The sequence below is a fragment of the Bacteroides sp. D22 genome (assembly GCF_000163675.1).
Lineage (GTDB): Bacteria > Bacteroidota > Bacteroidia > Bacteroidales > Bacteroidaceae > Bacteroides > Bacteroides xylanisolvens.
This window is the reverse complement of sequence record NZ_GG774800.1, coordinates 72,902-121,647: the sequence shown is the minus strand read 5'-3', so window position 1 is coordinate 121,647 and position 48,746 is coordinate 72,902. Positions and strand designations below refer to the sequence as shown.

The following is a 48,746-nucleotide window of genomic DNA, read 5'->3' as shown; positions in this document are numbered from 1 at the left end:
AAAAGAGGAAATGCAGTTAAACTACATTTCCTCTTTTTCTTTATAGATCTCAAAGCAAGATTCTTTATCTATTCTCAACCGGACTCTTTCTTCCCTCCTCTGCCCGGCCAGGTTTACGAACAAGTTGAAATACAGTTGGCTGAAAGAAAGGTTGGAACGATCATAGGTTATATCAAATGTCCAAGTTCTACGGAAAGAATCGAAAGTAGCGAATGGTTGCTCACCTCCTTTACACATAAACACTTCCGGGAAAGACGTAGGCGGATAAGGCTGGAATAAGCCCGCTAATTGGGCATACACATAGTCAATCATCCATTCGTCTCCCGTCAAGGTCAATTCCCCTTTCAAGCGGAGTTTGATCGCATAACTGGCAGTCACGTCAGACGAGGTATAAACAGGGACTTGACTTTCTACCGGATAGTTACCGTCTTTATATCCAAGACTCATCGTTAGTTTAGACCGGCCGACGCCATTAAATCCATCTACTTCCTGATCCGCCGACTGATTTTTCAGGTTAATCATAAATGTCAGTTTACCGAGAGTCGGGTCACCCGGATATTGCGCAAGCGTGTCCAACACATAATCTTCGGTATTATAACTTCGGGCTATCAAATCTCCCTTTCCTGCCTCCAAAGCCGGACCGCCTCTTTCCACATCCACGTTGCCAACCGGATAATAAATAGCATCATTATCCCTAACGCAACCACTCAAACAAAACAGCAACACTGCCAAGCCTATTATCTTATTCATAATCACCTTACTTCTTGATTTTGCGGACAAAGATACATCTTTTTTATACCACCCTTGATTTATGTCAACCGTTTTTAGTATTTTTGCACACATCAAGACAGAAAAGACATGGATACACTATTAAGAGAGACTGTAAATGCTGTTGTCAATTCCCGCTTTCCGGAGATGAGTATAGAAGGAAGACGGCAGATAGAAAGCATACTGATTCGTGAAGAATTCCCCAAAGGAGCCATAGCGCTAAACGAAGGAGAAGTAGCCCACGAACTTGTTTTTGTAGGAAAAGGCATGCTTAGGCAGTACTATTACAAAAACGGGAAAGACGTGACCGAACATTTCTCATACGAAGGATGTATCGTGATGTGCATTGAAAGTTTTCTGAAACAAGTACCCACCCGGCTAATCGTAGAAACTCTTGAACCTTCCATTATTTACTTATTCCCCCGCGACATGATACAAAAATTAGCGAGGGAAAACTGGGAAATCAACATGTTCTATCAAAAGATATTGGAATACTCTTTAATTGTATCACAGGTTAAAGCAGACTCTTGGCGTTTCGAGTCCGCTCGCGAACGCTATAACCTCCTGCTCGAAACACATCCGGAAATCATCAAACGCGCGCCTCTGGCACACATCGCTTCCTATCTTCTGATGACACCGGAGACACTAAGCCGTGTACGCTCCGGTGTTCTATGATTTTAGCGGCTTTTCCGGTATTCTTTAGGAGACATACCGGTGTAATGCTTGAAATATTTCCCGAAGAAAGACTGGTTTGCAAAATTCAGCCGGTCGGCAATCTCCTGTATATTCATACTTGAAGAATTCAGGAGGGCTTTCGCTTCCAGAATCACCAACTCGTCAATCCACTCTCCCACCGTTTTTCCGCTGACTTCTTTCACGACTCCCGAAAGATGTTTCGGCGTCAGACACAGTTGGTCGGCATAATATTTTACGCTGCGTTCAGACTGGTAAGACTCCACCAGAGACTCATAAAAGCGTTCGAAGATATACTCTTTCCGGCTTTTATTCTTCATCGTAGTAGCGTTTGCAGGTGCATGATTAGTGAAAATAGTGCAAAGTTCGAAAAAGAACCCCTGCATCAGTCCCATTACCACTTCCCTACGATATAAAGCTTCCTTATTCCTCAACCGTTTCCTGATAAACGCGTGATACTCCTTCACCACCTCCTGCTCGTGCGGAGTGAGGTCGAAACACGGATAATCTTTCAGATAGAAAAACAAAGAAAGCACATTTCCGATCTTAGGCAACGTTTCCAGCAAGTTCTTCGACACAGCAAAGAAAATGCCTTTAAAATCGTGACTGAAATACCGCTGCTCGATAATCTGATTAGGCAATGCTATCACCATCAATCCGGGACACAATTGAAATTCACGCAAACTAATCTTAAAAGTACCGGTACCCTCCAGACAAAGCCCCACCGTCAACACTTCCAGTTTGGTAGGCCCGTTATACAACGATATAACGCTCTCCGTATCGAAAAGCGCTATATCATTATCAACAACATCAATGTTGTCGGCATCTATATGTTTAGAATGAACTACCGAAGAAATACCTACTTTCGGAACACTTTGAATATCCATACTCTCTCTTTTTTTGGCGACAAATATACCAGCATTTAATCAGATATACAAGCCAATCGGGAGCATTATCGGACATAATGAACACTTTTAGATACTTATCGAACAGACCGGAACAGATATTCATAATCACGTTTGGCAGCCGGCACCGTCCACTTTTCCGGGACAAACTTCCACTGATTGAGCGCTTTCGGGTTCATCGTTCCTTTCTCCTCAATGTAATTCATCAGGTAGAAACGGAGATCCTTATCCGTAGAGAAAATAATGCGGTCTTTCAACTTCTCCTGCGGGATGCCCGACCCTTTCGTCAGCAATTCTCCGCCTCCATTGCCACGGTAAGAATTCAAGGCCACCTTATATATCTTATCCATGCGGAAAGGAGAACCATCAGCCATGCTTGTAATCGTTATCTTCTCGCCCTGCGGTTTAGTGACATCCACCGTATAAATAATGCCCGAAGCCGAGTCGAAATTAAAACTATAATTCTGGAAAGACGCTCTATCCTCCGCACCTTCACGACGTTTCTCCTTGAACCAGAGCAGATGATCTTCCGGCGATTTCATCCGGTTCGTCCACATATAATAAGACATCTCCAAGAAATCCTTAATCTCCTTTCCGGACAGAGTCATCACATACAGCATGTTCTCATACTTATATAAATTGAACATATCACTCACAAATACATCCCCCTTCTTTATTTCCGAGTCAAACGAAAGCGGAGCGGCAAACGAGATGTCGGCACCGGTGATGTCGAGCTGCAAGGTATGTATCAGGTCGATAAAGGCAGAAGGGCCGAAGAAAGCAGAATGAGTGGAGATACTTTCGGTAAAAGTGCCGATCTTCTTCGAAACGAACTTCTGCACCGTTTCATATTGCGGGGCAAAACGCTTCATAAAGTCCTCGCTGATTCCGTAAGCCTCCGTTTCCGTCAAGACACCCTTGATGTCCTTGCTCTGCACCTTTCCATCTTTCAGTTTCAAGGTCACATCTACATTAGACAAAACAATCCCATTGCTGGCCGGATCGATAATCAATACCGAGTCTCCGGCAACATTCATCACCTTCTTACATTCGCGGGAATGATCGTGCCCCATCAATACGATATCGAATCCCGGCACATTCTTCGCTACGTTGAGAGAAGCGTTCTCGTTGTACTTGCCCGACATTTTGAAAGCCTCCTGTCCGGCATGAAATAAGCCGATCACCAAATCCGGGTTCTCTTTTTCACGGATAACCTTCATCCATTTGCGTGCCGTCTCTTCCATATCGTCAAAACGCAATCCTTTCCACAGATTTTCGGAGAGCCATGCAGGGATGGCAGGGGTAATCATTCCCAATACCACGATCTTCACGCCCTCACGTTCCAACACTTTGTAAGGAGCCAGATGGGGCTGTCCCGTAGATGTATCTATGATGTTGGCACCCAACACTGGGAAGTCACAAGTGGCGATCCAACGGTCGAAAACGGCACGTCCCGTTTCCACGTCATGGTTACCCATGTTGCCGGCATCATACTTCATATAATTCATCATTTCCGAGCAAAGATGGGGAGACACCGTATCTATATAATTATAGTAATAGGCAGTGGGCTGTCCCTGCAAAATATCGCCGTTATCCAGCAATATCAGATTCTCCTTATATTGTTCGCGCTCTTTCTGCACGAAAGAATAAACCCGTGCGAGACTCCCCTTCCATTCGTGGCGGGTTATAAAATTATAAGGATAATAATTGCCATGTACATCACTTGTTTCTACAATCTTCAGTTTCACCACCTTTTCCTGCGCCGCAACAGACAGAGCGAGGCAGAGAAGCAAGCCATAAATTAATACGATTCGTTTCATTCTTTTTCTATATTTAGATTTAACGGATGAGAGAATACAAACCGCGCCCCACCGGTATAGTCAGGGTCGATCCATATACTTCCTTTCCATTTGTGCACAATCAATTTACAGATAGACAATCCCAGTCCGGTACCCTGGGCATATTCATTCAGTTTCTCAAAACGCTCGAACACAAGTCCCTGTTTTTCTTTCGGGATGCCGCATCCGGTGTCCGTCACCGAGAAGACAGCCATTTGCGTTTCCTCGTTCACAGAAAAGTCCAATGTGATCTTACCGCGTTTCGTAAACTTGTTGGCGTTGGACAGCAGGTTAATCATCACTTGCTGCATACGCTGCACATCCGTCACCATCCGGAAAGATTCGAAAGAAGTGGTAAACAAGAACTGGTTTTCCGACGACTGCCGCGAAAAACTAACAGACGCTACCACCTGGCTGCACAACTGCACCACATCACATTCCTCCCAAGTCAGCGTCACCCGGTTGGCCTCCAGACGTGAAAGGTCGAGAATATCGTTAATCAGTCGAAGCAACAAATCCGAATTGGTTTTGATAATCTGATAATAAGACTGCTGTTCCTCCTCCGTGCTACCGCCAACGGCCAATACATCCGAGAATCCTACAATCGAATTCAACGGTGTCCGTATCTCATGGCTCATATTGGCAAGGAAAGCACTCTTCAGACGATTAGACTCTTCCGCCCTGTCTTTTGCTACGCGCAAGTCCTTCTCCGATTTCAGCAGCTCATCTTTCAGGCGTTTCGTACGGAAATAATAGAAGAGAGAGATGCACAAGCCGAGCACCAGTATCACAAACAAAGCACAGGCAGACCATATCTGATAAGTATATTGCTGATAGAACGAAACCGGCTGGTTGACAAGCTGCACTTTAAAAGGCAACACCGCCGGGTCCAGCCCCCATTCCTTCACCTTCCGGCTATCCAATACCGCTTTGCAGCCGATTACCGAAAGATGTTTCGCCGTATCCTGCGGGTGCGTATCCATCCGTACAGACTCCATAGCCATTTCTCCACCCACTTTCCGGTAGTCGGGCAACACCCCTCCTATCGCCCAATGACCGAGACTCACCGATGAAGGGGTAAAAGTCGGAATGGTAGGGGTAACTTCCATCATGGCATACGTGGCATTTCTCATGAAATACCCCTCGTTCATATCCACCCGCCACGTTCCTACCAGGATCACCGTGTTTTCGGGCAGTTGCCTCAACTCCTCAACGATGGTATAAATAGAATGTTTCCGTCCATCCATCAGAATCAAATCCAGATCGGGGAATTTCTTCATTTCTTTTCGCACCAATGCTTGCATGGTCACTCCGCCATACGTGTTGTCCGAAATAAAGGCAATGTGTTTCGTTTTCGGATAGAAGGCTTGAATCATCTGAATATTACCCTCTATATCATATTGGTTGATAAATCCCGATTTGAGTTCGGGGATATTCAGATGGTCATCGAAGAGATCGACTGATTCGGGCATCCAGCTATCCAGGCTTTCCACGGTATCTTCCGGCAATATCACCACGTTGCTACTGGCCAGACTGCACATCACGGGCACTTTCACCTGCATTTCATCCCGCTGCGACAAATAAGCGGCCCATGCTTCCTGACCTAACAAGATAATCTGCGCCGGATGCTTTTCCCCTTGATATTTAGCAAGAATCTGTGTCATCATTTTGCTCCATAGCGGAGCTTCCGAGAAGCTTTTACAGTTCATATTCTCGATGATGATGTCGCGCTGTCCTCCCAACTTACTATATTCATCCATATAATCGGAAATAGTGACCGATGTTTGGTGCGCTGCCGGATTATAAGAACAGATAATCAGAATAGGTTTCTTATCGTTAGAGACAGCCAAGACCTTCGATGACTGCAGGAGCCAAAGAAAACAGATAAAAAAATATCCAAGACGTCCCAGCATAATAATGCAGTTTTGATGTGTTAATTCATTAATTGAGTTGCAAATATAGTAAAACTTGTCGGGTTTAACAGATTTATATGTATTTTTGTCGCTCATTTACTGTCAAAAAATACAAATTATGGAATTATTTCACAAGATGATTTCCGGATTTCTGGGCATACCGGAAAGACAAATAAGCAGCACGCTCCATCTTTTGGGCGAAGGTGCTACGATTCCTTTCATCAGCCGATACCGCAAAGAAGCCACTGGCGGGCTGGATGAGGTGCAAATAGAGCAGATCAAAGAGCAACACGATAAGTTGTGCGACATAGCCAAACGGAAAGAAACGATTCTCGGCACCATCACCGAACAGGGCAAACTGACTGCGGAACTGGAGAAACGCATCAACGACACCTGGAACCCGACGGAACTGGAAGATATATACCTCCCTTACAAACCCAAACGGAAGACACGTGCCGAAGTGGCCCGCCAGAAAGGGCTGGAGCCGCTTGCCACCATCCTGCTGTTGCAACGGGAAAACAACCTTAGCGCCAAAGCTGCTTCCTTTGTAAAAGGTGAAGTGAAAGATGTGGAAGACGCGCTGAAAGGTGCGCGTGACATTATCGCGGAGCAGGTGAACGAAGACGAGCGTGCCCGCAACGCGGTACGTAACCAGTTTGGGCGACAGGCAGAGATTACGGCCAAACTAGTCAAAGGAAAAGAGGAAGAAGCAGCGAAATACCGCGATTATTTCGATTTCTCCGAGCCACTGAAACGTTGCACGTCCCACCGTCTGCTCGCCATCCGCCGGGCAGAGTCGGAAGGGTTGCTGAAAGTGTCTATCAATCCCGACGACGAGGCCTGCATCGAACGTTTGGAACGCCAATTCGTACGTGGCAACAACGAATGTAGCCGGCAAGTGGGCGAAGCCACGACGGATGCTTACAAACGGTTGCTCAAGCCTTCCATTGAGACAGAATTTGCCGCCCAATCCAAAGAGAAAGCCGACGATGAAGCAATTTGCGTATTCACCGAAAACCTCCGCCAACTTCTTCTCGCTCCGCCATTGGGACAAAAACGGGTGCTCGCCATCGACCCCGGATTCCGTACCGGATGTAAGGTGGTTTGTCTCGACGCACAAGGCAATCTGTTGCATAATGAGAATATCTATCCGCATCCTCCGATCAACAAGACCGGCGAGGCTGCTTCGAAACTTCGCAAGATGATTGAGGCCTACCAGATAGAAGCCATCTCCATCGGCAACGGAACGGCAAGCCGGGAGACGGAAGATTTCATCAACAGTCAGAGTTTCGACCGTCAGATACCCGTGTTTGTAGTCAGCGAGCAGGGGGCTTCCATTTATTCGGCTTCCAAAATTGCTCGTGACGAGTTTCCGGATTACGACGTAACGGTGCGTGGGGCAGTCTCCATCGGACGCCGCCTGATGGATCCGTTGGCAGAGTTGGTGAAGATAGATCCAAAGTCTATCGGCGTGGGTCAATACCAACACGATGTAGACCAGACGAAGCTGAAGAAAGCACTCGATCAGACGGTAGAGAATTGCGTGAACCTGGTCGGGGTAAATCTCAATACGGCAAGCAGTCATCTGCTCACCTATATATCCGGTCTGGGCCCCCAACTGGCACAGAACATTGTCAATTACCGGGCGGAGAACGGAGCTTTCGGTTCGCGGAAAGAACTGATGAAAGTGCCGCGCATGGGCGCCAAAGCCTTCGAGCAATGCGCCGGATTTCTTCGCATCCCCGGAGCTAAAAATCCGTTGGATCATACCGCCGTGCATCCGGAAAGTTACCACATCGTAGAGCAAATGGCCAAAGACCTGAAATGCACCATCGACGAGTTGATAGCCGACAAGGAACTTCGCCGGAAGATCAATATTTCCGACTACATCACTCCTACCGTCGGCCTGCCTACCTTACAGGACATTCTGCAGGAGCTCGACAAGCCGGGACGTGACCCGCGCAAGGCTATCAAAGTCTTTGAGTTCGACAAGAACGTACGCACCATAGCCGATTTGCGCGAAGGGATGATTCTTCCGGGCATTGTAGGCAATATCACCAATTTCGGGGCGTTTGTCGATATAGGAATTAAGGAGAACGGCCTTGTACACCTTTCTCAATTAGCGGAACGGTTCATTTCCGACCCGACAGAAGTGGTGTCCATCCATCAGCACGTCATGGTGAGGGTGATGAATGTAGATTATGACCGGAAACGGATTCAACTTAGCATGATCGGGGTACCGCAAGACTGATTGCTTCTCTTTTCTCTCCCCACCACACGATCAGAATCGTAAATACAATCATAAGTACTGTGCAAATGAGCGAGCCTTCAAAACCGAAGGCTCCGCCATTCAGTACGTTTTCTTCGGGCATACGCAAAGTCAGCATACTGGTGGTGAAGTTGTTTCCGCTTACCTGATAACCGAGGATGGGGCCTTGAATCCAATTCCAGAAAAGATGGAGCGAGATAGGGAAACACAGGTTCCGCGTATATAGATAGGAAGCTCCCAGCAGCATACCTGCCAGCAACAGGTTGAGCATGGGCAGGAAAGCTATTTCGGGATTGAAGATGTGCATAAAGGCGAATAACGCTGCCGAGATGAAAAGCGCCAGGAATTTATTCATGGTGGTATGCAATAGGCGTCCGAGGATATAGCCGCGCATCAGTATTTCTTCGAACAAGGCGACCAGCAGGAAAAACACCCACGAGCCCAGCAGATCCAACGGCTTGAACTGGAAACCGGTGACTTCTATCTCTCCCAAAACGAACGAGATTCCGAAGCCGAACAGATAGAGCAGGATTGCCATCAGGAAGCCATACCACAGTCCCTTGACGTGTCCTTTTAAGGAGAGCCCCAAATCAGAAAACGGACGGCGTTCGAAGCGGAGCATAGGAATGGCGGCGGTTAGAACGGCGAGCAGCATACTGGCTTCGAGGATAATGTATCCCATCACTCCCGGATGGCGGGCTTCCACACCCAACACCAACGACAAACATCCGCGGGCCAGCGTACCATACAATCCAAGAAGGATGAAAAGTATCACAATAAACAGCGGGATACAAGCCCACACAGGAAGTCTTTTGGGTTCTTTGCCCCCAGCAATGTTGTCTGCCTCCATTTTTACAATTTGTTAATCCGGCTACAAAATTAGATATAAAACATAAAAAAACATCATGTATTCTCTATTTTTCCTATATTTGTCAGAACAAATCTACAAAATTATGAAAATAAAACTACTATTGATAAGTTTCTTATTGGCCGCTAATGCGTTAGGAGTAGCCGCCCAAGTGAGTAAAACGTATTATGTGAGTAAGCCCGGTACGCTGATTTCCATGATGACTGAAGAGGAAGCCAACAGTGTCACCCATCTCACACTGACCGGCAAACTGAACGCGGAGGACTTCCGCCATCTCCGTGACGAATTTGATAATCTGAAAGTATTGGATATTTCGAACGCTGAAATCAAGATGTACAGCGGAAAAGCGGGCACTTATCCCAACGGGAAATTCTATATTTATATGCCGAACTTCATTCCTGCATACGCATTCTCGAATGTGGTGGACGGAGTGACCAAAGGCAAAGCCACGCTGGAGAAAGTGATTCTTTCGGAGAAAACAAAGAATATCGAAGATGCCGCCTTCAAAGGTTGCGAGAACCTGAAAATCTGCCAGATCCGCAAGAAGACAGCTCCCAACCTGTTGCCGGAAGCGTTGGCAGACAGCGTTACCGCTATCTTCGTCCCCCTGGGCAGCAGCGACTCTTACCGCTACAAGGACAGATGGCAGAACTTTGCGTTTATCGAGGGGGAACCGGTAGAGACTACCCTGCAAGTGGGCGCCATGGGCAAACTGGAAGAAGAGATCCTGAAAGCGGGACTGCAACCCAGAGACATCAACTTCCTGACCGTTGAGGGCAAGCTGGATAACGCCGACTTCAAACTGATCCGCGATTATATGCCGAATCTCGTCTCTGTCGATATTTCCAGAACGAACGCAACGGCTATCCCCGACTTCACTTTCGCACAGAAGAAGTATCTACTGAATATGAAATTACCTCATAATCTGAAATCTATCGGACAGCGTGTATTTAGCAACTGCGGTCGCCTTTGCGGTACGTTGGAGCTGCCGGCCAGTGTGACGGCTATCGAGTTCGGTGCTTTTATGGGATGCGATAATCTCCGCTATGTGTTGGCTACCGGAAATAAGATTACGACGCTGGGAGATAATTTATTCGGGGAGGAAGTTCCGAGTAAGTTGGTTTATAAGAAATAAATATACGATTTATTTTATGAGTAAAAAAATAGAGAGGGTGAAATAGAAAACCTATGCACCCTCTCTCAAATAAACTAATCCTCTGTTTCTTACAGACTCATCGCATTGGCTCCAAATACGCCTGCTACTGCTGACGCCACCGCGATGACTACTTTCAAAATCATATCCCAAAGGGATTTCTTACTTGCCATAACTCTACACACCTCCTTTCCGAACTCTTTAAATGATTCATTACTTCCTATGACCTGCGCACTAGGTGTCTGGTTGGACACATATCGTTGTTGTCCGGTCGAGAATTAAGATGTCGTGCAGCGGTAACCCCAAATTCCGCTTTCACCTCAAAACACGGACACGCCTTGATCCACTCTTCCGGTTCAATCTCCCCGTTTCCGTTGCGGTCGGGACTTAAATCCCGGTGACCGCACACCCGGCTACCGGGAAAAGTCTCAAGCAATTGATGTACCAGCAGTTTGAGTGCCGCCCGTTGTTCCGGTGTCCGCGTGTCTGCCGGACAACCGTGGGCATCCAAACCGCCTTCGTAGCAGATACCGACACTGTTCGAATTGAATCCTTTCACGTGCGCACCGATACGTTCAATCGGTCGGGTGAGATGCACTGTTCCATCCTTGCGGATGTAGTAGTGATAACCTGTTCCGTTAAATCCACGCCGACGGTGTTGCATCTCCAAGTCATCCAGGGTGAGAGAACGGTCGGCACGGGTGGCGGAACAGTGGATCACGATCAAATCAATCTTTCTCATCATAGTGCCACTATTTTTCTTATCAGTTGTAAACATTATCTGCACTCTACGAATTAAGCTGCCGGATCCGGAGCTTCACCGCTACCTCCACCGGAGTCTCCGCCACCTTCATCACCGGGATCTTCACCATCGGTTTTCTTTTTCTTGGGCGCGTCGAGATCCAGAAACTCGATTTTCTCACCGGCACGGGTAGACGTCAGATTAGGACGGACACTGCTCGAAGGACGGAAATTGATGTTCACCGTCTTGATGTTCTTCATCGTACACTCATCTTTCGTGTCCACTCCCCGCGTGGTAGCGGAAAGGCTGAATACACCAAAATCATGGATATTGACGGATTTACCGTCGAACAGCGCCGTACGCATCGCTTCTACGAGATTAGTCAGCACACTCTGAATGTCACCCAGCGACAGGGAACTTTTCTCTTTCATCGTGTAAGCAAGTTTATCCAGGTCTACACTCTGTCCCTGCGTCACAAGTTGCGGATGATACTTCACCACCCCATCAACCTTTCTCGGGTCTTTACGACCCATTCTTTTAAATGGTATTGCCATGATAAATTAAAAATTGAGAATTAATAATTGAAAAATAAATATTACAGATTGCGGTTGTCGCAATCAATATCGGAAGAGAGGAACGAGCTCTGTTTCTTTTTCTTTCGATACCTCAAAGGTAGTGTATTATAAGGGGATGGAATGACGTACTTTGTCTTACTTTGACCTAGTTTGTCTTACTTTCATTCAGAATGTATTTACTTTTATTCAGAGTGATTTTATTTGACTTATATACTTGGACAAGCGGGAGATTTTCCGTATATTTGGAATACGATAAAATTAATTTTCCGAAGATATGAAAGCAGAAAAAGAAGAGATAGCAGAGGAGCCGTTTGTCATACGTCCGTATTTGAAATCGGAGCTGGCACATTTATATAATCCGTATGTACCGTTGGTGTATGCCATGCGAAAAATGAGGGAGTGGATCAGAAATAACAAGGAATTATATGACGCAATGTATAGCGGCGGCGAAGGAAAAAACGACCACGCTTATAGTGCAAGGCAGGTGCGGCTCATCGTGAGGTATCTTGATGAGCCATGAATCTCTTTAGGGCAAGTGCTGATTAGCTATAACGAAAATAAAATTAGCTATAATGAAATCGAGATTAGCTATAATGAAATCAGAATTAGCTATAATGAAATCAAGATTAGCTATAATGAAATCAAGATTAGCTATAATGAAAACAAAAGCGGTTATGGGAGTATTCTGTCCAATATCTGTTTTATAATGCCAGCCCTGCAACCGTGCCCTGTCGATATTATGATGGGACGCGGTGTAATATATGGTATCTTGAGGACAAACAGGCTGTGTGTTTTCTTATTGAATGCTGTTAGTTTTCTTATTTAATAATGTACACGTGCGCAGGCGCGAGAGAATATTCTTTTTATATAGAAAAAGCGTGTAATTGAGGTGGAGGGGTTCCACCTCAATTACACGCTTTTTCCATCAAATAAAATATATAAAGAGAATAAAAAGTATAAGTAAACGATAGGAACAAAATAAAATGTACCTTTGCGTCTTTTTAGACCAACATTTTTTAACACTAGTCAAATAACACTTAAAATCATGAGAAAAAAGACATTTTTTCCGAAGGCTTCGTTTACCAGAACAAACAGGCTGTAACACTCGAAAAGGGAGAATTTCCCCAAGTATCCCCGTTTATCACGCAAATGCTTGGCACTGTCAACAATTTGTATACCAACAGAATAGAGGTAAGTCCAGGCGACCGCAAGAAGTTTCTCCTCCCCTTTGTCCATCTCTGTTATGACCATGACTCTGTTTTTAACATTAAAAGCCCCAAATACTTTGCAGAGTTGTTGTTTATGGCTGTTGATTTCAAGAAATCGGATGATTCGGACGAATCATTAAGCGTGGAAGAGATTGATTATGAGATACAAAGAATGAAAAGAACGCTTCTTGAGGATTAACACGAAAGAACCGACTGTTAAAAAACTGCTTTTTGAGTACCAAAAGCAGTTTTTTTATTCTACATGAAAAGCCGTCCTTTGCAGTGTGTTAATATTGACACGACTTACATTCATATCAATAATTAAAATGGAAAATATCTCAATAACGACATACAGGGGATTATCACTTGTATCAGGAAGTATCAGTATCCGGCAAATGTTCGAATTTATCCGGGGGGATGTCTACCGGGACAGAATCCGGAGACTTCGGGAAGCAATGGATGCAGGAGAAACGGTGAAAGCAGACCACATGAAGAAGCAACTGCCCTACTGCACCATCACGGCTACTTACGCCAAGGAAAGGCTGGCTTACAGTCTGGACAAGTATCAGGACATCATCACGCTCGACTGTGACGATATGCCGGCAGAAAAGATCCCGGAATTCCGCCAACTAGTGAACGATTGCCCCGACACGCTAGGCAGCTTCGTCAGCCCCCGGATGCACGGGCTGAAGATCTTCGTCTACCCCACCAGCAATGAAGCGGAAGCCTTACGCACCGAACTGAACGCATTGGGAACCGTAGACTTCCTCACCCTCGAACGCTACCACCACCGCATGTACGCCCTGGCAAGCAGCCAATATGAAAAGCTGCTCAATACCAAAGTAGACACCAGCGGAAGCGACCCGGGACGCGGATTCTTCGTGTCGCACGATCCGGACGCCTTCCTCTCTACCGAACGACTGGAAAACGTGAAGCCGCTGACCGTAAAAGTGACACTGCCCACTGAAGAAGAATGTAAAAACAAGAAGCGCAAAAATCCGGGAAAACGATCCCCGCTCCTCCCCGTGCAGGAGAATGCGTCGCCCATCGACCTGCAAGTGCAACTCGACTTCCGCAAGGCGCTGGAGTACACCAAACGCAAAGAACGTCTCGAGATAGGCAACCGGGACAATTTCTTCTATTGTCTCGGCAATCAGTGTTACCACCGCCATATCACGGAAGAGGAAGCCGTCAGTCTGGCACACAGTCATTTCGGCGACCTACCCGACTTCGACCTCGAACTGCCCTTGCACAATGCCTACCAATACACCTCAAAGACCGATCAGGCGGAAGAAGAAAGCCAACAACCGAGAATATGCCAAGTCATCAAATTTATGGACGAACACTACGAAATCAGGAGAAACGTGGTGAAAGAGCAAATCGAGTTCCGGAAAATAATACCTGATCTCCCTAAAACAGAGCAGCCGCCTTTCAGTACATTGCGCACAAAGGATGTCAACACATTCTATATCAACGCACAGATGAAGAAGATATACAGTTCGCAAGCTAATTTGAAAGCACTGGTAGACTCGGACTATGCAAAGCCGTTCAACCCGTTTATCCATTATTTCACCTCACTCCAGACATGGGACGGGAAAACAGACCACATCGGCCAACTGACAAAAACAGTGAAAGCGGCAGACCAGGCTTTTTTTGAAGACAGCTTCCGCCGCTGGCTGGTGGGAATGGTAGCATGTGCCATCGACGACGAAGCGCAAAACCACCAGTTGATGCTGCTCCACGGCGCACAGGGAAAAGGCAAGAGTACTTTTGTCCGCCATCTCCTCCCACCGGAGCTGAAGGATTATTATCGCAACGGCATGATTAGTCCCGACAACAAAGACCATCTCCTGCAAATGTCGTCCTGCCTGCTCATCAATCTGGATGAGTTTGATACACTCTCTCCCGCACGCATGCAGGAGTTGAAAAGTCTCATCACGCAAGATGTAATGAACGAACGGAAGGTTTACGACATCCAAAATTATACGTTCATCCGCCGCGCATCATTCATCGCCAGCACCAACAACCCGCACTGTCTGCCGGACATCGGCGAGAACAGGCGCATCCTGTTCAATACGTTGCTGGAAATAGATTATCACACGCCTGTCAACCATCAGGGGATATATGCACAAGCATACGCACTCTACCGGCAGGGGTTTCAATATTGGTATGAGAACCAGGAGATTACGTTTCTCAACAACCGCAATGAGGCGTTCCGCCAAAAAGATCCGTTAGAGGAGAATCTTTTCTTCTATTTCCGGCCAGCCAGACCAAACGATATACAAGCAAAATGGTATCCTGCCTCCCAGCTGCTGTCAATATTGAGCATGAACGGGCGCACACAAGCCAACGCACAGATGAAACAAATGCTGGTCACGGTATTGGAAAACAACCATTTCCACTCACGGAAGACCTCCAACAACATCACGGAATATTGGGTGGTGGAGTATTCGGCCGAAGAGCGCAAAGAAAATTCAATACGCCCGCAACTCCCGGTGCAGACGGGGTTGGAGTTGTAGTTTTCCCGCGAAATGGCAGTTTTCCCACGGATAGTCGTTTTTCCACAAAATAGCTTTTTTGCTCCGGATAGTCGTTTTTGCACGAAATAACAGATAAACGGATAAATTAGTGGCATTAAACGTGTCACATTCATCCGTTTTCCGTATATTTGCTCGATATGAATGATGAATAAAGAAAGGAATCGCAATATGATGAAGCAAATACCATACGGATTGACGGATTTCGGTCGCATCCAAAAAGAAAACTATTATTATGTAGATAAGACGATGTTTATCGAAAAGATAGAAATGCAACCGTCTTATCTGTTCCTGATCCGTCCCCGGCGCTTCGGGAAAAGTCTGACGCTGGCAATGCTGGAGGCTTATTATGACGTTCGGTATGCCGACCAGTTCGACGAATTGTTCGGCCATCTGTATATCGGGCAGCATCCTACGCCGATACATAACCAGTTTCTCATCATGAGATTCAATTTCTCGGAGGTGAGCTCGAATATCAATGAGGTGGAGGAATCTTTCCGGTTGCATTGTTGCGGGAAACTAAGACATTTTCTGCAAAAGTACGAACATATTTTGGGAAAGGAAATCTGGAACGTGCTGAACGAAGAAACGCTCGAAGAACCGGGAGCACTGCTATCCGCCATCAATTCGTATGCCACCCTCAAGGGAGACATCAAAATCTACCTCCTGATTGATGAATACGATAATTTCACGAATACCATTCTTTCTACTTACGGCACGGACTTATATCGAAAAGCGACGCATGGTGAAGGGTATATCCGCAGGTTTTTCAATGTAATCAAAGCCGCCACGACGGGAATGGGTTCTGCCGTCAACCGTTTGTTCATCACGGGAGTAAGCCCGGTGACGATGGACGACGTGACAAGCGGATTCAACATCGGAACGAATATCACCACCGACCCGTGGTTTAACGACCTTGTAGGTTTCAGCGAGAAGGAATTGCGCGAGATGCTGACGTATTATAAGGAACAAGGCGCTCTCCCGATGTCGGTAGACGATGCGGTGACAATGATGAAGCCTAACTATGACAATTATTGCTTCAGTAAAAATAAATTAGCAGATTGTATGTTCAACTCGGACATGGTGCTCTACTGCATGAAGTCATTGATATTGCACGGAGTAAAACCGGACGAGATTGTAGATCCCAATATCCGTACGGACTTTAACAAGCTTGCCTACCTTGTCCGTCTCGACCATGGACTGGGCGAAAACTTCTCCGTCATCAAGGAGATTGCAGAGCAAGGCGAGATAGTGACTGAAATAGTCACCCATTTCTCCGCACTGGAAATGACGGACGTGGGCAACTTCAAATCTCTGCTGTTCTATTTCGGACTGCTTTCTATCAAGGGGGTGGATATGATGGGGCGTCCCATCCTGCACATTCCCAATCTGGTGGTTCGCGAACAGCTATTCAATTTCCTGATTCAGGGATATGCCCGTCATGACATCTTCAAGCTCGACGTAAACCGCTTGCGCACTCTGTTTGAGAATATGTCCTTCAAAGGAGACTGGAAACCGTTGTTCGAATTTCTAGCAGAGGCCATTCGGGAACAGAGCCGGATAAGGGAGTACATAGAAGGGGAAGCTCATATCAAAGGATTCCTCCTCGCCTATCTAAGTATGTTCCGCTATTATCAACTATATCCGGAATATGAGATGAATAAGGGTTTTGCCGATTTCTTCTTTAAGCCCAGTCCGGCGGCACCTGTATCTCCACCGTACACGTATCTATTGGAGGTGAAGTATGCGAAAGCAGGAGCGTCGGAGAAAGAGATACGCGCACTTGCCGATGATGCACGGGAACAGTTGATTCGCTATAGCAAGGATGAATGTGTGGCAGAAGCTCGTGAGAAAGGGGGATTGAAACTGGCAACGATCGTATGGCGCAGTTGGGAATTGGTGCTGATGGAAGAGGTATAATAAAGTACTTGTCACATCACAAACACCGATTTAGGTATGCACTCACCTCCACATCTGATATTGGGCTAAATAAATAATCTCATCAGAACAGGTGAATGGAATCCTATCTATAAAAATCAAGCGCGGATTACACGAATTGCACGATTTCTTTAAAATCAGAAACGTGTTATCCGTGTAATTCGCGCCTAAGTTTTATACGATGGCTACGACATCCAAGACGGGGAATTACTTATCCCCGTACATCTTCGCTCTCAATTCCTTGATGTGATCGGACGTGATATATTCGTCATACTCCATCATCTTGTCGATGATACCGTTCGGTGTCAGTTCGATGATGCGGTTGGCAACCGTCTGGATAAACTCGTGGTCATGAGAAGAGAAAAGGATGTTTCCCCTGTACGTCTTCAGGTTGTTGTTGAATGCCTGGATAGATTCCAAATCCAAGTGGTTGGTCGGAGTGTCCAGAATCAGACAGTTCGCATTGCGGAGCTGCATACGGGCAATCATACAACGCATCTTCTCGCCTCCGGAGAGTACGCTTACTTTCTTCAACACCTCTTCGCCGGAGAAAAGCATACGACCGAGGAAACCTTTCATATACACTTCGTTTCCTTCGCCAAACTGGCTCAACCAGTCCACCAGGTTGAGGTCGGTATTGAAGAAATCGGTATTATCCAGCGGCAGGTAAGCAGTGGTAATGGTTACCCCCCAGTTGAAGGTACCGGCATCCGGCTTCATGTTTCCGTTGATGATTTCGAAGAACGCAGTCATCGCACGCGGGTTGCGCGACAGGAATACCACTTTGTCACCTTTCTCTACGTTGAAGTTGACGTCGTTGAAAAGCACTACGCCTTCTTCCGTCTTCTTGCTCAATCCGGAAACTTCCAGAATCTGGTTGCCCGGCTCGCGTTCGGGAGTGAAGATAATGCCCGGATACTTACGTGAAGAAGGTTTGATTTCTTCTACGTTCAGTTTCTCCAACATCTTCTTACGGCTCGTGGTCTGCTTGCTCTTCGCTACGTTGGCGCTGAAACGGCGGATAAATTCTTCCAACTCTTTCTTCTTCTCTTCAGCCTTCGCCTTCTGGTTCTGCTGCTGACGAAGAGCCAACTGGCTGGATTCGTACCAGAAACTATAGTTACCGGCAAACATATTGATTTTTCCGTAGTCGATGTCTACGGTGTGCGTACATACAGAATCGAGGAAGTGACGGTCGTGGCTCACTACCAATACGGTATGCTCGAAGTTGGAGAGATACTCTTCCAACCAAGTCACTGTCTCCATATCCAAGTCATTGGTAGGCTCATCGAGCAAGAGGTTGTCCGGATTTCCGTACAATGCCTGCGCCAGCATGACACGCACTTTTTCCTTACCGCTCAACTCACCCATCAATACGTAATGCTTATCTTCTTTCACGCCCAGTCCGCTCAACAGCATGGCTGCGTCGCTTTCCGCATTCCATCCGTCCAACTCGGCAAATTTCTCTTCCAACTCGGATACTTTCAGTCCGTCTTCATCTGTGAAATCTTCTTTCGCATACAATTCTTCGCGTTGCTTCATGATGTCCCACAACACAGTATGCCCCATCATCACAGTATCCATAACGGTATAAGAGTCCCACTTAAAGTGGTCCTGGCTCAACACCGAAAGGCGTTCGCCCGGTCCGAGCGCAATGGTACCCGTTGTCGGGTCCAAATCTCCGTAAATCGTACGAAGGAAGGTAGATTTTCCCGCACCGTTAGCACCAATAATACCATAACAATTACCACTCGTAAACTTCAAGTTTACGTCATTAAACAACACTCTTTTACCAAACTGTACCGAAACGTTCGAAACTGTAATCATCTTCTTTATTTACTATTTTACTAGTTACTATTTTACTATTTCGTTAGTTACTATTTTAGTATTAACTATTTTAGCGTGCAAAGTTAGACATTTAAAATGAATTATGAGCTATCTGATATGTGCCAATCTGACATAAAAGTGTTACCTTTGCTGCGTTTTTTGGCAAAACAGCCAACTTGGCAAAGTTTTTGCAGACAAAATCAATGACATCCGGTCAGCCCGGTATGTTTATTGGCGTTATTCTACCAAGTAAGATAACGTGTGTGTTAAATAGTAAATAGCAACTAGTAAAATAGTAAATACCAAGATGGATCCGAAAGAAAAAAAAGTGAAGGAAGAAGAACTGAACGTTGAGGAAACTCAAAACCATGCGGAAGAACAACCGCAAAACGAACAAGCGGAGGACGCCACTCCCCTGACTCATGAAGAAGAGTTGGAAAAAGAACTGGAAAAGGCCCAAGAGGAGATTGAAGAGCAGAAGGATAAATACCTGCGCTTGTCTGCCGAATTTGACAACTACCGGAAACGCACCATGAAGGAAAAGGCCGAACTGATTCTGAACGGTGGCGAAAAGAGCCTTAGCAGCATTCTTCCGGTGGTGGACGACTTCGAACGTGCCATCAAAACAATGGAAACGGCAACAGATGTCAATGCCGTAAAAGAAGGAGTAGAACTGATTTACAATAAATTTATGGCTGTCCTGGCACAAAACGGTGTGAAAGTCATCGAAACAAAAGACCAACCACTGGACACTGATTACCATGAAGCCATCGCGGTAATCCCCGCACCGTCGGAAGCACAGAAAGGTAAGATTCTGGACTGTGTGCAAACGGGATATACACTGAACGACAAAGTGCTCCGCCACGCTAAAGTGGTAGTAGGAGAATGAAAAGAATTATGAATTATGATTTATGATTTATGGCTGCACTATCCTACTGCAGAGTAAATCATAAATCATAAATCAAAAATCATAAATCAATAAATGGGCATGGCAGAAAAAAGAGACTATTACGAAATATTGGAGGTGACGAAGACAGCCACAGTAGAAGAAATAAAGAAAGCATACCGTAAGAAAGCAATTCAGTATCACCCCGACAAGAATCCGGGCGACAAGGAGGCTGAAGAGAAATTTAAGGAGGCGGCCGAGGCATACGACGTGTTGAGCAATCCGGAGAAGCGTTCGCGTTACGATCAGTTCGGTCATGCGGGAGTGAGCGGTGCGGCAGGCAATGGCGGTCCGTTCGGTGGTTTCGGTGGCGAGGGAATGTCGATGGATGACATCTTCTCTATGTTTGGCGACATCTTCGGTGGCCGCGGCGGCGGTTTCGGGGGAGGCTTCGGAGGATTCAGCGGATTTGGCGGCGGTGGCGGTTCACAGCAACGTCGGTATCGCGGCAGTGACCTCCGTGTGAAAGTGAAGCTGACGTTGAAGGAAATCTCTACCGGAGTAGAAAAGAAATTTAAACTCAAAAAATATGTGCCGTGCGACCAGTGTCATGGCACGGGTGCCGAGGGTGACGGCGGATCGGAGACTTGTCCTACTTGTAAGGGTAGCGGATCGGTGATCCGTAACCAGCAGACCATTCTGGGCACGATGCAGACTCGCGTCACTTGTTCTACGTGTGGCGGCGAGGGAAAGATTATCAAGAATAAATGTAAGAAGTGTGGTGGCGACGGAATCGTTTACGGCGAGGAAGTGGTAACCGTGAAAATCCCTGCCGGAGTGGCAGAAGGTATGCAGCTCTCTATGGGCGGCAAAGGAAATGCCGGCAAGCACAACGGTGTGGCAGGCGACTTATTGATCCTCGTTGAGGAAGAACCGCATCAGGACTTGATTCGCGACGAGAATGATTTGATTTATAATCTGTTGCTTAGTTTCCCGACGGCTGCACTGGGCGGTGCTGTGGAAATTCCGACAATCGACGGCAAAGTGAAAGTGAAGATTGATTCGGGTACTCAACCGGGTAAAGTGCTTCGCTTGCGTGGCAAGGGATTGCCGAATGTAAACGGGTACGGTACGGGAGATTTGCTGGTCAATATCAGTATCTATGTGCCGGAAGCTCTCAACAAGGAGGAAAAGAACACGCTCGAAAAGATGGAAGCTTCAGACAATTTCAAACCTAACACGTCGGTAAAAGAGAAGATTTTCAAGAAATTCAAGAGTTTCTTCGATTAGTCTTTTTGCTATCATATTATCATATATAAGGTATAAGTGGGCTGCAATCTTTTTGTGGCCCACTTTTTTTATGATATTCTCTAAATAGACTCCCTCTCGCACAATCTTTTCATATAGTTTACCTAAATAAGGCGCAATATAGGGCTATCCTAAAAAAAATGGCATATATTTGTATAACAAACAAATAGATCGGCATAAAATAATTATCAACACTTTAAAATTCAAATTATAAAAAACGAATTTATCAAAGAAACATTATTTAGTCGCTCCATAAAAAAACAATAACTGTTTAACTAAACTATATATTTAAAGAATGGCAGAACCTTTTAAAAACATGTTTAACGAGCAATTTTTCGATCTGTTTACGAAAGATTTGAAACTTGTTATCGACGATTTTGATGCTTGCGAGTTTGTATCTCAAGTGATGGACGATGAATGGGAAGGCAGGGAACTTAAACAACGTTGCATGCACATCACAACGGTGCTAAGAAAGTTTTTACCGGCAGATTACAAAGAGGCGATCGCTAAGATACTTGAATTGTTGGATCATATAAAAAAGACACGGCCTGATTTCTCGGTGATAGACGACACGAAGTTTGGTTTGACTTTAGAGTATGGGGGGATTCTGGATAATTATGTCGAACAATATGGACTGGACGATTACGAAACTTCTGTCAAGGCGATAGAGAAAATCACGCAGTTCACAAGTTGCGAGCTTGTGGCTCATTCTTTTATTATCAAATATCCGGATCAGATGATGAAACAGATGTTGGTTTGGTCGAAACACGAACATTGGGGAGTCAGGCGGCTTGCGTCAGAAGGTTGTCGTCCGCGTCTTCCCTGGGCGATGGCGTTGCCGAACCTGAAAGAGAATCCTGCGCCTATCATTCCTATTCTGGAAAATCTTAAAAATGATCCGGCAAGATTTGTGCGGTTGAGCGTTGCCAATAATTTGAATGATATCGCGAAAGATAATCCCGAAATCGTCATTGATTTAGTGAAGAAATGGAAGGGAGAATCGAAAGAGGTGGATTGGATTATTAAACACGGTTGCCGGACGCTCTTAAAACAAGGCAATCCGGAGGTGATGGAGTTGTTTGGCTTCAACTCTACTATCAGCAATATCTGTGTGGAGGATTTCCAAATTTCAAGCCCGGAAGTGAAAGTCGGGGATTCGTTGGAGGTTAGTTTTAAACTGTTGAACAAGAACGATCAAACAACCAAGATACGACTCGAATATGGAATCTATTACCAAAAAGCAAATGGAACGTTGACGAAAAAAGTGCATAAAATCAGCGAGAAAGAATATGCCGGGAACTCGACCACGCGAATCACCCGAAAACATTCTTTCCGGGTGGTTACAACGAGGAAGCTCCATCTCGGACTTCATCAAATTGCTATGATTATCAACGGGAATGAACTTGAAAAATATAGTTTTGAGTTGATTGAATAATAACTGCTGTTAATACCCCGGATTCTGCTTCAACTTCGTATTCATCACCCGTATTTTCTCCGGTATAGGGAACACGGTAGTATATCCGTTTCCCTCATCCAGCAATTGCGGACGGCTACTGTAAGCTCTTGTAAACTTCCCGAAGCGAACCAAATCTTGACGTCTCCAACCTTCCCAAGCCAGTTCCAGTTGGCGTTCGGCAAGGATATTCTCTAAAGTGGCAGGACGGGAGGAGGCATTGACGCGGCTACGGACTTCATTCAGTTCTTCATCTCCACTGGCTCCATTGCGCACTTTCGCTTTACTCTTCATCAACAGAGCATCCGCGTAGCGGAACAGTACAATGTCATTCTCCATCAATTTACCGTCTTTTGTGGCAGTCGGGTCGACTTCGTACTTCTTCATACGGGCTCCTGCGGTTTGTTCATACGGGGTATCTGTAATATCCAGAGCTACTTTCCAAGGCAGATACTCCAATACGGTGCCATCATCCAGCTTGATGATGTTTCCTTTCAGGTCGCGCACTACTCCCGCAAAATAGCAAATATCAAAGCGGGGATCTTGTTCGTCTGTTTCATAACCGAAGGTTTTGAGAGCTTCAATGGTTGCGCTGGGGCCGTTCTCACCACTTAGGCCGTACGCCTTGGCATGATTGTAGTGGCGGGAACGGAATAGATATTGCATTTGATTGGTGTACAAGGTTTTATTCATCGGAATGGTAAAAATATTCTCTATCGATGATTCATTAAAAATGGAGAAATTGGTTTCGTATTTTGGTTCCAATTCGTTGTAGCCCAGCGCCTTTAGCTGGTCACAGTAGTAGATGACTGTTTCCCACGCATTGAGTTCGTTGCCGTTCACTGTAAACTTTATGTTTTTTCCGTCCGGACGTTGTCCGTCTGTCCAATCATTGTCCGTATAGACTTCGGAATTCAGAGCCAGTTTAGCCAATAGGAAAGTGACTACCGGACGGGTGATACGGCCATAATAAGGACCGGACTGGTTGCTGTGCGCATCGCTCAACAGAGGAGCCGCTTCCTGCAATTCCTTGAATACAAACTCAAAAACCGTTTTCCGTTCACTCTGGACAACCTCTTTCATTGCCACTGAAGAGGATTGAACCAACGGGATGCGTCCGAACAAATCCATCAGATAATAATAATACATGGCTCGCATGGCCTGCACTTCCGCCCGGTATGCCGGAAGTGCAGCATCGGAATGGGTTTCGGCAAACTTGTCTATCCGTTCGAGCGATTTGTTGCTTAGCATGACGACTTTGTAAAGATATTCCCATGTAGCTTGAATAGCGTCATTCTCAACACCCCAATCGTGCAGGTAAAGTCCTTGCCAGAAACCGCCATCGTACCAGTCGCCTCCACGGGTGGGGATGATGGCTTCGTCGGAAGTGAAAGTGTTCAGGTCGTAGACTCCCCTACCCGTTCCCTGCAATCCCTGACTGTCACTATAACCGCCTATGTAGGTATAAAGCGAAGCTACCGCATTGAGATATACTTCCGAGATCGTATTGTAGACATCCTCTTCCGGTAGTTTGTCTTTCGGATTTTCCTGTAAGAACTTATCACAGGAAAATAAGGTCAGACTCGTCACCAGAAAAAATAATAATATTCTTGAAGGGTAGATTATTTGCTTTGAGATCTGCAAAAACTGATTTCTATTTTTCATATATCGTTTCATCCTCTCCTCCTCCATTAAAAGTTAATACTCAATCCTAAGGTGTACGTCCGTGCCAACGGATACCCCCGTTTATCGTCCACGCCCAACGTCGAGTTCACCGTGGAACTGTTAATCATGGGCGAAAGTCCCGAATAACCGGAGATGGTTGCCAGGTTGTTGACAGTAAATGCCAAGCGCAGGGAACGGACATATTTCTTTAGTTTCTGCACCTTTTCAATCGGCACATTCCAGCCCAGCGTCACATAGTCGAAGTTGACGTAATCTCCCTTTTCCAGCCAATAGTCGGTGGCAGTCTGATCCTTGATGTTCTGTTGCGGAGCTTTCTTCATTACGTTGTAGTCGGGGAATATATTCATGTTCATATAGGTCAGGGAAGTTCCGTTGTAGATTTTATGTCCGAAAGCTCCGTTGATTTGCAAAGACAGGTCGAAACGCTTGTAACGGAAACTGATGTTAGATCCCAGAATCGTTTTGGGTACGGCTTGCCCTGCCACATAGCGGTCTTCACCATCTTCCAGACTGACGCCTCCGCCATTCAGGTCGGCGATGCCATAGGTATATCCACCGTTTCCGTCGGACTCCAGTCCGGTGCTGTGAGGAAGATAGAACACGCCCAACGGTTGCCCCACCATCTGATAAACGATGTGGTTGTAGCCGCCGTGAAAGCCGGCTCCATCAAGGCTGGCAAGACTTTTATATTCGGAAGCAGAAAGCATTTCGCCGTTATACATACCGCTCAATGAAAGCAGTTTGTTGCGCTGGAAGGTGATGTTGGCATTGATATTCAGTTCCATGTCCTTCGTTTTCAAAGGGGTGATACCGATGGCGATTTCCGTACCCCAGTTGCGCATGGAGCCGATATTGGCAAGCAAGGTGTTATAGGTGAAAGGGGGCACGCTTACGTTGTAAAGGTAGAGCATATCCGTGGTGCGGGAGTTGTAATAGTTGGCGGAAAGCAACAGGCGGTTGCCGAATAAAGCGATGTCGAAACCGGTATTAAAGGTATGTTTCACTTCCCATTTCAGATCGGGATTCGTATTCCGAAGATCTCCCAAAGATACGATGGCGGAGTTTCCGACGGGGACGACACCGTTCGGCTTGACGAGATTCAGCGTTGTGTATGAGTCAATCCCGCTTTGGTTACCTGCCAGACCGTAACCGATACGGAATTTCAGATTGTCTATCACGGGGAATTGCTTCATAAATTCTTCTTCACTAATCACCCATGCCGCGGACGCAGAGGGGAAAAAGCCCCATTTATGGTTGGCTCCGAATTTGGAGGAAGCATCTGTACGGGCATTCAACGTCAGTACGTAGCGGTCGGCGTATGTATAATTGAAGCGTCCCATGAAAGATGCCAGGCGCGGTTGCTCGTAGTAGGAATTAGTACCTTCCCACAAACGGAGCGCTCCTGCCTGAAGGTTATTATACCCGAACTTATCGGTGCTGAAATTGCTGACTGTGGTATAATAGCCGGTATAAGTCTCTTTCTGAAGTTCGGCAAGTGCGAGTACGTCAAAGAAATGCTTTTTCCAGTTTTTCTTATAGGTCAGCATCATGTTTCCCAATAAAGATTCGCGTTTTTTGGTTCCTTTGTATGCCTGACCGTTCGCCCAGACGGAAGTGGGGAGGTATTGCGAATTTTCTACGATATTGTAAGTATAAGCTCCGAACAGGCTTAGTTTCAGTCCTTCCATCAAATTGAAAGTGAGACGGGCGTGCGTACTGATGTGCGAAGTGGCATCATCGTCCTGCACTTCCATCCATGCCAACGGATTGGTGATTTGGCTGGCGGTCGTTATTCCGTCCCACGAATTGGTGACGGGGTCTTTATGATTGGGATAGGTAGGATTGAACGTAGCTGCCGAATAGAACGTTTTCTGATAATCTACCAGGTTATGGTTCTTCTGAATGGAGCCGAACATTCCCAACTCGCAGTTCAGGAAGCCGTCGAACATTTTCTGATTCATGTTCATATTTGAAGTGAAGTTCTTCATGTCTTCATTCAGAATCACTCCCTGACGATCCATAAAACCGAGGGAAACACGATAACTGGACTCACTGGAACCGCCATAAAAGGCGATGTGATGATTCTGTTGCAGTCCTGTCTGCTCAATCTCTTTCTGGAAATCGGTATTGTTCCCTTTGTCCAGAATGGAAATGCCTCGTTCCGATGCTACACGGCGGAATTCATCACCGGACAGCATTTTCAAATTCTTGTAGACGGTGGAAATCCCGAAGCTACCGTTGTAAGCCACCTGTGTCCTGCCGCTCATCCCTTTTTTGGTGGTGACTTCTATCACACCGGATGCACCTCGCGAACCGTACTGTGCGGTTTCGGAAGCGTCTTTCAGAATGGTAAAACTCTCAATATCCGTAGGGTAAATGGAGGTAAGCATACTCAAGTCGCCAAATACTCCGTCGACGATAATCAAAGGGTCGTTGCCGCTGGTCAGTGAGGTAGTTCCCCGCAGGCGCACCGCATCCAGAGCCGCCGGTCCGTTGGAGCCCCGTTGGATGGTCAATCCCGGCACACGTCCACGGATTGCTTCCAAAGGGTTCGTTATCTGGTCTTTGTTCATCTGTGTCTCCGTGATTTTCTCTACGGAACCGGACAGGGTTTTCAAACTTCCGGTGGCATATCCTACGGTAATCAATGAGTCTATGGGCGCGACGGGAATCTTCTGTGCCAACGTGCCCTCGCACGGGATTACCAGAAGAAGAAGGCTGTAGAAAATGAGTCTAGCGTGTTGTACCATATTCTTAGTTTTTAAGGTAATAATACAAATATAACAAAAAAAGAGGGAATCTGGTTGAGTAGATTCCCTCTTTTATTTAAATGATATTGACAGGTTGAAATCAGCAAGTCCGGATGATACGTATTACACGGTTGCTTTAGGCCGGAATAATCCTAAAAAAGCGCATCGTACGTATTATCCTTATGCCTTCAATATTTATTTCACAATAATCTCATCCGTAAATATCCAGCCTCCGAATTCACTTCCGGCCTGTGCCTGATAGCGTACGTATCTTCCTTTGGCTTCGCCCTGCCATGAAATATCCGTAAAGCGGATGGGTGTTTCTTTGCTCACTTCAAAGTGTTGGTTTCGCAACTCGGTGAAATGGGTTCCGTCATCGGAAATGGAAATCACCACAGTCTCCGGCAGGAATACTTCCGCGCCTACCACCTGCATAAAGGCGGCAGTGACGGAATGGATGGAGGTTTCTTTTTCCATATCAATCGTCACATCGAGGCGGTTGTCCGAGATGAATCCTTGCCACGAGCCATCACCATAGGTCCAATCGCCGCGTATGCCGTCCGTCAGAGCGGTGTTTCCTTGTGCCGGATAATGGGAGCTGTAAGGTGAATTATAAATCACCTTTTTACCCAATGCCAGATGGCTGACCGGTTGAAGCGACTCGGGACGGCTGCCGATTTCTTTTTTCAAATCGAAAGGATGGTATCCTTTTTCCTGCAAATCGGCCACTGCCGACAATGCGCGGGTATGGAAATCCGGCCATGACTTACGTTCCGGAGCCGACCAGGCTGTTTCCGCCAATGCCAGGATTCGGGGGTAAATCATATACTCCACGTGTTCGGGAGTGGGAATGTATTCCACCCATAGGTTGCCCTGCACACCGTAGACCAACTTCGCCTGTTCCGCAGTTAAAGAAGCGGGAACGGGATTGTAAGAATATACTTTCTTCAACGGCAGGTATCCACCGATGGCTTCCGGCTGCGAATATGGGGCATCCTGATAACTGTCCAGATAGCAGTAGGCACCCGGCGTCATGATGGCACGATGGCCGGAGGTTACGGCAGCGATACCACCCTCTTCTCCACGCCATGACATGACGGTTGCGTTGGGGGCAATGCCTCCTTGCAGAATCTCGTCCCACCCCAGCAGATGACGCCCATGATTGTTCAGGAACTTCTCAATGCGGTGTATCAGGTAGCTTTGCAGCTCGTCTACATTGGCAAGATGCTCGTCTTTCATTCTCTTCTGACATTTCGGGCAGGTCTTCCAAGCCGACTTTCCGGCCTCATCGCCACCGATATGAATGTATTCGGAAGGGAAAAGTTCCATGACTTCCGTCAGCACATTTTCCAGAAACGTGAAGGTTTCTTCATTGCCGACACAGAAATCGGAGTTCTTGTAAGGTTCGCCCGAACAGGATAACTGCGGGTAGGCTGCCAGCACTTCTTCCGAATGGGAGGGCATCTCAATCTCGGGAATCACCGTGATATAATGCTGACGGGCATATTCCAAGATTTCACGAATATCATCCTGGGTGTAATAACCGCCGTAAGCTCCGGGAGCATCGAAACGGACATATTTACGTCCGCCGTTCCACCATTGCTTCCAGGTGGGATCTGTACGCCAGGCCGCAAATTCGGTCAGCAAAGGGTATTTCTTGATTTCTAACCGCCAGCCTGCCGCATCGGTCAGATGCAGGTGCAGACGGTTGATTTTGTAATACGCCAGTGCGTCTATCTGTTTCTTTATAAATTCTTTGGTAGAAAAGTGGCGAGACACATCCAGCATCAGTCCCCGGTAAGCAAAACGGGGAGTGTCTTCTATCTCGACAGAGGCTATGGAATAGCTGCCTGCCCCCGAAGGTTGTGCCAACTGCAACAGGGTTTGCACACCATAGAATAATCCGGCTCCCGAAGTGGCGCGTATCAGGATTTGTTGCGGAGTAACGGAAAGGGTATAGCTTTCCGGCGATGGCAACTGGTGGTTCTTTTCAGTTATCAACAGAGAAAGTATATTCTGCGTATCCTTCTTTTTCCCTTTCTTCAAATGAACCGGCAATGCTTGCAAGCAATTTTCCAGAAGCTGCGCTTCTAAACCCTGCAAGTTTATATAAAGTTTTGTGTTCTCTGACAGTAAAAAACAGCCCGTCCCCTGCTCCATTTTTAATGGGACAGGTATGACGGACTGTGCTTTGAGGGAATGTGCGGTTAAGCACATTCCCAATACCCATAAGAAAAGACAAACTTTAGCGTATCTATTTCTTATATTCATTAATCTATCGTGATTTCGTCTACAAACAAAAATGCCGGACTATCTTTGCCGCCATGCCATGCCGGCATTTTACTTTCAGACAGGGCAACCACTTTCACGTATTGAGTTTTCACCGGGCTGAATGACAGTTTATGTTCATAGATACCATTCTTATCGCTTTCTTTCATAGCAGGATACTCCTCGGAAGCAACTTTGGTAAAGTTCTTGCCATCGTCCGAAACTTCTACGGAAAGTCCTCGCGCGTCAAACACCCAGTCGCCCTTCTCCACGCAAGTAGAAATAGCAACGCTCGAAATCTCGGTAGGCTGCTGAAGGTCGATAGTCATGTCCATATCGTTCTTGTAGAACGCAATCCAACGACCAGTTTTGTAATTGCCGTTTCCTTTCAAGCCGTCTACTAATGTAGATTCGCCTTTGAACATGTATTGCTTGTTGACCGGCTGGTTGGCTACAATCGGCTTCATGCTGGATTTGCTGAAATTAACCTTTTCAGAAACCACACGGCTGTTTCCGGTAGGACGGACAGCAATGGCAGAGAAAGTTACATTTTCCTTGATTTTCAGCGGGCTTTCATAAAGCGGAGAAGCAGCGGTAGGTTCCGTGCCGTCCAAGGTGTAATGGATAGGCGCATTGTCAATGGTAGACAAAGTGATGTCCAGTGTACCGTCCGTCGGGTTCGGCATGTATTCGGCAGTTACATTAAATACATGTTTGGCATAGTTGTATCCTTCTGCATCGTACCATTTAATCAGGCGCGGCAGACGGGACAGGAAGTCTTCATAATTCTTCTTGTCGGGAGCCGACCACTGGATTTCGGACAAGGCAGCCCAACGGGGCAATACCATATACTGGGCATGAGAGAAAGTAGGAATGTATTCAGTCCAGAGGTTAGCCTGCACGCCTTTGATATATTTCTGTTCTTCCGGAGTGAGGGAAGCCGGCATCGGCTCGTAGCTGTACACTCTTTCAAGAGGCAGGTAACCACCAATACCGAGAGGTTCGTTCTCCGTATCTTTTGTCTGGTAGTAGTCGAAATACAGGTAAGTGTTCGGAGTCATGATAACATCGTGTTTCTGCTTGGCTGCTTCGATACCACCCTTTTCACCACGCCATGACATAACAGTAGCGTTAGGAGCAAGTCCGCCTTCGAGGATTTCATCCCAACCGATGATCTGACGTCCGTGGTCGTTGAGGAATTTTTCGATATGGTTGATTACGAAGCTCTGCAGACGTTCTTCCTTGCTATGCTTATCATCCGATTTCAAGCCCAGCGCCTTGATACGTGCCTGACATTTCGGACATTTTTCCCAACGTACTTTCGGACATTCGTCACCACCTACATGAATATATTCTGAAGGGAAGATTTCAATCAATTCGCTATATACATCTTCGAGGAATTTCAAGACTTGATCGTTTCCGGCACAAAGCACATCTTCAGATACTCCCCATTGTCTCCATACTTCGTACGGGCCACCGGTACATCCCAATTCGGGGTAAGCGGCAAGGGCAGCTTGCATGTGTCCCGGAAGGTCGATTTCGGGAATAACTGTGATATAACGTTCGGCAGCATACGCTACTATTTCTTTCGCCTGCTCCTGGGTATAGAAGCCACCGTAAGGTTTGCCGTCGTATTCACCGGAGTTACGTCCGATGACTGTTTCTGTCCTCTTGGAACCGATTTCTGTCAGCTTCGGATATTTCTTGATTTCCAGACGCCAGCCCTGGTCTTCGGTAATATGCCAGTGAAAACGGTTCATATTGTGCAAAGCCATCATATCGATATATGTCTTCACTTCATCTACGGTAAAGAAATGGCGGCTGGTGTCGAAGTGGGCGCCACGATAGCCAAAGCGGGGAGCGTCATTGATTTCTACAGCGGGCATGGAAATGTCTGCACCGACAGCCACAGGCAATGATTTGCGCAGGGACTGGATGCCATAGAATACGCCGGCCTCGGTAGGACCAGTAATCGTGATTCCGTCACCGGTAACTTTCAACTGATAGGATTCCGGATTTTCGTTTGCCGTGCCCAATGTCAGTACGATTGCATTCTTACCTTCCGTTCCGGCTTCGATAGCGAAATCTTTTCCGGTAGCGGTTTTCAGATAGTCGGCCAAGAATTGTGCGTTGCGTTGCATCTTCTCGTTTCCTTCCGGATAGAGGATTTTCACACCGCTCTTCAGAATGAAGGGATTTCCTTGAGCTGTTACAATTTCTTGTGGCATGGGGATGATCTGGTAGTTGGCTTCCTGTTGCGCCGATTGGCAAGAGGCAAAAAGTCCTGCTAGTGCCAGACATCCGGTTAACTTTAAGAGTTGTTTCATAAACTAAAAAATTAAGTGTTAAGTTATTAATAAATTAATTATAGGTTTCACGAATATGTTTGATTGTCAAATGGATCTCCTCTCCTTTCTTTATTTGGGGAGAAGTGATGACAACTGTCTTACGCTCTCCGGGAAGGAGGTCGAAAAAGTTGTCACTGAAACGGGCTCCCTGCAAAGGGATTTCAATAAAGACGTCTTTTGCAAGAGCGGGAGAAAGCAGGGTAAATTCGCACACGCCGTCTTTCTGTTTTATCTTGCAGGAAACGGTTGTCTTGGGCAGAAGCAGGTCTTTCGTCTTTCTAAAGAAGTAGACTGTTTCGGCTACCGTATGCCCGGACTTGTCTTTCAAGGTCAGTTGCATGAAGCAATGGCGCAGGTCATCCGCAAGCGGGCGCTTTGCAGGAAAAAACAAAGTGGTAAGCGAAGTGCGATATACACATTGGGAAGTGTTGGCCGGAAGAGTCAAAGAAGGAAGGACAACCGTTCTTCCGGCTTTCTCTCCTGCAAAATTCGTCAGTCTCATTTCCAGCGTCAGTTTCTCCCGGGTGTCAAGATGATCGGAAAGCAGGTAAACACACAGGTTGTCACCTTCCAGCAAAGGGTTGATATGAACGGGGGCAAATGCACGCTTTGCCTGATAATGCAAGGCTTTCCAGTTACCGTAGTAATCAATACCCGACCATGACACTACCGGCCAACTGTCATTCAATTGCCAATATAATGTACCCATACAATAGGGACGGTTGCGGCGGTGCGCTTCCAGACCGTGACGTATGCCATGTCCCTGCAATACTAGTCCGACATAGACAAAGTCTTCGAATTTTTCGGGAATGATATAGTCACGTTCCATATAGGTGCGAATCAGGGCATTGCCGATGCTGCTTTTCTGATGGGCATTCATCACCTCCGATTCGATTTGATAATCTTCAGGAGCCGCAAAGGTGGCAATAGTCTTCATCTCCGGGAAGGACTGGAAACCGAATTCGCTCATGAAACGAGGAAGATCTGTATCCAGTGATTCGAAAGTTTTTTGGCCATACCATACTCCCCAGTTGTGGCTGTCTCCTATCCCCCATGATTCGGGACGTCCCCAATTGGCTAAATACGGGGAGCTGTGTATATAAAAACGGTCGGCATCCAGCTCTTTTACCTTGGTAGGAAGGAGTTGGTGGAACAGTTTGTCATAGCCTTGGAACATTTCCTGATAGATTTCCGGCGTGAATTTCTTGTCGAATCCCCAATATTTCAAGGCTTCCAGTATTTCATTATTGCCACACCACATCGCCAGGGAAGCATGATTGCGAAGACGGCGAATGTTGTAGCAGGCTTCTGCTTCTACTCTTTTCAGGAAGATTGGATCGGACGGATAGGGAGTGCAGGCAAACATAAAGTCCTGCCATATCAGTATTCCGTTTTCATCTGCCAGGTCATAGAAACGGTCGTCTTCGTAGGTTCCGCCTCCCCACACACGAATGACATTCATGTTGGCTTCTTTGATGTCCCTAAATAAGGTTTGGTAGCGTTCGGTAGTGACGTTGGTCAATAGGGCGTCCTGGGGAATGTAATTGGCTCCTTTGGCAAACATCGGAACGCCGTTTACTTCAAAATAGAAGGATTCTCCGTCCTGATCTTTTTCATTGACGAGGCGAACGGTGCGCAGTCCTATCCGGTGGGATTGTTGGGCTACGACTTTATCTTCTACGATTATTTGAGCGGAGAAATCATACAAGGCGGGCTTTCCCCAGCCATTCGGCATCCAACGTACCGGCGACAGCACTTCGGAAGGAATAGATATATGATTGATTCCGGGCTGTAAGGTGATTGTCTGACTAATGCCTTTTTCTGTGTTTCCTTCGAAGGAGATATTGATTCTCACCTCTGCTTGAAGTGCTTGAGGAAGGATATTATTTATTTCTAATTCATTGGATAGTTTTGCCTGCTGGTCGGTCAGTGAGAGTTGCTTTACGTGGTAGTCGCTGATAGAGGCTGCGTCGTAAAAACGGATGGTCACCGGACGCCAGATACCACTGGTCACCATGCGGATTCCCCAGTCCCAGCCATAACTGTAAGGGGCTTTACGGGAGAATACGCTTACATGTTTTTCGTGATGATCGTTGTCTGCCGGATAGTTGAATCCGTTAGAGTTATATTGAGGCATTGTCTGCCGGATGGGTGAATGAAAATAAATGTGAAGAAGGTTTTCTCCGAGACGGAGTTGTGACTTGACTGGTATCGTATAGCCGACGAACATGTTATCGGCTTTCAACAACAGTGCTCCGTTGAGGTATACATCGGCGTATGTGTCAAGACCTTCAAAGACTAATTGGGCGTCGTCCCGTTTCAGTTGCTCGGGGGTAACTGTAAAAGCAGTCCGGTACTCCCAGTCTTCATTTTCCACCCACTGAATCTTCTGTTCATTGATACCGTAAAAAGGATCGGGAATTTGTTTATGATAGATAAGATCCTGATGAACGGTGCCGGGAACCTGTGCCGGTCGCCATAGCTCCGTGCCTGCCTGGGAAAATTCCCAACCTGCATTTAAAACCACAACTTCGGAATTGTCATTGCTCTGCGCATATGCCATACTGCAACAGCATAGTAGTCCACATGCTATTTGAGTCTTATTTCCGATCAAATCAATCATCATAGTGGGGGCATTAGATATTAACGGTTTCAAAGATATTGTTTTTTCAGCAAATTTCACTGATAATTTAACAAAATATGTTGTTTACATCTGTTATTCTTTTTATTATTCGACCGTTATCCTAATTATTTCAGAAGTACGGACGCCCGGCTTCAATTCTCCGTTTATGTTGTAATATGTTTTGTTCCATCCTACCAATGACGCTCCCGCACGTGCCGTTTGCGGTGTACGGGCAACTTCCTGCCATGTATTCTGATGGATGTCATATACTAATATCCGGTCATTGAATTTGTACCACTCGGCGAGATGGAGAAGATAGTCCTTTTCAGGGTGTCGAAGAGCAGCGAGGAATATATCCTTATTCACTCCACCGGTACAAAGAATCAGGTTTTCATTGATGGCAATGGCTGTCCCGCCACCCAAAGATATGGTTTCACCATTGTTTCCCGTCGGAGTGGCTATGCGAGTCCATTGCCGGGACGTGGATGAATAGCAATAGCCGTCAGTGGAAAGTGTGGCAGGATTGCCATCGGTGGAAGCGGCAAATCCGCCCCACAGGTAAATACGAGCTTCGCCATCCTTGTACTCCCCGGCACAGACGGGTTGCAGACGCGGTGCTCCGGGAAATTCGGGAAGTTGTTGCCAACCTGCCGCGGGATTGTTTAAGTCAAGGCAAAGAAAAGAGTTTGAAGGCTTTCCGTTTCTATTTGTTTTTTTTTCACTTCTATTTCCACCGGTGATAAAAAGTTGGCTACCGGCTAGTGTTCCGTACATATTGTCTAAGGCGTAGGGCAAATCGGGTAGAGTTTCTAGGAAGACTTTGCCTTTCTTTTCGTCCCACCGGATTTTGTAAACGCCGGTCAATGCGCCGTGGTCGTTCATTCCGCCTGCACAGATAATGCCGTCGGGACAAGATACGGAAACTCCGTATGCGGCAGGTGCAGGAAGCCCGCCTACTTTTTTCCAAAGAAGCAGCGTGTCGGGATTCATTTCCGCTACATAAATGCCTTGGTAGTATTTCTTTTTTCCACCTTCACTGGCAGGTGTTCCGGGAAAGTTACAGCCGCCGGCTATCAATAGCTTTCCGCTCAGGATTCCTGAATAGCAGGCAGAAACACCCGATTCAATACCTTTCTCTGATTTCGGGAATCCTTTCATTTTCTGCAAGTCAATGCTTTTGACGAACGACTCCGGTGCTTCGGCTTTGAAGGTAGAAGCAGGTAGCCCATCTTTATTTACCAGATTCGCCCGCGTGAAAGGCTGCCAGCCATACCGGACATATCGCGGATGCTTTACCTGTTCGCTATATACTTTTATCCGTCCCGTTTCTGCCCCGCAAGTTCTCCCCTCTTCCACTTCGGCAACTGCGGGGTAATAAACGCCATCCGTTTCGGCTACTTCAAACGTACACAAAGATTGACCGTCGGAACTTCTCAAGCCTTCGCCATAATCAAAGATTATATATACAGCGCCTTCCCGAAAATCGGCTTGGCGGAATAACGGGCCGGAAGGCAGTACATGGCACATTCCATACGTCTTGTTCAATGCCCAACGAGCCAAGCGTTCTCCCACCGGCTTCTTATTTCTGGGATGTACATCCAGTGAATCGCCCCAATCACTCGATACCGCCATACCCGTATTCAGTATTTCGTTCATCATCCTGCGCTGGCTGTCGCGGAACCACGGCCATGAAGGACGGGCAATACCGGAAAGTTGTACATAGTAGAAGGGCAACGTCTCACTCCCCCAGTTTTTACGCCAACTGCCGATTAACAACTTAAAAAGTTTCTCGTGAGCTTCGTAATTATGAGCATTCGATTCTCCCTGATACCAGATAACACCCCTGACGGGATACTGCGCCAACGGACGGATGCCCGATTCGTACAGATAGCAAGGTTCGTAAGGGTGGCGCTGGAGTTTCTCTTCCGACTGTTTGATATTTAATGCAGCCCGTCCGCGCACCCAGTCTTGTATAAAATCATTATGCGTCCAATCTTTTAATATAGCCGGGAACTGGTATTCCAGTGTATTCCGATCAACCCACGATTCGGTAGGCGAACCACCGATAGCGTTACATATCAACCCCACCGGAACTTTCAAGCTATCCCGCAACATCTGGCCGAAATAATAAGCGATGGCCGAGAAACGGGCAGCATTGGTGGGAGTACAGATTGCCCATTCAGTATCTTTATAATATTGGAGATGATTCAGGGAATCAAGGACGGAAGCGTCCCATTGCACCGCGTCCGTGCGCCAGCGTGCTTTCATATCATACAGACGCAACTGTTCATCGGCGGCTTGGGGGATGTCTTTTTTGCCCGTAGTGGCCTGCCGCAACATAAATTCCATATTCGACTGACCGGAACACAGCCACACTTCCCCTGCCAGCACATTTGTATATTTCAAGATTCTTTGAGAAGTGGAGATGGTCAGCGTGTAAGGGCCACCGGCTTTCAACGGTGATAATTTCACCGACCATTTTCCGTCTAGTGCAGCTTTAGTTATCCACTGCTGATGGTCTATGCGGACTGTCACTTGTTCACCCGCATTAGCTGTCCCGTGAATCAGCAAGGGGGTATCGCGCTGAAGAACCATATTATCCATGTAAAGCGGAGATAACTTCAAGCCGCCATAATCTCCGGTGATAGCCGAATAAACTGTTTTCGCCATTATCGCAGCCCCTTCAGCGGTAGGATGAACGGCGTCTGGCAGCAAGAAAGGATAGGGATAAAGCGGTTCTCGAAAATCTATTAACTGCACACCGGCATAATGTGCTACCGTTTCGATAGCTGTCTGCATCTCGCCGTGCCAGTCGCGGGTCCCCGAAAGGAAACGGTTATGACGGTCGGCAATCGGAGTCATCCGCGCGATGATAATCCGAACATCGGGATTTGCCTTGCGGAATGTATCCATCAGATTCAAATAGTCTGTCACAAAGGAATCACGATAGTTGGGCCAGTCACGAGGGTCGGTGTCATTGATTCCCAGATGGATGACCACAATATCTCCTGCAAAATCCAATGCTTTGCGGTATTCTTCCTGTCGTGTATATGGACGGTGTCCCTGATTGAGCAGGGTGGCGCCGGGCTTCCCGAAGTTTTCAACTTCATAATGCTCTCCCAACAATTTCTGTAACTGTACGGGATAAGATTGCGTTGCACGGTCAGCCAGTCCGGTTCCGTAGGTGATACTGTTTCCTACACATGCAACCTTTATCCGTTGTTGGGCAAACAATGCCCAACAAACGAACAGACAGACGGATAATAGTAAAATCTTTTTCATTTATTTTTTCCGGTATGTATTTCTTTTCGACTTTTATTTTCCTGACTTTTATTTCTTTCCGATGTAAGGTTTTACAATCTCCACCCATTTCCGATACCCTTTTCCAAGAAGATGCAGTCCGTCATTCGTGTAAGCAGTATTCATCTTTCCGGTTTCCTCGTCTACAAAATGAGAGTACAAATCTATATAAGTCGCTCCTTCTTTTTCTGCGAGACGGACTAATCCTTTATTGATTTCGGGAATGACCTGCCAACGCAAAGTATGCCCTTTGAACATACCGTAATGGTCGGTCAACGGAAGAACACTTTGCAGATATAGCTTCGTCTTCGGCGAATCCGCCTTTATCTTCTGGGCAATCATGCCGATACGGGCTATAATGGTATCGGCAGAAGTTCCCCGGCTAACGTCATTTATGCCTATCAGAAGAAATATCTTAGCCGGTTTACCTTTCAGGATAGCATCCAAGCGGTCATATACTCCCATGCAGATATCACCACTGATTCCGCGGTTCTTGATATGTTTGTTATGAAACAGCTCCGACCATTCGGCGCCGTTCGTGATGCTGTTTCCCAAGAAAATAATGTCATTGGAAGTGACAGGCAGTTCTTCAAACAACGTGGCACGCTGGTAATAAAACGTAGAATATTTGCGTTCCTGCGCATGGCATGCCAAAGACAGGGTCAATATGACCGCTAAAAAAAAGTTCTTCCTCATGGTTATTCCTTTTATTTACTCATTAGTATATCTATTTTTTTTCATTACAGCATATTCAGTTTTCATTATAGCATATCCGTTTTTCATTATAGCATATTCAAATCAGCTCATGGCATATCCATAAATATCTCCCTTCTGATTGACAGGTCACTTTAGTGTTTTATCCGGTGAGTAAATGAGTCCGTCCACCGCCTTCTGCCCGTCGGGAGTGACAAAGACAGTGGTGAACATCCATTTCACCAACCGTACTTCGGGGGTAACGAACTTTCCTACCGGCAATTTCAGAAGTACTTTGTTCCATCCTTTTTGCAGATGCACTTCCAAAGGGGGACGCGCTACACAATTCTCGTTGCCTAAAGCTATTTCATTACTCTTAGTCCGGTGGGTGGCTGTCCAGACAGGAGGGATAATTTCCTTTCCATTTATCCAGATACGGCTTCCCTTATAGTCCCATTTTCCCTGCAAAGGGGGAAGGTCGGCTTCCGAACGTCCGTAATTCTGAAATTCAGCCCACAAGCCTACTGTCTGTTCTATCGGCGAATAAACATAGGTATAGGCATAAGCTGTATGGTTCTCTTCCGGTTCTTTATAGAATCCGGGGATAAGGGTGCCCCACACATGACGGAGATAGATTCCGGCACCAATAGCGGGACGTACCCGATAGGTCTTTCCTTCATAGCTGTAACTATCCTGCAAGGCTTCTTCCGGCGGGAAGACCTTTGCCAAATCCCCTTCATTCGGAAAAGCGTCCGTAATGTTCCATTTCACATTTGTCTGACGGACATAGGCAAAGGGATAACCGGCAAAGGTGTGTTCCTTATGCCATAACAGACGGCGTTCAAAATCGGCGAAGTTCCTGAACAACTCTGATTGCTCGTCTGTGGGAAGTATTGTTCCGCTCTTATCAAAATATTCCGTTCCGCCACCTTTCCAGGCACGCTCTGCCATAGCCAGCATGTTGGGATAGAAATTATTTTCAATAATCATCTCCCATTCGGTGTTGACCAACCGATCATTCCAGATAGCCAGAATGGTTCCTGCAAGGTCATCGCTTCCTTGTTCCTTATTATATATACGGCTGTTGTACAATGCGATGATATCACCAAAGGTATCAAAATGGTTCAGATAATGGAAACGTGAATCAATGGCGGGAATACCTTCCTGCGCCTTTCCACGGTAACTCCATAGCTGGGTCATGTCTATTTCTCGGGGTTTGTAGTGCCAGCCCGGATTCCAGGAAACCACTTTCTTGCCTTTGGAATGCACGTAGGCTACCATTTCGGGTACAAAACGAGGATTGGTAAACTGCACTTCATCCGTGCCGATATGCAAATAAGGTACATCAAACGTTTCACAGACTTCATCCAACAGGAGTTTCAATATCTTCATCCCTTCGGGGCTTTGCATATCGTGGCGGAAGGTACGTATAAAGGCAGCGCTGTGTCCCGGCATATCTATTTCAGGAATCAACATCACGTGATGTGCCTTACAGAATGCGACCAGTTCTTTGGCTTCTTCCAGCGTGTAATATTTGCCGGGCATCCGGGTGGTGTTTGCGCTATCGTTCAACATCGGGAATATCTTGCTTTCCAGACGCCATGATTGATTCTCAGTCAGATGCCAGTGGAAGACATTGATTTTGAACTTGGCAAGTACGGCGATTTCACGTTTGAGTTCTTCGAGTGAAATGTAACTCCGTCCTACATCCTGCATAAAGCCACGAATACGGAAAGCAGGCCAGTCGATGATTTCAGCTCCCCGAATCTGTGTTTTCGAGTTTCTTGTGTCTGCCAGTTGCCTTAAAGTCTGCATGGCCCAATAAACGCCACGTTCAGTCACGGCCTCAACGGTTATCCGCTTCTTTGTGATGTTCAGTCGGTAGGCTTCCTCCTGATTCATCGGTATTCCGGGAAGAGAAGGCAACAGTTTCACATCAATGCTACCAGTTGCTTTCGGCGAGAGAGTCCCTCTCATTTCAGAGACAAAAGCTTCCCACTCCTGCTGAAGCACAGGAGTGGAAAGCCGCACATTATTCACTTGAAAACAGGTATGAGAGGGGGTAAACTTTTGTGGTTGGGGGAGCAGGTGGCAAGCACCTGCTTTTACCACTGAAACTGTGTATAAGTTAATTATAAAATATATGAATAATATTAATTTGTTTTTCATGATTACAGGTCGTGTGTATATCTCTATTTTATTATATCCTTCAGCCGGACAGCCTGGAAAGTCATGTGGGCTACACTACTTTCATACAGTATGCCAACCGTCTCTTTATCAATCATCGTCAGACAAGAATATCCCCATCCTTCACCTTCGTCCAACATCACCTGATGTTCGGGCAGCCAGGTGATGCCACCGTCCAGACTGGCCTTGATTGTGATATGGTGACGGCCTTTTACCGTATTCGGATTGGAGAATAAGAGAATATCCTTATTTAATGCATTGTCTTTCGCTTTTACGCTAATCAGGCTTGCCATACAAACCGGTTCCTGCAAAGCTTTGCGGGAAGAGGGATGTTCCGTCCAAGTCTTACCAAAATCCTTAGTAGTGGAAACAGCACGGCTACCACCCCGGTTATCTCTCATATTCAGCATCAGTACGCCCGGTTCTACTTCCGCCACTTGGGCTTCTGTAGTATTGGTACGTGCATAGTTATGGATTTTCCATGTCTCGCCACGGTCTTTGCTATACATGATTCCCGCATTCGGAACACGGGTAGAGTCAATAAACTGAATCGGGAATACCAGTGTGCCATCCTGCATGGTGATACCGCGTCCAGGCCCTTGCAGTAGGAAATACCAGGAAGGGTCTTTCACCTGTTCTGTTATATTTATGGGCTTAGACCACGTTTTACCGTCATCCGTACTCTTTGACAACACTAACTGGGCTGTATGATTCATATCCATTCCCGGATAGGAGCTCCACCAGGCACGCTGATTACCCATTCCGTGTGTCCAGGCTGCCACTACCCATACTGTGTTGGTCTTGGTATCTACCAGAATCGAAGGGTCGCCGACACCATTCTGTGCAGCAGGCAGGTCGCCCGTTTCACCGAAAGCCAGAGGCAAACGCATTTTCTCCCAACTTTTGCCACCGTCTACGCTACGGCTCAAGCCTACGTCTACATGTTCCTGCAAATCAACGCTGCTATTGTAACGTACATCATATACACCCAGCAATGTCCCCTTATTGGTAGTTACCAATCCCGGAATGCGGAAGGCTGCCGAACCGTCGTCACCGGCATGACGTACTCCTACTCCTACCCTATGAGCTATATTTTCCGATGAAACGGAATGTACAAGGGCAGCTTTACCATCCACCTTGACTGTTACAATATCAACCGAAACCTTATTGAGCAAGGAAGCACCCAGCTTCATCTGCAAACTAATCCAGAAATAGTTGATTCCGGAGAAAAGTTTCTGGTCGGCTTTCAATGTAACTTTCCGCTTTGGGTTATCCACTTGCGATTTATGAACCGAATAGGAAGGATTTGCCGCCAATGTCTTCCCCGGCGTATGACTGGAAATATAGGACACGGGAGCAAAGAAATTCTTTCCATTATTCTGTCTGGCTTCCGTACCGCTATAATATAACTTGACAGACTGTATATCCGCCACATTCACATCTTTGCCAAAATTTAAAACCACTTCATCCAAAACACGACTCTCTTTTGCGTTCAAACGCAACATAAACAATACATTGTCTTGTCGTTCAATCAAAACTGGAATCTGAGTTTCACGCACAAATACAGTATCCGATGCAACTGACTGCAAAATCACACAGAAAGAAAAGATAATGGATAGAAATAGATTCTTTTTCATGGTATTATTTAAATGTTTCATGCTGCAAATATATAAAATTATAACGAATTTCCTCCATATTTAATAAAATAATTTATTATAAAACACACGATTAATAAACTATCTATTACAAAAGCGAGAACGCATATGCTAAACCACACATACGTCCTCTTGTTTTTATTCGATTATCAACCTGAAGTATTATTATTCTTCACCTTCTCCACTGGTGAGATAACCTTCAGTCTGCCCCAGCTCTCTATTATTGGTCAGTGTATTGGCATCAATCGGCCATAGCAGCCGCTTTTCATTTGCTGTAGAATATTTTGCCGTATAACCCAAAGTACGTATATCATACCAGCGTTTTCCTTCATACATCAATTCGCGCAAACGTTCTTTCAAGACTGCTTCAATAGGGTCATCATCACCTGCCACAAACGGATTGCCGGAATAAAATTCACCGCCTTTTTCATTCGGATAGGCCACCGTTGCTTTATTTGCCTCGAAATAGGTTTCACCGTATGCACGTCTACGAACAGTGTTAATTTCCGTAGCAATATCTTCACCTAACAAAGCTTTAGCCTCTGCAAGAAGTAACAAACAGTCTGCATAGCGATAAATAGGGTAATCATCTAACCATGCACGCTCTGAACCACCGGGCAACATTGTTCCTTGAAATTTATAAGGGATACAAGCCTTATATACCAAGTTTTCCCCCTCTTTCATATAAACAGCTTTCACAGAACCTGCTTTACGGGTATCGCCTTCACGGAATACCTTATTATAAAAATCTTTTTTAATCTGAAATCTTATCAAACCATTCAGTTCAGCATCTTTCGTTTCGGCAAAAGAAACTCCGTTCTCATCAAAATAACTGCCGGAAGTCATGTAAGCTTGCTGAGGGACAAGATTACCTCTAAAACTACCATTCCACATGTTATATTCATCACGTCCATTATGAATGGTGAAGATTATTTCTTTATTTTTCTTGTTCGCATAGGCGAAAACATTGGTAAAGTTGTCTTCCAAATCGATACCCGGACAATTATCCACTTCCTGCAAAGCCGTTTTAGCAGTACGGTAGTCGGCTTCACCACCACCCATCTGCTTGCCACTCCACAAGTATACTTCACCTTTCAACATTTTTGTAGCTCCCAACGACCAGTAATGTTTTCCATATTTGTAGGAATAATCACCATTAAATGCCGTCTCAGACGCAGTAATGTCTTCTTTGATATGGGCCATCACTTCCGTTGCCGGCGAAGCAGCCTTTTGGATATTTGCCAAATCAATGGTCGAACCACTGGTGTAAGTCAAATGCAGAATGACATCTCCCCATGAGCGGAGCAAGTGAAAGTAAAGAAAAGCACGCATCCCATAGGCCTCTCCCAAATAATATTTTTTGGTGGCTTCGGGCAGCAATCCAGTATCTTCCGTTTTGGCAATCATCAGATTTATCTGATTGATAACTCCGTACAAATTAGCAAAATTACTGAGCCCTACGTTCTCCCTGTTCAGCGAATTGGCGGGGAAGATTTCCATGCCCTGAGTTGCCTCACCACCGAACGGTGCATCACCATAGATATCAGCACGAGGTTCACCTAATATAAAGAAATTGTACGAACGCTCTCTGAGTTGTGCATGCAGACCAACGTTGAAAGCACTGAAATGCGTGTCACTCTTCCAATAGTTGGCATCGGTTATCGTACTTTCCGACTCCAGATCCAAAGAGTTACATCCTGTCAGGAAAGGCAGCAAAGCTGCACTTACCCATAAATATTTGAATATATTTTTCATAATTCTATTCCTTTTTAAGTCCTGTTAAATTAGAATGTTAGAGATAAACCGAACAAAAATGTTCTCGGAGTAGGATAACGTCCATTGTCAATACCACGACCATATGTAGTCGATACAGCTGGTTCAGGAGATACACCATCATATCCGGTGATATAGAATAAGTTCTGTCCGGTGACGTACACAGATGCTTCTGTCAAGTGCGCCTTGCTAATAAGCGATTTCGGCAACTGATAGCTCAATGTGATTTCGCGCAAAGCCAGATAATCACCCTTTTCATAATAACGGGAGCTGTTGTTGTCGGCTGCAGTAGAAGCATTATTCGAACGGGTAATATTCTTCTTTGCCAACTGGTCGGCATAGTAGAACTTCGTAAGGTCAGAGTTCGGATTTGCTTCGCTCCACATATCTTTCACATCCGTAATGATATTGAATTGCCCCTGATATTGTCCCAACGAACGCGCTTTCAAGTCATTGTATAAGGTGTGCCCCAAAGCATAGTCGAAACGGGCATAGAGTGACAGACCTTTATATCCGAATGTAGTAGAGAAACCACCCGTGACATTCGGGAAGATGTTACCCATTACGGAACGGTCGTAACCGTTAATAATATTATCACCGTTGATATCCTCCCAACAAGCGTCACCCGGCTCAATAGGTTGCCATCCCGAAGATTCCTTATAAGTCTTTCCGGTAGCGGGGTTGATCTGATCAGCCAGTCCGGGACCATACAAGTTGGCAACTTCATCCACACGTAAATTTGCGTGTTGCTTTACGTCATCCCAGTCTTTGAAAACATGCTGCTGTCTGTATCCAACCAGTTCTCCCAGTTTACCGCCTTCCTGACGACCGGCAATCCATTTGGTCGGAAACTTGCCATCAGCATCTACTTTACCAGCCGCTACTTCATAACCGCCTACGCGGTTGTTCTCAACATTGTTATAAGGTAATGAAATTATCTTGTTGGCAACAGAAGTGATATTCGCAGTCATATCCCATGTGAAACCACCCTTGTTGATGATATTTGCTTTCACTTCCGCTTCGAAACCGGAGTTGCGCAACGTACCCATATTCGTTACAATATCCGAGAATCCAGTATATCCAGGCAATGCTTGTTTGGTCAGCAAATCCTTTGTCCGACGGCTGTAGAAGTCGAGAATAAAAGAAAGTCTGTTCTGCAGGAATCCGATATCCAATCCCACCTCAAAGGTCTGACTCTGTTCCCACCGCAGGTTGGTATTGAGCAATTTTTTATTATAAAGAGCTGTCGCCCCACCATAAGTTTTAGCATCCACCTGTGCGTATTCTCCATAGACTTCATAATTTCCGATACCATTTACATTACCATTCACACCATAACTGAGACGCGGTTTCAAATTAGAAACGATGTCGGACACTTTGGATTCTTTCCAAAAATCTTCTTCCATAATATTCCACCCTACAGATACTCCCGGGAAGAATCCCCAACGATTGTCTTTCAAACGAGAAATTCCGTCATAACGAGCTGTAAAAGACAACAGATATTTCATATTGTAGTTATAATTGACACGACCGAAACCAGAAAGAATGCGATAAGCCGTTTTTTCGGTACGAGTGAAAGTCCTTTCAGAACCAACATTCAAGGTCGGGACATCGTCCGTAGGAGAACCTTGTGTCTTAGCTTCAAAATCAAATTGATTGTAAGTATAATACTCTCCGCCAATCATTGCATCCAAATTATGCTTTTCGGCAAACGTCTTGGTATATGTCAATGAAGCATTAAGCTGAATCTGATTGTATTTTTGAATCCAAGCTTCCGCATTGCGAGTTGTATTGGGCGTAGAAGCTGTCTGTGTTTGATAGGCCTTGTCAAATTTTTCTCTCTGATACTGATAGTTCAATAAAGAAGCGTTTCCGTTCAAAACCAGTTCCTTTGGAAGAATATCCAACGTAAAGCCGATATTGTATGTGGCACGTGCTGTACTGTTCTTTTGGGTCAGCAAATCACGATAGTAAGCCGGATTACCATCCCCAGTGCCACCCCCTGAGGCAGGAGTTCCGTCTTCCATCCAAGGATTCCATGTAGGACGCTGCGAACGGGTACGATAAAAGAATTCATAAGTACCGATCCATAATTCCGGTCGGGTAGACCATACATAAGAAACACCGGCTTTGATATTTAATATCGGAAAAATCTTATACGATCCGTTAAACGATCCACTGAAACGTTTGAACCCCGTTCCTTTAATCATACCATCTTCATTATAGTACCCCAAGCTGCTCGCAAAGGTGCTTTTATCATTACCACCTGTAATATTAAGGTAATGGTCTTGCGTAATGGCACTGCTGCTAAATACCTCATCATCCAACTGCCCGTTGTAATCTCTAAATAAAATCTGCTTTCCGTCATAGTACGGGTCGTTCATTACAGACCATCCTTCATTCTGAAGATGAGCTGTTTCATCCGTCAAATAACGAATATCGTACAATGCATTCCCTACGCCATATCCAGCTTGTGCATCTACATTGTATGTGCCCATACGTCCATCCCTTGCCTGGTTGGTACGAAGCATACCCAAACGATTATAATAGATATAATCTTCCGCATTTACAAATTCATATCCCTTACGAGTGAAATTTTTGCCTATCTTGAACTTATAATTAACTGAAGTTTTTCCTTCCTTTCCACTTTTCGTTTCAATCAAGATAACACCACCGTTCGCGCGAGCCCCGTAAATAGCCGTAGAAGCCGCATCTTTCAAAATTTGGATAGATTCAATATCAGAAGGATTAACATCCGACATACTATTACGTACTATACCGTCCACAACAACCAAAGCATTACTGTTGTCACCAGTGATAGTCGCCCCACCACGTAATGTAATATCCGGATTCGTACCCGGTTGACCGGTAGTGTTTACCACCCGAAGCCCTGTTACAGATCCTTGCAAAGACTGTCCTGCATTGCTGAACGCTGCATTTTTCAAAACAGAGTTGTCCAGTTTTGAGATTGCAGTCGTCAACGTCGCACGTTTCTGAGAACCACCATAACCTGTAACCACCACTTCATCCAAAACTTCTGTGTCATCGTGTAAGATGACATTCAACGTTTGTCCGGCAAACTTAATTTCCTGCGTTTTATAACCGACAAATGATATTTGGATAATATCTCCGTTTTTCACATTGCCTAAGGTAAATTTACCATCAAGATCCGTAATGGTACCGTTCGTGGTACCTTTCACAATCACGGACGCACCAATAACGGCCTCACCCGCCTGATCAGTAACCACACCTGTAGCAGTTTTAGTCTGCGCCATAGCCCCTATCAAGCCAAATAAGCACAACATCAACAAAAAGATGTTTCTTTTCATAAGTATTACTTTTAGTTAATAAAAAAGGTTTATTCACACTTCTCACCTAAGTTCGATTAGAACTTATCTTCCGGAAATACTTATGGTTTCTTCATACAAATTCGACTATTATAATTGCAATATGAAAAAATAACTTCAAAAGAAATACCTATTATCTACTTGATGTATGAATATTTGTTTAGCGTATTAGCAAGGTGATTTATTAAACAAAATGATGTTTGACAGCATATGTAAATAAAATAATTTATTAATTCATTTGCTGTTATTAATAATATTTGTATATTTGCAGCGTCTTAAGAAATAGATGCTGAAAGTTAACAATAAAATTGTCAATGAAGCAGAAGTAATTCTAATATATAAATCACTTAAGTTCTAATCGAACTTAGGCATTTATCAGAAACCGCCATCCATTAAAACTTATCAAGAAAACCATTTATACATTAGAAAAACTATGCCTATTAGATTCTTAGAAAGACAAAGCTAATGAGTTCGATTACTCGTATAATGACAAACAGCATAAACAGAACCGCATCATTAATATGAGCCAGTAGAAATAAACACCACAAATCTCATATATTACCAACGTTTAGCTACTTAATAATCTATTAGAAACGGTCGTCTTTTTATAGCCCACATATGCAAACTGAACAGCACACATATGTAAACCATACAGCCCACATATGCAGGCTCTACAGCACACAACCGTGGGCTATAAACTTAGCGCCACTCAAATCGGGTTATTAAGCCATTATAATCCGCTTTATATGGATTCATTTCAACAAAAACAAGCCATTTTATGATTTTTCTCCTTCCATTAGACTGTTTTATTAATGATAGATACCCTGTTTTTACTGGAGAAATAATGATAGATACCTTTTGATAAATGTATCTATCGTATGTATTGTTTTAATAATGAGAACAATATAAAAATGAATGATAGTATGATAGATATTTTATTACCTTAGTGATAGATATCACAATCTATTCAAGATGCAGGGCGAACGCTCAATAACTTGTACATCCTATTATTCTCTATATTTTTTCAATCCCAATGACTTTATCTCTTATTTTCTCGTCCCATCCACACGCTTTCCTCTTTCCTGCCATTCCCAGTTTGATATCGCTCTGTTTTAATAACATAAGTGCCAACTTTGATATGGCGGAGAAGTTGATTGCAGCATTTCCTGTTTTTCTGTCATCATCTTCTCTGAATCCTATATCAAGTACCCAATGCAGGTTGTTTTCAACCTCCC

Annotated in this window: 30 protein-coding genes and 1 pseudogene; 10 read left to right on the top strand and 21 right to left on the bottom strand. The window is 45.6% G+C overall.

Annotation, left to right across the window (positions count from 1 at the left end):
- Nucleotides 1-21 precede the first annotated feature (21 nt).
- Nucleotides 22-843: a DUF3845 domain-containing protein gene (locus HMPREF0106_RS17800; RefSeq protein WP_009039392.1), complete on the bottom strand. Its 822-nt coding sequence runs from the start codon at nucleotides 841-843 to the stop codon at nucleotides 22-24.
- A 15-nt stretch (nucleotides 844-858) separates the two neighbouring features.
- Here HMPREF0106_RS17800 and HMPREF0106_RS17805 point away from each other — a divergent pair, with 15 nt between their 5' ends.
- Nucleotides 859-1,443, top strand: a complete 585-nt coding sequence (locus HMPREF0106_RS17805; protein WP_004316331.1) for a Crp/Fnr family transcriptional regulator — start codon at nucleotides 859-861, stop codon at nucleotides 1,441-1,443.
- Between the two features lie 2 nt (nucleotides 1,444-1,445).
- On the opposite strand, the gene HMPREF0106_RS17810 is transcribed toward HMPREF0106_RS17805, so the two are convergent.
- The 3 genes from HMPREF0106_RS17810 to HMPREF0106_RS17820 all read right to left on the bottom strand — a co-directional run bounded on the left by HMPREF0106_RS17810 (nucleotide 1,446) and on the right by HMPREF0106_RS17820 (nucleotide 6,117).
- On the bottom strand, nucleotides 1,446-2,348 hold the full coding sequence (locus HMPREF0106_RS17810; RefSeq protein WP_008022062.1) for a helix-turn-helix domain-containing protein: 903 nt from the start codon (nucleotides 2,346-2,348) through the stop codon (nucleotides 1,446-1,448).
- Nucleotides 2,349-2,443: 95 nt separating this feature from the next.
- Nucleotides 2,444-4,186, bottom strand: a complete 1,743-nt coding sequence (locus tag HMPREF0106_RS17815; protein WP_009039391.1) for a bifunctional metallophosphatase/5'-nucleotidase — start codon at nucleotides 4,184-4,186, stop codon at nucleotides 2,444-2,446.
- Nucleotides 4,183-6,117 carry a sensor histidine kinase gene (locus HMPREF0106_RS17820; RefSeq protein ID WP_032851129.1) on the bottom strand — a complete coding sequence of 645 codons (1,935 nt, stop codon included), beginning with the start codon at nucleotides 6,115-6,117 and terminating at the stop codon, nucleotides 4,183-4,185. Before HMPREF0106_RS17820 ends, HMPREF0106_RS17815 begins: the two co-directional genes overlap by 4 nt.
- A gap of 118 nt (nucleotides 6,118-6,235) precedes the next feature.
- On the opposite strand from HMPREF0106_RS17820, the gene HMPREF0106_RS17825 reads away from it, so the two are divergent.
- Complete coding sequence (locus HMPREF0106_RS17825) at nucleotides 6,236-8,368, top strand: Tex family protein (RefSeq protein ID WP_009039389.1); 2,133 nt, start codon at nucleotides 6,236-6,238, stop codon at nucleotides 8,366-8,368.
- Here HMPREF0106_RS17825 and HMPREF0106_RS17830 read toward each other — a convergent pair.
- A complete protein-coding gene (locus HMPREF0106_RS17830) occupies nucleotides 8,340-9,236 on the bottom strand; it encodes a CPBP family intramembrane glutamic endopeptidase (RefSeq protein ID WP_009039388.1) in 897 nt (298 codons plus the stop codon). The two genes, HMPREF0106_RS17825 and HMPREF0106_RS17830, sit on opposite strands and share 29 nt — an antisense overlap.
- A 103-nt stretch (nucleotides 9,237-9,339) precedes the next feature.
- Here HMPREF0106_RS17830 and HMPREF0106_RS17835 point away from each other — a divergent pair, with 103 nt between their 5' ends.
- On the top strand, nucleotides 9,340-10,389 hold the full coding sequence (locus tag HMPREF0106_RS17835; RefSeq protein WP_032851162.1) for a leucine-rich repeat domain-containing protein: 1,050 nt from the start codon (nucleotides 9,340-9,342) through the stop codon (nucleotides 10,387-10,389).
- An 89-nt stretch (nucleotides 10,390-10,478) separates the two neighbouring features.
- Here the strand turns inward: HMPREF0106_RS17835 and HMPREF0106_RS26985 are convergent, their stop codons facing one another.
- The 3 genes from HMPREF0106_RS26985 to HMPREF0106_RS17845 are packed head-to-tail and all read right to left on the bottom strand — an operon-like array spanning nucleotide 10,479 to nucleotide 11,703.
- Nucleotides 10,479-10,580: a smalltalk protein gene (locus HMPREF0106_RS26985; protein WP_151433306.1), complete on the bottom strand. Its 102-nt coding sequence runs from the start codon at nucleotides 10,578-10,580 to the stop codon at nucleotides 10,479-10,481.
- Between the two features lie 47 nt (nucleotides 10,581-10,627).
- Nucleotides 10,628-11,152 (bottom strand): N-acetylmuramoyl-L-alanine amidase, encoded by a 525-nt coding sequence (locus HMPREF0106_RS17840; protein ID WP_009039385.1) that lies wholly within the window; start codon nucleotides 11,150-11,152, stop codon nucleotides 10,628-10,630.
- 50 nt (nucleotides 11,153-11,202) lie between these two features.
- Complete coding sequence (locus tag HMPREF0106_RS17845; protein ID WP_008644168.1) at nucleotides 11,203-11,703, bottom strand: HU family DNA-binding protein; 501 nt, start codon at nucleotides 11,701-11,703, stop codon at nucleotides 11,203-11,205.
- A gap of 295 nt (nucleotides 11,704-11,998) precedes the next feature.
- Between HMPREF0106_RS17845 and HMPREF0106_RS17850 the strand changes: the two genes are divergently transcribed.
- From HMPREF0106_RS17850 to HMPREF0106_RS17865, 4 genes are all read left to right on the top strand, one after another.
- Complete coding sequence (locus tag HMPREF0106_RS17850; RefSeq protein WP_004297879.1) at nucleotides 11,999-12,244, top strand: DUF4248 domain-containing protein; 246 nt, start codon at nucleotides 11,999-12,001, stop codon at nucleotides 12,242-12,244.
- Nucleotides 12,245-12,894: 650 nt separating this feature from the next.
- Entirely contained in the window at nucleotides 12,895-13,131 is a 237-nt protein-coding gene (locus HMPREF0106_RS27395; protein WP_165861459.1) for a hypothetical protein, read from the top strand.
- A gap of 127 nt (nucleotides 13,132-13,258) precedes the next feature.
- On the top strand, nucleotides 13,259-15,451 hold the full coding sequence (locus tag HMPREF0106_RS17860) for a VapE domain-containing protein (RefSeq protein WP_032851128.1): 2,193 nt from the start codon (nucleotides 13,259-13,261) through the stop codon (nucleotides 15,449-15,451).
- Nucleotides 15,452-15,640: 189 nt separating this feature from the next.
- Nucleotides 15,641-17,389, top strand: a complete 1,749-nt coding sequence (locus HMPREF0106_RS17865) for an ATP-binding protein (protein WP_009039380.1) — start codon at nucleotides 15,641-15,643, stop codon at nucleotides 17,387-17,389.
- Between the two features lie 225 nt (nucleotides 17,390-17,614).
- Here HMPREF0106_RS17865 and HMPREF0106_RS17870 read toward each other — a convergent pair whose 3' ends face one another.
- On the bottom strand, nucleotides 17,615-19,234 hold the full coding sequence (locus HMPREF0106_RS17870) for an ABC-F family ATP-binding cassette domain-containing protein (RefSeq protein ID WP_004315798.1): 1,620 nt from the start codon (nucleotides 19,232-19,234) through the stop codon (nucleotides 17,615-17,617).
- 307 nt (nucleotides 19,235-19,541) lie between these two features.
- Here HMPREF0106_RS17870 and HMPREF0106_RS17875 point away from each other — a divergent pair, with 307 nt between their 5' ends.
- The 3 genes from HMPREF0106_RS17875 to HMPREF0106_RS17885 all read left to right on the top strand — a co-directional run bounded on the left by HMPREF0106_RS17875 (nucleotide 19,542) and on the right by HMPREF0106_RS17885 (nucleotide 22,863).
- The gene (locus HMPREF0106_RS17875; RefSeq protein WP_004315797.1) at nucleotides 19,542-20,123 is read left to right on the top strand and encodes a nucleotide exchange factor GrpE; all 582 of its coding nucleotides are present in this window, start codon (nucleotides 19,542-19,544) and stop codon (nucleotides 20,121-20,123) included.
- 99 nt (nucleotides 20,124-20,222) lie between these two features.
- Complete coding sequence (dnaJ, locus tag HMPREF0106_RS17880; RefSeq protein ID WP_008022049.1) at nucleotides 20,223-21,410, top strand: molecular chaperone DnaJ; 1,188 nt, start codon at nucleotides 20,223-20,225, stop codon at nucleotides 21,408-21,410.
- 313 nt (nucleotides 21,411-21,723) lie between these two features.
- Nucleotides 21,724-22,863, top strand: coding sequence for a DNA alkylation repair protein (locus HMPREF0106_RS17885; protein WP_009039379.1), 1,140 nt, complete (start codon nucleotides 21,724-21,726; stop codon nucleotides 22,861-22,863).
- Nucleotides 22,864-22,872: 9 nt separating this feature from the next.
- On the opposite strand, the gene HMPREF0106_RS17890 is transcribed toward HMPREF0106_RS17885, so the two are convergent.
- The 12 genes and pseudogenes from HMPREF0106_RS17890 to HMPREF0106_RS0124445 form a co-directional block, all read right to left on the bottom strand.
- Nucleotides 22,873-24,573: a RagB/SusD family nutrient uptake outer membrane protein gene (locus HMPREF0106_RS17890; protein ID WP_032851127.1), complete on the bottom strand. Its 1,701-nt coding sequence runs from the start codon at nucleotides 24,571-24,573 to the stop codon at nucleotides 22,873-22,875.
- Nucleotides 24,573-27,317 (bottom strand): SusC/RagA family TonB-linked outer membrane protein, encoded by a 2,745-nt coding sequence (locus HMPREF0106_RS17895; protein ID WP_008022044.1) that lies wholly within the window; start codon nucleotides 27,315-27,317, stop codon nucleotides 24,573-24,575. Before HMPREF0106_RS17895 ends, HMPREF0106_RS17890 begins: the two co-directional genes overlap by 1 nt.
- Nucleotides 27,318-27,512: 195 nt before the next feature.
- Nucleotides 27,513-29,588, bottom strand: coding sequence for a family 20 glycosylhydrolase (locus tag HMPREF0106_RS17900; protein WP_009039377.1), 2,076 nt, complete (start codon nucleotides 29,586-29,588; stop codon nucleotides 27,513-27,515).
- Complete coding sequence (locus HMPREF0106_RS17905) at nucleotides 29,588-31,912, bottom strand: glycoside hydrolase family 20 protein (protein WP_009039376.1); 2,325 nt, start codon at nucleotides 31,910-31,912, stop codon at nucleotides 29,588-29,590. The genes HMPREF0106_RS17900 and HMPREF0106_RS17905 overlap by 1 nt, the downstream gene beginning before the upstream one ends.
- A 34-nt stretch (nucleotides 31,913-31,946) precedes the next feature.
- Nucleotides 31,947-34,556: a beta-mannosidase gene (locus tag HMPREF0106_RS17910; RefSeq protein ID WP_410491992.1), complete on the bottom strand. Its 2,610-nt coding sequence runs from the start codon at nucleotides 34,554-34,556 to the stop codon at nucleotides 31,947-31,949.
- 105 nt (nucleotides 34,557-34,661) lie between these two features.
- Nucleotides 34,662-37,838, bottom strand: coding sequence for a cyclically-permuted mutarotase family protein (locus HMPREF0106_RS0124450; RefSeq protein ID WP_009039374.1), 3,177 nt, complete (start codon nucleotides 37,836-37,838; stop codon nucleotides 34,662-34,664).
- Between the two features lie 48 nt (nucleotides 37,839-37,886).
- A complete protein-coding gene (locus HMPREF0106_RS17915; RefSeq protein ID WP_009039373.1) occupies nucleotides 37,887-38,552 on the bottom strand; it encodes an SGNH/GDSL hydrolase family protein in 666 nt (221 codons plus the stop codon).
- Nucleotides 38,553-38,699: 147 nt separating this feature from the next.
- A complete protein-coding gene (locus HMPREF0106_RS17920; protein ID WP_009039372.1) occupies nucleotides 38,700-40,718 on the bottom strand; it encodes a family 20 glycosylhydrolase in 2,019 nt (672 codons plus the stop codon).
- A 23-nt stretch (nucleotides 40,719-40,741) separates the two neighbouring features.
- Complete coding sequence (locus HMPREF0106_RS17925) at nucleotides 40,742-42,373, bottom strand: sialidase family protein (RefSeq protein WP_032851126.1); 1,632 nt, start codon at nucleotides 42,371-42,373, stop codon at nucleotides 40,742-40,744.
- A gap of 183 nt (nucleotides 42,374-42,556) precedes the next feature.
- Nucleotides 42,557-44,146: a SusD family outer membrane lipoprotein NanU gene (gene nanU, locus HMPREF0106_RS17930; protein ID WP_009039370.1), complete on the bottom strand. Its 1,590-nt coding sequence runs from the start codon at nucleotides 44,144-44,146 to the stop codon at nucleotides 42,557-42,559.
- A 29-nt stretch (nucleotides 44,147-44,175) separates the two neighbouring features.
- Nucleotides 44,176-47,493, bottom strand: coding sequence for a SusC/RagA family TonB-linked outer membrane protein (locus HMPREF0106_RS17935; RefSeq protein ID WP_032851124.1), 3,318 nt, complete (start codon nucleotides 47,491-47,493; stop codon nucleotides 44,176-44,178).
- A gap of 1,032 nt (nucleotides 47,494-48,525) precedes the next feature.
- Nucleotides 48,526-48,746: pseudogene (locus tag HMPREF0106_RS0124445) on the bottom strand (ISAs1 family transposase); the annotation flags it as partial.

Bases quoted from the DNA above. Each gene is read 5' to 3' on its own strand.
- HMPREF0106_RS17845 (WP_008644168.1), bottom strand. From the start codon at position 11,703: ATGGCAATACCATTTAAAAGAATGGGTCGTAAAGACCCGAGAAAGGTT.
- HMPREF0106_RS17875 (WP_004315797.1), top strand. From the start codon at position 19,542: ATGGATCCGAAAGAAAAAAAAGTGAAGGAAGAAGAACTGAACGTTGAG.
- HMPREF0106_RS17860 (WP_032851128.1), top strand. From the start codon at position 13,259: ATGGAAAATATCTCAATAACGACATACAGGGGATTATCACTTGTATCA.
- nanU (WP_009039370.1), bottom strand. From the start codon at position 44,146: ATGAAAAATATATTCAAATATTTATGGGTAAGTGCAGCTTTGCTGCCT.
- HMPREF0106_RS17905 (WP_009039376.1), bottom strand. From the start codon at position 31,912: ATGAAACAACTCTTAAAGTTAACCGGATGTCTGGCACTAGCAGGACTT.
- HMPREF0106_RS17915 (WP_009039373.1), bottom strand. From the start codon at position 38,552: ATGAGGAAGAACTTTTTTTTAGCGGTCATATTGACCCTGTCTTTGGCA.
- HMPREF0106_RS17865 (WP_009039380.1), top strand. From the start codon at position 15,641: ATGATGAAGCAAATACCATACGGATTGACGGATTTCGGTCGCATCCAA.
- HMPREF0106_RS17935 (WP_032851124.1), bottom strand. From the start codon at position 47,493: ATGAAAAGAAACATCTTTTTGTTGATGTTGTGCTTATTTGGCTTGATA.
- HMPREF0106_RS17830 (WP_009039388.1), bottom strand. From the start codon at position 9,236: ATGGAGGCAGACAACATTGCTGGGGGCAAAGAACCCAAAAGACTTCCT.
- HMPREF0106_RS0124450 (WP_009039374.1), bottom strand. From the start codon at position 37,838: ATGAAAAAGATTTTACTATTATCCGTCTGTCTGTTCGTTTGTTGGGCA.
- HMPREF0106_RS17850 (WP_004297879.1), top strand. From the start codon at position 11,999: ATGAAAGCAGAAAAAGAAGAGATAGCAGAGGAGCCGTTTGTCATACGT.
- HMPREF0106_RS17810 (WP_008022062.1), bottom strand. From the start codon at position 2,348: ATGGATATTCAAAGTGTTCCGAAAGTAGGTATTTCTTCGGTAGTTCAT.
- dnaJ (WP_008022049.1), top strand. From the start codon at position 20,223: ATGGCAGAAAAAAGAGACTATTACGAAATATTGGAGGTGACGAAGACA.
- HMPREF0106_RS17835 (WP_032851162.1), top strand. From the start codon at position 9,340: ATGAAAATAAAACTACTATTGATAAGTTTCTTATTGGCCGCTAATGCG.
- HMPREF0106_RS17800 (WP_009039392.1), bottom strand. From the start codon at position 843: ATGTGTGCAAAAATACTAAAAACGGTTGACATAAATCAAGGGTGGTAT.
- HMPREF0106_RS17805 (WP_004316331.1), top strand. From the start codon at position 859: ATGGATACACTATTAAGAGAGACTGTAAATGCTGTTGTCAATTCCCGC.
- HMPREF0106_RS17840 (WP_009039385.1), bottom strand. From the start codon at position 11,152: ATGATGAGAAAGATTGATTTGATCGTGATCCACTGTTCCGCCACCCGT.
- HMPREF0106_RS17910 (WP_410491992.1), bottom strand. From the start codon at position 34,556: ATGATTGATTTGATCGGAAATAAGACTCAAATAGCATGTGGACTACTA.
- HMPREF0106_RS17895 (WP_008022044.1), bottom strand. From the start codon at position 27,317: ATGGTACAACACGCTAGACTCATTTTCTACAGCCTTCTTCTTCTGGTA.
- HMPREF0106_RS17825 (WP_009039389.1), top strand. From the start codon at position 6,236: ATGGAATTATTTCACAAGATGATTTCCGGATTTCTGGGCATACCGGAA.
- HMPREF0106_RS17900 (WP_009039377.1), bottom strand. From the start codon at position 29,588: ATGAATATAAGAAATAGATACGCTAAAGTTTGTCTTTTCTTATGGGTA.
- HMPREF0106_RS17820 (WP_032851129.1), bottom strand. From the start codon at position 6,117: ATGCTGGGACGTCTTGGATATTTTTTTATCTGTTTTCTTTGGCTCCTG.
- HMPREF0106_RS17890 (WP_032851127.1), bottom strand. From the start codon at position 24,573: ATGGAGGAGGAGAGGATGAAACGATATATGAAAAATAGAAATCAGTTT.
- HMPREF0106_RS17870 (WP_004315798.1), bottom strand. From the start codon at position 19,234: ATGATTACAGTTTCGAACGTTTCGGTACAGTTTGGTAAAAGAGTGTTG.
- HMPREF0106_RS17885 (WP_009039379.1), top strand. From the start codon at position 21,724: ATGGCAGAACCTTTTAAAAACATGTTTAACGAGCAATTTTTCGATCTG.
- HMPREF0106_RS17920 (WP_009039372.1), bottom strand. From the start codon at position 40,718: ATGAAAAACAAATTAATATTATTCATATATTTTATAATTAACTTATAC.
- HMPREF0106_RS26985 (WP_151433306.1), bottom strand. From the start codon at position 10,580: ATGGCAAGTAAGAAATCCCTTTGGGATATGATTTTGAAAGTAGTCATC.
- HMPREF0106_RS17815 (WP_009039391.1), bottom strand. From the start codon at position 4,186: ATGAAACGAATCGTATTAATTTATGGCTTGCTTCTCTGCCTCGCTCTG.
- HMPREF0106_RS17925 (WP_032851126.1), bottom strand. From the start codon at position 42,373: ATGAAAAAGAATCTATTTCTATCCATTATCTTTTCTTTCTGTGTGATT.